At 70.7% G+C, this 56329-nt stretch carries 55 protein-coding genes and 1 pseudogene (2 of these 56 only partly in view); 32 read left to right on the top strand and 24 right to left on the bottom strand.

Annotated features, from left to right (window positions below):
* Positions 1-43, top strand: partial view of a COG4705 family protein gene (locus tag CP970_RS07935; RefSeq protein ID WP_055549169.1) — the final stretch only. 1229 nt of this gene lie to the left of the window's left edge; only the last 43 of its 1272 coding nucleotides appear in the window; its start codon lies off the left edge, out of view; its stop codon occupies positions 41-43.
* Positions 44-89: 46 nt separating this feature from the next.
* Here the strand turns inward: CP970_RS07935 and CP970_RS07930 are convergent, their stop codons facing one another.
* Together CP970_RS07930 and CP970_RS07925 are read right to left on the bottom strand one after the other, a co-directional pair.
* Positions 90-878 carry an ABC transporter permease gene (locus CP970_RS07930; RefSeq protein ID WP_055549167.1) on the bottom strand — a complete coding sequence of 263 codons (789 nt, stop codon included), beginning with the start codon at positions 876-878 and terminating at the stop codon, positions 90-92.
* Positions 878-1606, bottom strand: a complete 729-nt coding sequence (locus CP970_RS07925; RefSeq protein ID WP_055549165.1) for an ABC transporter ATP-binding protein — start codon at positions 1604-1606, stop codon at positions 878-880. The genes CP970_RS07930 and CP970_RS07925 overlap by 1 nt, the downstream gene beginning before the upstream one ends.
* Positions 1607-1756: 150 nt before the next feature.
* On the opposite strand from CP970_RS07925, the gene CP970_RS07920 reads away from it, so the two are divergent.
* Positions 1757-2764: a sensor histidine kinase gene (locus CP970_RS07920; RefSeq protein ID WP_169801240.1), complete on the top strand. Its 1008-nt coding sequence runs from the start codon at positions 1757-1759 to the stop codon at positions 2762-2764.
* The gene (locus CP970_RS07915) at positions 2749-3414 is read left to right on the top strand and encodes a response regulator (protein WP_107098970.1); all 666 of its coding nucleotides are present in this window, start codon (positions 2749-2751) and stop codon (positions 3412-3414) included. Before CP970_RS07920 ends, CP970_RS07915 begins: the two co-directional genes overlap by 16 nt.
* A gap of 263 nt (positions 3415-3677) precedes the next feature.
* On the opposite strand, the gene CP970_RS07910 is transcribed toward CP970_RS07915, so the two are convergent.
* On the bottom strand, positions 3678-4148 hold the full coding sequence (locus tag CP970_RS07910; protein WP_055549159.1) for a hypothetical protein: 471 nt from the start codon (positions 4146-4148) through the stop codon (positions 3678-3680).
* A 76-nt stretch (positions 4149-4224) separates the two neighbouring features.
* Between CP970_RS07910 and CP970_RS07905 the strand changes: the two genes are divergently transcribed.
* The 3 genes from CP970_RS07905 (at position 4225) to CP970_RS07895 (ending at position 7692) form a co-directional block, all read left to right on the top strand.
* Positions 4225-5067 carry a TetR/AcrR family transcriptional regulator gene (locus tag CP970_RS07905; RefSeq protein WP_206188656.1) on the top strand — a complete coding sequence of 281 codons (843 nt, stop codon included), beginning with the start codon at positions 4225-4227 and terminating at the stop codon, positions 5065-5067.
* Positions 5068-5255: 188 nt separating this feature from the next.
* Entirely contained in the window at positions 5256-6179 is a 924-nt protein-coding gene (locus CP970_RS44090) for a hypothetical protein (protein ID WP_191094883.1), read from the top strand.
* A gap of 607 nt (positions 6180-6786) precedes the next feature.
* Positions 6787-7692, top strand: a complete 906-nt coding sequence (locus tag CP970_RS07895) for a HipA family kinase (RefSeq protein WP_055549151.1) — start codon at positions 6787-6789, stop codon at positions 7690-7692.
* Between the two features lie 161 nt (positions 7693-7853).
* Here the strand turns inward: CP970_RS07895 and CP970_RS07890 are convergent, their stop codons facing one another.
* From CP970_RS07890 to CP970_RS07875, 5 genes and pseudogenes are all read right to left on the bottom strand, one after another.
* A complete protein-coding gene (locus CP970_RS07890) occupies positions 7854-8237 on the bottom strand; it encodes a contact-dependent growth inhibition system immunity protein (protein ID WP_224059177.1) in 384 nt (127 codons plus the stop codon).
* A complete protein-coding gene (locus tag CP970_RS44085) occupies positions 8237-8479 on the bottom strand; it encodes an RNase A-like domain-containing protein (RefSeq protein WP_157877727.1) in 243 nt (80 codons plus the stop codon). The genes CP970_RS07890 and CP970_RS44085 overlap by 1 nt, the downstream gene beginning before the upstream one ends.
* Positions 8480-8484: 5 nt before the next feature.
* Positions 8485-10516 (bottom strand): annotated as a pseudogene (locus tag CP970_RS07885) (polymorphic toxin-type HINT domain-containing protein); the annotation flags it as partial.
* Between the two features lie 73 nt (positions 10517-10589).
* Positions 10590-12209, bottom strand: coding sequence for a malate synthase A (gene aceB / locus CP970_RS07880; protein WP_055549145.1), 1620 nt, complete (start codon positions 12207-12209; stop codon positions 10590-10592).
* 228 nt (positions 12210-12437) lie between these two features.
* Entirely contained in the window at positions 12438-13058 is a 621-nt protein-coding gene (locus CP970_RS07875; RefSeq protein ID WP_055549142.1) for a nucleotidyltransferase family protein, read from the bottom strand.
* Between the two features lie 181 nt (positions 13059-13239).
* On the opposite strand from CP970_RS07875, the gene CP970_RS07870 reads away from it, so the two are divergent.
* A complete protein-coding gene (locus CP970_RS07870; RefSeq protein WP_055549140.1) occupies positions 13240-13545 on the top strand; it encodes a DUF5955 family protein in 306 nt (101 codons plus the stop codon).
* Between the two features lie 30 nt (positions 13546-13575).
* Here CP970_RS07870 and yczR read toward each other — a convergent pair whose 3' ends face one another.
* Complete coding sequence (gene yczR / locus CP970_RS07865; protein ID WP_055549138.1) at positions 13576-15048, bottom strand: MocR-like transcription factor YczR; 1473 nt, start codon at positions 15046-15048, stop codon at positions 13576-13578.
* 99 nt (positions 15049-15147) lie between these two features.
* Between yczR and CP970_RS07860 the strand changes: the two genes are divergently transcribed.
* Entirely contained in the window at positions 15148-15687 is a 540-nt protein-coding gene (locus tag CP970_RS07860) for a universal stress protein (protein ID WP_055549136.1), read from the top strand.
* A gap of 14 nt (positions 15688-15701) precedes the next feature.
* Here the strand turns inward: CP970_RS07860 and CP970_RS07855 are convergent, their stop codons facing one another.
* The gene (locus tag CP970_RS07855) at positions 15702-16352 is read right to left on the bottom strand and encodes a response regulator (protein ID WP_055549134.1); all 651 of its coding nucleotides are present in this window, start codon (positions 16350-16352) and stop codon (positions 15702-15704) included.
* On the bottom strand, positions 16349-17608 hold the full coding sequence (locus tag CP970_RS07850; protein ID WP_055549132.1) for a sensor histidine kinase: 1260 nt from the start codon (positions 17606-17608) through the stop codon (positions 16349-16351). Before CP970_RS07850 ends, CP970_RS07855 begins: the two co-directional genes overlap by 4 nt.
* 192 nt (positions 17609-17800) lie before the next feature.
* On the opposite strand from CP970_RS07850, the gene CP970_RS07845 reads away from it, so the two are divergent.
* Positions 17801-18889, top strand: coding sequence for an ABC transporter permease (locus CP970_RS07845; protein WP_055557001.1), 1089 nt, complete (start codon positions 17801-17803; stop codon positions 18887-18889).
* A gap of 8 nt (positions 18890-18897) precedes the next feature.
* A complete protein-coding gene (locus CP970_RS07840) occupies positions 18898-19575 on the top strand; it encodes an ABC transporter ATP-binding protein (protein WP_150493089.1) in 678 nt (225 codons plus the stop codon).
* A gap of 701 nt (positions 19576-20276) precedes the next feature.
* Here CP970_RS07840 and CP970_RS07830 read toward each other — a convergent pair.
* Positions 20277-21092 carry an IclR family transcriptional regulator gene (locus CP970_RS07830; protein WP_055552629.1) on the bottom strand — a complete coding sequence of 272 codons (816 nt, stop codon included), beginning with the start codon at positions 21090-21092 and terminating at the stop codon, positions 20277-20279.
* A gap of 347 nt (positions 21093-21439) precedes the next feature.
* Here CP970_RS07830 and allB point away from each other — a divergent pair, with 347 nt between their 5' ends.
* Together allB and alc are read left to right on the top strand one after the other, a co-directional pair.
* Entirely contained in the window at positions 21440-22789 is a 1350-nt protein-coding gene (gene allB / locus CP970_RS07825; protein WP_224058318.1) for an allantoinase AllB, read from the top strand.
* Between the two features lie 5 nt (positions 22790-22794).
* Entirely contained in the window at positions 22795-23913 is a 1119-nt protein-coding gene (gene alc, locus CP970_RS07820; protein WP_055552627.1) for an allantoicase, read from the top strand.
* A 72-nt stretch (positions 23914-23985) separates the two neighbouring features.
* Here the strand turns inward: alc and CP970_RS07815 are convergent, their stop codons facing one another.
* Positions 23986-24726 (bottom strand): SDR family oxidoreductase, encoded by a 741-nt coding sequence (locus CP970_RS07815; RefSeq protein WP_055552625.1) that lies wholly within the window; start codon positions 24724-24726, stop codon positions 23986-23988.
* 207 nt (positions 24727-24933) lie between these two features.
* Here CP970_RS07815 and CP970_RS07810 point away from each other — a divergent pair, with 207 nt between their 5' ends.
* The 3 genes from CP970_RS07810 (at position 24934) to CP970_RS07800 (ending at position 27144) form a co-directional block, all read left to right on the top strand.
* Positions 24934-25542 carry a dihydrofolate reductase family protein gene (locus CP970_RS07810; RefSeq protein WP_055552635.1) on the top strand — a complete coding sequence of 203 codons (609 nt, stop codon included), beginning with the start codon at positions 24934-24936 and terminating at the stop codon, positions 25540-25542.
* 161 nt (positions 25543-25703) lie between these two features.
* On the top strand, positions 25704-26609 hold the full coding sequence (locus CP970_RS07805) for a DMT family transporter (RefSeq protein WP_055552623.1): 906 nt from the start codon (positions 25704-25706) through the stop codon (positions 26607-26609).
* Positions 26610-26736: 127 nt separating this feature from the next.
* Complete coding sequence (locus CP970_RS07800; protein WP_055552621.1) at positions 26737-27144, top strand: ribonuclease; 408 nt, start codon at positions 26737-26739, stop codon at positions 27142-27144.
* 30 nt (positions 27145-27174) lie between these two features.
* Here the strand turns inward: CP970_RS07800 and CP970_RS07795 are convergent, their stop codons facing one another.
* Positions 27175-27381 carry a hypothetical protein gene (locus CP970_RS07795; protein WP_055552619.1) on the bottom strand — a complete coding sequence of 69 codons (207 nt, stop codon included), beginning with the start codon at positions 27379-27381 and terminating at the stop codon, positions 27175-27177.
* 158 nt (positions 27382-27539) lie between these two features.
* On the opposite strand from CP970_RS07795, the gene CP970_RS07790 reads away from it, so the two are divergent.
* From CP970_RS07790 to CP970_RS07780, 3 genes are all read left to right on the top strand, one after another.
* The gene (locus CP970_RS07790; protein WP_191094882.1) at positions 27540-28784 is read left to right on the top strand and encodes a sensor histidine kinase; all 1245 of its coding nucleotides are present in this window, start codon (positions 27540-27542) and stop codon (positions 28782-28784) included.
* The gene (locus CP970_RS07785; protein WP_055552633.1) at positions 28781-29452 is read left to right on the top strand and encodes a response regulator; all 672 of its coding nucleotides are present in this window, start codon (positions 28781-28783) and stop codon (positions 29450-29452) included. Before CP970_RS07790 ends, CP970_RS07785 begins: the two co-directional genes overlap by 4 nt.
* A 140-nt stretch (positions 29453-29592) precedes the next feature.
* Positions 29593-30006, top strand: a complete 414-nt coding sequence (locus CP970_RS07780; protein WP_055552631.1) for a PaaI family thioesterase — start codon at positions 29593-29595, stop codon at positions 30004-30006.
* 24 nt (positions 30007-30030) lie between these two features.
* On the opposite strand, the gene CP970_RS07775 is transcribed toward CP970_RS07780, so the two are convergent.
* Positions 30031-31035 carry a Gfo/Idh/MocA family protein gene (locus CP970_RS07775; protein WP_055552615.1) on the bottom strand — a complete coding sequence of 335 codons (1005 nt, stop codon included), beginning with the start codon at positions 31033-31035 and terminating at the stop codon, positions 30031-30033.
* A 35-nt stretch (positions 31036-31070) separates the two neighbouring features.
* Between CP970_RS07775 and CP970_RS07770 the strand changes: the two genes are divergently transcribed.
* The 9 genes from CP970_RS07770 (at position 31071) to CP970_RS07730 (ending at position 41190) form a co-directional block, all read left to right on the top strand.
* Positions 31071-31940: a GntR family transcriptional regulator gene (locus CP970_RS07770; RefSeq protein WP_079043825.1), complete on the top strand. Its 870-nt coding sequence runs from the start codon at positions 31071-31073 to the stop codon at positions 31938-31940.
* 135 nt (positions 31941-32075) lie between these two features.
* A complete protein-coding gene (locus CP970_RS07765) occupies positions 32076-33068 on the top strand; it encodes a sugar ABC transporter substrate-binding protein (RefSeq protein WP_055552611.1) in 993 nt (330 codons plus the stop codon).
* 186 nt (positions 33069-33254) lie between these two features.
* The gene (locus CP970_RS07760) at positions 33255-34199 is read left to right on the top strand and encodes a sugar ABC transporter substrate-binding protein (RefSeq protein WP_107099047.1); all 945 of its coding nucleotides are present in this window, start codon (positions 33255-33257) and stop codon (positions 34197-34199) included.
* Positions 34196-35257, top strand: coding sequence for an ABC transporter permease (locus CP970_RS07755; protein ID WP_055552607.1), 1062 nt, complete (start codon positions 34196-34198; stop codon positions 35255-35257). The genes CP970_RS07760 and CP970_RS07755 overlap by 4 nt, the downstream gene beginning before the upstream one ends.
* Positions 35254-36084 carry an ATP-binding cassette domain-containing protein gene (locus CP970_RS07750; RefSeq protein ID WP_055552606.1) on the top strand — a complete coding sequence of 277 codons (831 nt, stop codon included), beginning with the start codon at positions 35254-35256 and terminating at the stop codon, positions 36082-36084. The genes CP970_RS07755 and CP970_RS07750 overlap by 4 nt, the downstream gene beginning before the upstream one ends.
* 227 nt (positions 36085-36311) lie before the next feature.
* The gene (locus CP970_RS07745; protein WP_055556540.1) at positions 36312-37469 is read left to right on the top strand and encodes an ROK family glucokinase; all 1158 of its coding nucleotides are present in this window, start codon (positions 36312-36314) and stop codon (positions 37467-37469) included.
* The gene (locus CP970_RS07740; protein ID WP_055556538.1) at positions 37470-38072 is read left to right on the top strand and encodes a hypothetical protein; all 603 of its coding nucleotides are present in this window, start codon (positions 37470-37472) and stop codon (positions 38070-38072) included.
* 89 nt (positions 38073-38161) lie between these two features.
* Positions 38162-39487, top strand: a complete 1326-nt coding sequence (locus CP970_RS07735) for a sulfite oxidase (protein WP_055556547.1) — start codon at positions 38162-38164, stop codon at positions 39485-39487.
* Between the two features lie 164 nt (positions 39488-39651).
* Positions 39652-41190 (top strand): hypothetical protein, encoded by a 1539-nt coding sequence (locus CP970_RS07730; protein WP_107099141.1) that lies wholly within the window; start codon positions 39652-39654, stop codon positions 41188-41190.
* Positions 41191-41211: 21 nt separating this feature from the next.
* Here CP970_RS07730 and CP970_RS07725 read toward each other — a convergent pair whose 3' ends face one another.
* Both CP970_RS07725 and CP970_RS07720 read right to left on the bottom strand, forming a co-directional pair.
* Positions 41212-42213, bottom strand: a complete 1002-nt coding sequence (locus CP970_RS07725; RefSeq protein ID WP_079044057.1) for an ornithine cyclodeaminase family protein — start codon at positions 42211-42213, stop codon at positions 41212-41214.
* 70 nt (positions 42214-42283) lie between these two features.
* The gene (locus CP970_RS07720) at positions 42284-44254 is read right to left on the bottom strand and encodes a TerD family protein (protein WP_150494751.1); all 1971 of its coding nucleotides are present in this window, start codon (positions 44252-44254) and stop codon (positions 42284-42286) included.
* Positions 44255-44587: 333 nt separating this feature from the next.
* On the opposite strand from CP970_RS07720, the gene CP970_RS07715 reads away from it, so the two are divergent.
* The 3 genes from CP970_RS07715 to CP970_RS07705 all read left to right on the top strand — a co-directional run bounded on the left by CP970_RS07715 (position 44588) and on the right by CP970_RS07705 (position 47838).
* Positions 44588-45511 carry an endo-beta-N-acetylglucosaminidase H gene (locus CP970_RS07715; protein WP_055554872.1) on the top strand — a complete coding sequence of 308 codons (924 nt, stop codon included), beginning with the start codon at positions 44588-44590 and terminating at the stop codon, positions 45509-45511.
* 256 nt (positions 45512-45767) lie between these two features.
* Complete coding sequence (locus tag CP970_RS07710) at positions 45768-46979, top strand: serine hydrolase domain-containing protein (RefSeq protein WP_055554871.1); 1212 nt, start codon at positions 45768-45770, stop codon at positions 46977-46979.
* A 121-nt stretch (positions 46980-47100) separates the two neighbouring features.
* Positions 47101-47838 (top strand): helix-turn-helix transcriptional regulator, encoded by a 738-nt coding sequence (locus CP970_RS07705; protein ID WP_055554869.1) that lies wholly within the window; start codon positions 47101-47103, stop codon positions 47836-47838.
* Between the two features lie 53 nt (positions 47839-47891).
* Here CP970_RS07705 and CP970_RS07700 read toward each other — a convergent pair whose 3' ends face one another.
* The 3 genes from CP970_RS07700 to CP970_RS07690 all read right to left on the bottom strand — a co-directional run bounded on the left by CP970_RS07700 (position 47892) and on the right by CP970_RS07690 (position 50512).
* Positions 47892-48305, bottom strand: coding sequence for an SsgA family sporulation/cell division regulator (locus CP970_RS07700; RefSeq protein WP_055554867.1), 414 nt, complete (start codon positions 48303-48305; stop codon positions 47892-47894).
* Between the two features lie 78 nt (positions 48306-48383).
* A complete protein-coding gene (locus tag CP970_RS07695; protein WP_150493085.1) occupies positions 48384-49250 on the bottom strand; it encodes a hypothetical protein in 867 nt (288 codons plus the stop codon).
* Between the two features lie 155 nt (positions 49251-49405).
* Entirely contained in the window at positions 49406-50512 is a 1107-nt protein-coding gene (locus CP970_RS07690) for a TolB-like translocation protein (RefSeq protein ID WP_055554862.1), read from the bottom strand.
* Positions 50513-50815: 303 nt separating this feature from the next.
* Here CP970_RS07690 and CP970_RS07685 point away from each other — a divergent pair, with 303 nt between their 5' ends.
* Positions 50816-51028: a DUF6243 family protein gene (locus CP970_RS07685; RefSeq protein ID WP_055554860.1), complete on the top strand. Its 213-nt coding sequence runs from the start codon at positions 50816-50818 to the stop codon at positions 51026-51028.
* 72 nt (positions 51029-51100) lie between these two features.
* Here CP970_RS07685 and CP970_RS07680 read toward each other — a convergent pair whose 3' ends face one another.
* The 3 genes from CP970_RS07680 to CP970_RS07670 all read right to left on the bottom strand — a co-directional run bounded on the left by CP970_RS07680 (position 51101) and on the right by CP970_RS07670 (position 54758).
* Positions 51101-52321 (bottom strand): metallophosphoesterase, encoded by a 1221-nt coding sequence (locus CP970_RS07680; protein ID WP_055554858.1) that lies wholly within the window; start codon positions 52319-52321, stop codon positions 51101-51103.
* A 99-nt stretch (positions 52322-52420) separates the two neighbouring features.
* The gene (locus tag CP970_RS07675; protein WP_055554856.1) at positions 52421-53269 is read right to left on the bottom strand and encodes an oxidoreductase; all 849 of its coding nucleotides are present in this window, start codon (positions 53267-53269) and stop codon (positions 52421-52423) included.
* Between the two features lie 85 nt (positions 53270-53354).
* Positions 53355-54758, bottom strand: a complete 1404-nt coding sequence (locus CP970_RS07670; protein ID WP_240507538.1) for an MFS transporter — start codon at positions 54756-54758, stop codon at positions 53355-53357.
* A gap of 183 nt (positions 54759-54941) precedes the next feature.
* Here CP970_RS07670 and CP970_RS07665 point away from each other — a divergent pair, with 183 nt between their 5' ends.
* Positions 54942-55508, top strand: a complete 567-nt coding sequence (locus tag CP970_RS07665) for a TetR/AcrR family transcriptional regulator (RefSeq protein WP_055554854.1) — start codon at positions 54942-54944, stop codon at positions 55506-55508.
* Positions 55509-55604: 96 nt separating this feature from the next.
* Here CP970_RS07665 and CP970_RS07660 read toward each other — a convergent pair whose 3' ends face one another.
* A protein-coding gene (locus CP970_RS07660) for a hypothetical protein (RefSeq protein ID WP_055554852.1) crosses the window boundary here: on the bottom strand, positions 55605-56329 show its 3' portion. It continues 175 nt past the right edge of the window; 725 of the gene's 900 nt are visible here — the last part of the coding sequence; the start codon falls outside the window, past its right edge — the gene reads right to left on this strand; its stop codon occupies positions 55605-55607.

The raw sequence follows: 56329 nt of genomic DNA, 5'->3' as shown, positions 1-56329 counted from the left end.
GCAGGAGACGGAACTGAACGCCCTTCTGACGGACATGGGCTGACGGAGCGCACAGCGCCCGGGAACATCTGCTCGGATCGGTGGGGCATCTAGGAGGCGTCGCGTGTGAAGCGCCAGGCCCCGCAGACGAGCGCGAGGGCGAGGTAGAGGGCGAGGTCGGCGAGGGCGAAGGCCAGAGAGGGGGTCCGTTCCGGATGGAGGGGGTGCGGGTGGAGCTGGCCGAGGGTGTCCGCGGCGTTGCTCAGCACGAGCTTGCTGGGCAGGTAGGTCCAGCCTTCGACGGCCTTGGCCGCGCCGTAGCTGAGGTAGACCAGGGCGAAGAGCGCGGCGATGGCTCCGGCGGTGTGCCGGATGACGGCCCCGAGGCCGTAGCCCACGACGGTGACGACGAACAGGTAGAGCCCGGCGCAGGACACGGCGCGCAGCACACCGGGAGTGCCCAGGCCGACGTCGAGGTGCTGCCTGGCCAGGACGGCTTGGCCGATGAAGTAGCTGGTGAACGCGGTGAGTTCGCCCAGGAGCAGGGCGAATCCGCCGATGATGAGGGTCTTGGCGGTGTAGGCGAGCAGGCGCCGGGGTGTCGCGGTCAGCGTCGAGCGGATCAGCCCGGTGGTGTACTCGCTGCTGACGCCCAGTACGCCGAGGACGCCGAAGGCGAGGACGGCGAAGGAGAAACCGGAGAGCGCGTCACCGACCGGGTCGAACTGGGCCCGCTCGGCTGTTGTCATGCGGGGCCAGGCGTCGGCGGTGTGCGCGACGTCCATGACGCTCAGCGTCAGGCCGAATGCCACGGCGACCAGGGCGGTGATCCAGGTCGAGCGGAGGGAACGCAGCTTGATGACCTCGCCGGCCATGGCACCTGTCAGCGCGGTGGGCATCAGTGGTCCGTCCCTTCGGTCCGGTATTCCACGGCAGATGCGGAGAGGTCGAGGTAGGCGTCTTCCAGTGAGGCGCCGGCGGGAACGAAGTCGGTGATCGGGACGTCGGCGAGCAGACGTCCTCGCCCGATGACGAGAAGGTGGTCGGCCGTGAGGGCCATCTCGCTCATCAGGTGGCTGGAGGCCAGGACGGTGCGTCCTTCGCCGGCCAGTGACCGCATGAGGTCACGGATCCATCTGATGCCCTCCGGGTCCAGGCCGTTGGCGGGTTCGTCGAAGATGAGCACGGGCGGGTCGCCGAGCAGGGCGGCGGCTATGCCCAGGCGCTGCTTCATGCCGAGCGAGTAGGTGCCGATCCTGCGGTGGGCGACGTCGGCGAGGCCGGTGAGGGCGAGCACCTCCTCGATCCGGCCGCGCCGGATGTGGCAGGTGGCGGCGAGCGCGGCCAGATGTGCCCATGCCGTACGGCCCTGGTGGACGGCCCCGGCGTCAAGGAGAGCGCCGACTCGGCGCAGCGGCTGTTCGGTCTGGCGGTAGGGAACGCCGTCCACCAGGGCGCGTCCGGCGTCCGGGGTGTCCAGGCCGAGGACGGCCCGGATCGTGGTCGACTTCCCCGCGCCGTTGGGACCGAGGAAGCCGGTCACGCGGGCGGGCTTGACCTCGAAGCTGAGGTCGTCGACGGCGGCCTTGCGGCCGAAGCGTTTGGTGAGATGTTCGCATCGAATCACGTCCCCGACGATGCCGGGCCGGGCCCGGTGCTTCGTCTGCCCGTGGGCAGGTCCTTGGCGGCCGGGGTCTGCCGTACGGCATAGGGCCCGCGGACGATGTGGGACCGGCGGCAAGACGCATAGGCTCAGGTCGTGGAACGGACGACGCGCGTGTCCCCGGAGCCAGTGCGGCGCTATTGGCCGGAGGCCCTGGTCGTTGTGTCGTTGGCGGTGTGCGGCCTGGCACCGTGGCACCGGCAGGCGCTCTTCTGGGGCGGGCTGCCGCTCGCCTTCGCGCTCTTTTGCGTCACGTCCCTGCGCCCGGCCCGCACGGCGGGAATCGCCCTGGCCGCGGCCCTGGCGACGGCGGTGTCCACCGGCCTGCCCAGGTTCGAACACGCCGGGGCCGTGGTGCCCTTCGCGCTGCTCTTCGCCGTCGCCTGGGCGGTGGGCTTCGCGGTCGGCCAGCGGCGCCGGTATCTGCACGCGCTGCTGCGCCAGGAACGCGACCGCGCCGATCGGGAGGCGGCGGCGGAACGACTGCGGATCGCCCGCGAATTGCACGACGGCATCGCCCACTCGATGAGCGTGATCTCCGTCCAGGCGGGCTTCGGCCGCCTGGTGCTCGACGACCGTCCCCAGGACGCGGGGAGCGCGCTGGAGGCGATCGAGACCACCGGCCGGGAGACCCTCGTCGAACTGCGCCGCATGCTCGGCGTCCTGCACGAGGACCCCCACGACGCCGACGACACGGGCTTGCCCCCCGCCCCCACCCTCGCTGACCTGAACCGGCTCACCGAACAGACCCGGCGCCCCGGCCTGCGGATCGACCTCGACGTCGCGGGGCACGCCAGGCCCCTGCCACCGGGCCTTGAGACAGCTGCCTACCGGATCGTCCAGGAGGCGCTGACCAACGTGGTCAAGCACGCCGACGCGAGCACCGTGAAGGTCACCGTCACCTACGGACCCGGCGAGTTGAGCCTCACGGTGGTCGATGACGGCAGCATCCGACCGGTCCCCGCGCGTGTCGGCCGAGGGCTGACCGGGATGCGTGAGCGCGTCGCCCTCTACGGCGGCACCTTGCAAGCCGGGCCGGCTGCGACCGGCGGCTTCCGGGTACGAGCCGGCATCCCCCTCGACCGGCCACAGGCCACCGTCGACGTATGGGAGCGGTCGTGACCATCCGGGTCCTGGTCGCCGACGACCAGCAGCTGATCCGCGTCGGCCTGGCCGGAATCGTGGACACCGCCACGGACCTCACGTCGATCGGGAGCGTCGCGACGGGCCGGGACGCCGTCGCGGCCGCCGCCGAACACCGGCCCGACGTCGTCCTGATGGACGTACGGATGCCCGAGATGGACGGCATCGAAGCCACCCGACGCATCACCACCGCCGGGCACGCCCGTGTCCTGATGCTCACCACCTTCGACCTCGACGAGTACGTCTTCGGCGCACTGCGCGCCGGGGCCAGCGGCTTCCTCCTCAAGGACGCACCGGCCCTCGACCTGCTGTCCGCCGTCCGCACCGTCGCCCAGGGCGAGGCACTGCTCGCGCCCCGCATCACCAAACGGCTCATTGCGGCATACGTCGACAGGCCCGCACCACGGCACTTCAAGGAACCGCCGCGGCTGCCCGAGGCCGTCACCACGCGTGAACGCGAAGTGCTGCTGCTCGTCGCCGAGGGATTCACCAACGCCGAGATCGCCGAACGGCTGTACATCGGCGCGGGAACGGTGAAGACCCACATCGCCTGGCTGCTGACCAAGCTTGACGCCCGCGACCGCGTCCAACTCGTCATCCACGCCTACCGCAGCGGCCTCACCGGCTGAAGCGGCCGACTTACGTTGCGAGCAGCCCGCGGCCGAACCAGTCCTTTTCGTCGCGTACGCCGGGCAGGGCGAAGTAGTAGCCCCCGCCGGTCGGGGAGATGTAGTCGACGAGGGGGCACCCCACGCTGGGGGGGGACTGTGGCTCACCTTCCGCCGCCGGCAGCGGCCAGTTGGAGTTCCCCGCTGGTGGCCAGTTCGCGGGGAGATAGCTGGCCACCAGTGAGTACTCAGTGTTGATGAAGTTGAGGTGGCCATGTCTGTACTCAGGCGGTCGTCGTCCTGGGGGTGCTTTTGAAGTAGAGCGACGACTCCCGCTTCCACAGCAGCGCAGTGGCCGTCAGTGCGCTCACGCACGGCAGTACGCCGACCGCCGTCATCAGGAGCGGGTGCGGCTGGCTGAAGTTGTAGACAGCCGCAACGCTGCCGAGCGCGACGACGGCAGTACCCGCGCCACGCACCCATCGTCGGCCTCGCCGGCTTGCCCTCGCCATCCACACGAACAGGGCAGCGCCGATCGCTGCGAGCGTGAACAGATAGGTGAGAATGCTCGATTCGGCCATCCCGGTCTCATTGGTGCTGCGCCGCGGGTACGCCTGGTGGAGTTGCTGTGCGAGGTCGTTGCCCGCGGCTTGGTCGATGACGATGACCACCGCAGCGGTCATGGCCAGAACGGCCGCTCCGTACAACGCGGTGGCTGCCTTGCGGACGGACTCGGGCGGGAGCTGTTCAGACATCGGATCCTCCGTGCTGGATGGCATGATGGAACTTGAGATATGATGTCTCAAGTTCCATCGAGACGATAGGGGCAGAATGACGAACGAGCAACCGCCCACAGGATTGGCCCGGCGCCGACGTCGGCTCACCGACGCGGAGACCGGACAGCGCATGCTCGACGCCGCGTTGGCGATGATCGAGCGCACGGGATTGACCGTGAGCCTGGAGCACATCAGCTTCGAGGACGTCATCCGGGACGCGGGGGTCGCTCGCAGTGCCGTCTACCGCCGCTGGCCCTACAAAGACTTGTTCTTCAGCGACCTGCTCATGGAACTCGCCAAGCAGGCACCCGCTTCGGCCGATGCCGACGGTCGGCCGAGCGAGGACGCGGTCATGAGACTGGCCCGCGAACGCATCGATCAGTTCGCCACCGCCCGGGGCCGCCACGACCTCTGCGTCGAACTGCTGCGCCAGGGGGCATTGCGGGACTTCGAGGCGATGTACGCCTCAACGCAGTGGCATACCTACATCGCCCTGCACGCAACGTTCCTCGGCTTGGCCGACGGTACGTTGCGCACCGAGGTCCAGGCCGCACTCGAATCCGCCGAACGCGGACTCAACGACCAGATCGCGCACTCGTACGAACGGCTGACCGCCCTGCTCGGCCTGCGCCTCCGCCCCGACCTCCATACCGACTTCGGGGAGTTGGCCACCTCTCTGAGCGCGACCATGCGCGGCTTCGTACTTACTGCGCTGTCCCGCCCAGACCTTGCCGAGCGCACTGTCAGGCAGGGGGCTTTCGGCGCCACCTACGCGGCCGAATGGTCGCAGCCGGCTCTGGGGATCACCGCCGCCGCCCTGGCGTTCCTCGAACCTGACCCGCAAGTGGAGTGGTCCGAAGGGCGCCTTGCGCAGGTGGCACGGGTGCTGGAGTCCTGACCCCACCGCTCTCCCCGCAGCCAGACAGGTGACCAAGATGAGTCACCCCGTGTGACATTCGCTCTGGCCGTACAAGGGGAATTTCAACGGGCCGCTGACACGCCGCCGCAAATGACATCGGGACACCCCCAGGCTGGTGGGGAGGACGACACAGTCGCCGGCCGGCTCGCCGGTCCCGGCAGATCACCTTGATCTCGGGATGCTCGATCGAGGCAGCAGATCGCTGGCATTTGCTGCGCTCGCTCGCCCGCGCGGTCGAACGCACCGCCCACCAGCACCGCGCCCGCCTGCGAAAAGACGCCGAGACCGGTGATCTGGACGAACCCGCAGAGCCGCCGGATCCCGTGGTCCTGGCAGCCCTGATCGAACCGCCGGAGCCGGCCGACCCACCCGACGGCCAGCTCCTGGCCCGCGTCCGCCAATGGCACACCGACATCCATCAGCTTCGCGAACGCGACTGGACCATCAGCGCGATCGCCCGCCGCCTGGGCCGGGACCGCAAGACAGTGCGCCACTACTTGACCACGGACCTCGACCAGATCCGCGCCTCTGCCCGCGAACGCCGCCCGAATGGCCACATCAACCGCTTCAAGCCCTACCTACAACACCGCTTCCGCAGCGGCGCTACCAACGGTTACCACCGGCATCGCGAGCGGCCAGGTGCCGGGGATGGCTTCAACTGCACGTTGAACATCAGCCGTTGTCCTGCCGGTCACGACCAGATCCATTCCTTCCAAGCCGGGCTCCAGGCAAAGCAGCAGGCCAGAGGAAGAGAACCAGCGAACGGGTTGCCCCATCGGCTCGAACCACGCTGGATACGGCGGCAAGGCAACCGGAGCGAACTGCTCTTCCAGACAGGCAACCACCTCGTGCGTTGCCTGACAGGTGCGGCCCTCGGTCCAATTGGCCATGGCGGCTTCGCTCAGGACGGTTTCCACACAGGCCAGCGACAGGCGGTCGAGGAAGTGGAGTCGGCCGGAACCAGGGAGGCGATCAGCGAACAGGACGACCGGCGGGTCCTCACGGGAAAGGTCAGCCAGGGCCACGCCCCACCCGGCGCAGCCTTGGTTCTCGCTGCGGAATACCAGCAGTTCACCGGAAGGGTCGAGTAGCAGCTCGTCCGGCCCCAGCAACGGATTCTGCTGGGCGACCAGGTCACGCCGTCGACCGAACAACGCATACGCCTCCCTGAGAGCGACTGGGAGGCGTATGCCGAGTCGGTCCTCGGCTCGCTGCACCTCAGCCGATGTGAACCCATCAGCCGGCGACACCGGGGTGGACCAGGCAACAGCGAAGCCTCGGACGAATGCCCATGCATCCGCACGGGCCGGGAATCCACCAGCCAGCGCCTCAGCTACGTCGAACCTGTCAGCCATGCCGCCGACCCTACGCGGTCGCCGCCCCTGTGCAGGACGGCACCGTGATCGTCACGAAGTATCCGTCACAGCCGTTTTCACAGATCCTCATCATCGGTGGGCGGTGGTCCCGAAGGACGGCTTCCATGTGTTGCGGCACACCTGTGCCTCGTTCATGCATGCTGGAGTCCGGAGAGTCCGTCGTGACCTTGGTGCGGCGGGCTGTTCGGGAAGCAGGGAGAACCGCATGCCAGTCGGAACTCCCCAGATTCTCCCCAGGGCCGTTGCCGGGCGATTCCCGCTCTGGCGCCCGGCCGACGGGAGTCGTGGATCGCATGGTTGAAGAGATGGGTGTCCTGGGAAAATGCTGAGAGAGGTCACTGCGACCCGCTACATCGAGCCGTTGCGGGCTGGGGGCTCCGTGCCCGGCGTCGTCGAGGCCGATGACCTGGGCACGTACGTCGTGAAGTTCACCGGGTCCGCGCAGGGCCGCAAGGCGCTGGTCGCCGAGATCATCGTCGGCGAACTCGCACGCCGTCTCGGTCTGCGCTTCCCCGAACTGGTCCTCGTCGACTTCGACCCCGCGGTCGCCGCGGACGAACCCCACCAGGAGGTCCAGGACCTGCTGCGGGCCAGCGCCGGTCTCAACCTGGGCATGGACCTCCTGCCGGGCGCGGCGGACTTCACCCCCGAAGCGCTGGACGTGGACCCGCTGGAGGCGGGCAAGGTGGTGTGGCTCGACGCCCTCACCGCGAACGTCGACCGCACGGTGCACAGTTCGAACCTGATGATCTGGCCCACGTCAGGCCTTCAGCCCCCTCGCCTCTGGCTGATCGACCACGGCGCGGCCCTGGTCTTCCACCACCGCTGGGGAGCGTCGCCGCCCGACAAGGCGTACGACTTCCGCCACCACGCCCTCGGCGGTTACGCCCCCGACACGGCTGCCGCCGACGCGGGGCTGGCCCCGCTCGTCACGGAGGCCGCGCTCCGCGAGATCGTCGGCCTCGTGCCGGAGGCGTGGCTGGCGGATGAGCCGGGTTTCTCGTCCCCGGACGAGGTCCGCGACGCCTACGTCACCCACCTCCTGTCCCGCGCCCGCTCGTCGGCGACGTGGCTGCCGACGGGCTTCCCCAGCAGGGAGGAACTGGCGGCGGCGGACGCGAAGCGTGCGGCGGCGACGGAGGAGGGCCGCCCGGCCTGGCTGAAGCGTGTGCCGGACCTGCACGGCAAGCCGTCAGCGGAGCGGGATTGGTCGGGACACGTCGGATGACTACGAGGCCTCGCCGGCTGCTCTCCCTGGGGCGGCGTCGGGCATGGCGCGGACGCGGCGCCGTAGAGCGTGGGCGCCGCTCCACGCTCGATGAGAGTCCGTCGGTGTAGCCGCCACCCGTGGCTTGCCGGACACGCGGAGATCAGTCCTTCTTTACCCGCTCAAGAACAAGGTCCGCTGACGTTGCCATCAACTGCTGCCGTCAGACAGTCGAGAGGCCCCTCCGGAACCTTCGGAGGGGCCTCTCGCTTTGCCTGTGCTACAGAAAGTGCGTCGATCATCTGACGGAACCAGACGGACATCTGTATCCCGTCTTGGCGCGGGTCATAGCAGGCTCCAGCCGTATCGAGCCAAAGCGCAGCTAGCTCCTCCTCGTGTGCACCCGAACTCAACACGCTTTCCATAGCGTGCCTCAGTTCCTCGACCACCTCGGGGGGTTCACCATCTCGGAACTCCATCAAGATCTGAATGGGCTCCTCTGCCTCCAGATCGTAATCTTGATGGAAATACGCCTGTGCGAGATATTGAAGTCTTTCCATGTCCATCACGGGCTCGGGTAGGAGGTGACGATGTGGTATCCGTTCGGCATCGAAGGATTCCGCTGCAAGACGGTGGTCACCCCCGAAGGTGAGAGGATGCCCTGCGTGGCACGCTCGTACACCCTTCCATCCGCGGCATTCATCGGCCCGTTAATCACCAGACGTCTTCCATTTCCCGAAATCCATTGAGAGATTTGCCCTTGATTGGCGGCAAGGTCTCCACCCGTAGCCCTCTCTGCTCCTGCCAAATCGGGTTGTGAACGAGTACCGGCGTCTCGCCCGCCAGCACATAGTACGTATGCAGACCCTCGACGGTGAGGTTGTACGTGCGCGCGTGATCCCGGTACTGACGAGCCGCCGTCACGGTGACCGTGCGGCCCTCGTCCGTGCGCAGGGTCATGCCCGGCTTGAGGTCTCCGGCCTTGACCCAGTCCTTCTTGTCTACCGACCAGAAGGGGTGCTCGTACGTGGCGGTCAGCTTCTCGCTGCCCTCGGGTGTGGCGATCGTCAGCTCGGTGAACTGCTTGTCGTCGTCGGTGACGATCGTCGCCGTGACTTCGCGTTCGCGGGTTTCACCCGTTTCCGGGTCCGTGGCCAGGACCTTGTCGCCGAGTTCTACGTCCTCGATGTTCTTGGACGATCCGTCGGCCATGAGGACCCCGGTGCCGGCGAGGAAGCACTTGCAGCCTGAAGGGGCGCTCTTCTTCGCCTTTCCTGCTGCTTCCGCTCCCCCTTCCGTCTTCTTGAGGTCCTTGACAATGCCCTTGAACGGCTTGAGCCATTTACCCATGGGCAGGTCCAGCAAGGTGTTCCCGCACGCCACGCTGACACCGGGGTGCTGCCCGCATTCCTCCCACGAGTTGACGTCGGGGAGGACGAATTCCTTCGTTGCCTCGGCTGCGCCACCACTGGAGAAGAAGTCGTTCAACGGTCGGAAGATCCCGTGGTTCAGGACACCGAAACCACCGTCGATCCCGTATGAGGTCCGGGACATGCTCTTGGAGCCGCCCCCGCGGAACACGGCACTACTCGCGTGCCCACCGCCGCTGTACCCGCTACTGCGGTACCCGCCACGACTCGCACCGCCGCTGCCGCGGTAGCCACCCCGGTTCGCCGAGACCGCCTTCTGGAAGGTTTTGATGACCGTCTTGGCGAACTTGGTGATCGCGCACATGAGGCAGCCGAAGAGGCGCCCGGTGGGATCGCTGAAGGTGACGGGGTTGTTGTTGCTGTAGGTGTAGCCGTTGATCTGTTGAGGGTCCGTCAGGTCCATCACCGGGTCGACGGAGAGGAAGCGGCCCGTTGACGGGTCGTACTCTCGGGCGCCGAGGTGGGTCAGGCCCGTGGACTTGGTGTCGTCGGTACCGCCGACGAAACCCTTGGTGCCGGGCCAGGACTTCGGGGTGTCACCGCGTGGCCCGCCGAAGGGGAGCGTGCGGCGCTGGGTCAGCTTCAGGTCGGCCGCGGCGACGGAGAGTTGGCCGGTGCCCTGGTGGTCGGCAGTGGTGAAGGTGATCGTGCCGTCATCCGCCTTGACGGCCTGGTGGCCGTCGCCCAGGGGGGTGTAGACGGTTGCCCTCGGTGTCGTAGACGTACTCGGTGACCTTGTCCTTGCCGTCCTCACCGGGTTCGGTGACCTTGGCGAGGTGGCCTTCGGTGTCCCAGCTCAGGTGCTGGGTGTCACCGTGCAGAGTGCGGGTGTTGGTGTTGCCCGTCTCGTCGTAGCCGTAGGAGTCCTTGGTGGCGGTGCCGCCGGGCTTGTCGGTGGTGACCGAGGTCAGCGTGTGCGGCTGCGGGGCGCCGGGCTTGGGGTGGTCGTAAGTGCGCTTGGTGTCCTTGGTGCTGTCCCCCGCGGTGTCGTGGAGGGTTTCGGTCGTGCGGTTGCCGGCCTTGTCGTAGGTGTAGGAGTGCCAGTACGGGGCCGGGCCGCCCGTCTGTCCCGCCGCCGGAGCCGGTGCACAGGTCTTGACGCCCTGAGTCCACGACTCGGTCATCCGCCGCGGGTGGTCGTAACTGAAGCACTGCGTGTCGGTGCCCGTGCGGGAGGCGTCCGAGACGGACAGGACGTTGCCCGCCTGGTCGTAGCGGTAGGTGTCGTGCTGATCGACACCGGCCTGGTCCTCGCGATCGACGCGGGCGGTGGCCAGGCGTTGGGTGCCCCACTCGTAGGTGTTGGTGGCCCAGACCTTCTTGCCGCCCTTGCCCGCCAGTTGGTACTGGAGCGCCTTGCCCGTCAACGAATAGCTGGTGTCGGCCCCCTTTGGGGCGGAGCCTTCCGGGCGCACCGGCCCCCGAACACGACCGAGCCCCCGGCGCTGTGCGGTGCCGGGGGCTCGGTGTGGAACGGGTTGTGCGAGGTCAGCGCAACTGCTCGTACGCCGGCAGCGTCAGGAAGTCCGCGTAGTCCGCGTCCAGGGAGACCTGGAGGAGGAGGTCGTGGGCCTGCTGCCACTTGCCCGCCGTGAAGGCCTCGTCGCCGATCTCGGTGCGGATCGCGGTGAGTTCCTCGGCGGCGACCTTGCGGGCCAGGTCCGCCGTCGCCGTCTCGCCGTTCTCGAAGACGACGCCCGCGTTGATCCACTGCCAGATCTGCGAGCGGGAGATCTCGGCGGTGGCCGCGTCCTCCATGAGGTTGAAGATGGCGACGGCGCCGAGGCCGCGCAGCCAGGCCTCGATGTAGCGGATGCCGACCTGGACGGCGTTGACCAGGCCGTCGTACGTGGGCTTCGCGTCGAGGGAGTCGATGGCGATCAGGTCGCCCGGGGCGACGCTGACGTCCTCGCGCAGGCGGTCCTTCTGGTTCGGCTTCTCGCCGAGCACCGCGTCGAAGGACTTCATCGCGATCGGGACCAGGTCCGGGTGCGCGACCCAGGAGCCGTCGAAGCCGTCGCCCGCCTCGCGGTCCTTGTCGTTCTTGACCTTCTCGAAGGCGACCTTGTTGACCTCCGCGTCCCTGCGGGACGGGATGAACGCGGCCATGCCGCCGATCGCATGCGCGCCGCGCTTGTGGCAGGTGCGGACGAGGAGTTCGGTGTACGCCCGCATGAACGGGGCGGTCATCGTCACCAGGTTGCGGTCCGGCAGGACGAATTTCGAGCCGCCGTCGCGGAAGTTCTTGACGATGGAGAAGAGGTAGTCCCAGCGGCCCGCGTTCAGGCCGGAGGCGTGGTCGCGCAGCTCGTAGAGGATCTCCTCCATCTCGTACGCGGCCGTGATCGTCTCGATGAGGACCGTGGCGCGGACGGTGCCCTGGGGGACGCCGACGTAGTCCTGCGCGAAGACGAAGATGTCGTTCCAGAGGCGCGCCTCCAGGTACGACTCCGTCTTCGGGAGGTAGAAGTACGGGCCCTTGCCGAGCTCGATGAGGCGCTTGGCGTTGTGGAAGAAGTACAGGCCGAAGTCGACGAGCGCGCCGGGGACGGGCTGCCCTTCGAGCTGCAGGTGGCGCTCGTCCAGGTGCCAGCCGCGCGGGCGCATCACGACGGTGGCGAGCTCGCCCGCGTCCTTCAGGGCGTACGACTTGCCGGTGCGCTCGTCCGCGAAGTCGATGCGGCGCTCGTAGGCGTCGGCGAGGTTGAGCTGACCGAGGACCACGTTCTCCCAGGTGGGCGCGGAGGCGTCCTCGAAGTCGGCGAGCCAGACCTTGGCGCCCGAGTTCAGGGCGTTGATGGTCATCTTGCGGTCGGTCGGGCCCGTGATCTCCACGCGGCGGTCGTTCAGCGCGGCGGGCGCCGGGGCGACTCGCCACGAGTCGTCCGCGCGGATCGCGGCCGTCTCCGGCAGGAAGTCGAGGGTCGAGGTGCGGGCGATCTCCGCACGGCGCTCGGCGCGGCGGGTGAGGAGCTCGTCACGGCGGGGCGTGAACAGCCGGTGCAGCTCGGCCACAAAGGCGAGGGCCGCGTCGGTGAGCACCTCCTCCTGCCGGGGCAGGGGCTCTGCGTCGACGATGGCCAGCGGCGACGGCGCTAGTGCGGACATGAGCTGTCACTTCCTTCAGAGAGCTGCACGGACGGTGGTGCCTGACGAGCCGCCGGGCAGACACGGTGACACTGGGTGCCACCCGAGCCGAGGTACGGCTGTGGGCCCCGTCCGAGGTAACGGGCCTTCTGTTCAGTGGATACTAGTTTCCTCATGGTGGAAGTTCAATGGTTTGTTGACGTCGAGATTCTCTCCGTCGACAGAACATGGCGCTGAGTGCCACCCCGGTCACTCCAAGTGGATCAGGTCCTCGACGGTGTCTATGTCGTGTGCCCGCGCCACGTCCCCGCACTCGACCAGCGTCAGATCGGCCGCGTGCTCCTTCAGGTAGGCGCGCGCTCCCCGGTCGCCCACCGCGCTCGCCGTGATCCCGGCCCAGTGCGCGGAGCCGAACAGGACCGGGTGGCCCCGCACCCCGTCGTACGCCGCCGCCGCGAGCGTCGAGGGCGAGCGGTAGGCGGCGCGCACCCGGGCCGTCGCCGCCGCGCCGATCCCCGGCTGGTCGACCAGCGAGACGAGCGCCGCCGAGCCGCCCGTGCCCCGCAGCGACTCCAGGCCCGCCCGCAGCGAGGACCCCATGCCCTCCTGCCAGTCCGGATTGTCGACAAGGACACACCCGGGCAGCGCGGCCCGCTCGCGTACGGCGTCGGCCGCCGCGCCGAGCACCACGTGCACCCGCGCGCAGCCCGCCTCCCGCAGCACCCCCACCGCGTGCTCCACCAGGGGCCGCCCCCGGTGATCGAGGAGTGCCTTCGGCCGCCCGCCGAGCCTGCGCCCGCCGCCCGCGGCAAGGAGCAGCCCCACGACCTCGCCGGTCGCGGACCCCGGCCCGTTCGTCTCTCGCGTCATGACTCCTGCATACACCGCCCACGCCGCGAAGGCGGCCGGAAAGTGGCGCATCCGCCGCCGTGTGGCGTTTACTGACCCGCGACCCTTCGGCGCCTGACCAGCGCCGGACGGATCGCGGTACGAGATACGAGTGCGGGCATGGGCGTGAGTACGCGCGCGAAGGCGTGCGAGGGGGAGAGCTGTGTTGCGGAGCATGGGGCAGAGACGAGTGACGGACAGCGGCGAGGACCCACGGGCGGCGGAGCTGCATGCCGCCGTGGCCCGGCTGCGCCGCGAACTCGCCGCACACCCCGTCGAGTTCACGGACCGGGGCATCGCCGAGGACGAACTCGCGGCCCTCGCCGAGATGGCCCGCGGCGGCACCCCGGAAGTCCTCAGGATGCGCAGGTCGCTGCTGCTCGTCGCGGGCGCGATCGGCTCGGTCAGCGCACTGGCCGCGGGGCTCGCCGCGGTGCGGGGGGCGGTGGAGATGTTCGGCGACCGGTGACGTGCCGCGGGTGACGTAGGCGGCGCGCTTTCAGGCCACCCAATTGCGGTGCGTGCGCTCCTCGTTGAGCGGGTGTCGCAGATCGCCCGCGAGGGCCGCCGCGAGCCGCCGTACCGCCTGCTCCGACAGCTCGGGCGAGAGCGTGAACGGGACGCGCAGTCGGTGTTCGTGCGTGCCCGGATCCGCGCCGAAGCGCGAGCCGCCCTCGATGCGTACGCCGTGTCCGAGCGCGGCACCGGCGAGCGCGGACGCCACCGGGCGGCCCAGATCCACCCAGAGCGAGAGCCCGCCGGGCGGCAACTTCCAGCGCCACTGGGGCAGATGGCGGGCGAGCGACGCCGTGAGCGCGTCCCGCTGCGCCCGCAGCCTCGGCAGCCGTTCGCGCAGCACGTCGTCCATCCCGCGCAGCAGGTGGAGCGCCACCAGCTGCTCGATGACGGGCGTCGCCATGTCGCTCGGCACCCGCTTCATCGCCAGCTCGGTGATCAGCCGCGACCCCGCCCGCACCCAGCCGATCCGCAGCCCGCCCCAGTGCGTCTTGCTCAACGACCCGACGGTGACGACCTGTTCGGCCGCCCCGTGCGGCGCGAGCGAGGCGAACGGCGCGGGCGGCGGCACGTCGAGCGCGATGTCCGCGATCGTCTCGTCGATCAGCAGCCAGGTGCCCGTGGCGCGGGCCGTCTCCAGGATGCGCACGCGCTGCTCGCGCGGCATCAGACAACCGGTCGGATTCTGGAAGTCCGGTACGAGATAGGCGATGCGGGGCGCCGCCTGCCGCAGCGACGACTCGACGAGACCGCTGTCCCAGCCGTCCTCCGAGACCGGCACGGGCACCGCGCGCAGGCCCGCCCCGCGGATCGCGTCGAGGGCGTTCGGATACGACGGGTTCTCCACCAGGACCCGGTCGCCCTGCCTGCCGAGCAGGGCCAGCGTCAGCGACAGCGCGTGCTGGGCGCCCGTGGTGATCAGGATCTGGTCGGGCAGCGTCGGCAGCCCGCGCCGCGTGAAGCGCTCCGCGACCGCCGCCCTCAACTCCGGTATGCCGTACGGGTGGTAGCCCGGCGTCGGCGCGTGCTCGGCCAGCATCGTGGCCGCCGCGCCGAGCGCCGCGGTGAGCTCGGGCTCCGGGGCGCCGGGCGCGGCCACCGCGAGATCGAGCACGCCGTCACCCGCCGGGAACGCCGCGACACTGGCCGGTCGCTGCCCCTCGGGCAGCTCGGTCCAGGTACCGGCCCCGCGACGGCTGCGTACGTAGCCGCCCTCGCGCAGCACGTCGTACGCCGCCGTGACCGTGGCCCGGCTGACCCCGAGCGCCGTGGCCAGCTCCCGCTCGGCGGGCAGCCGGGTGTGCAGCGGGACACGGCCGTCGAGCAGGAGGGTGCGCACGCCGTGGGCGAGCGCGCGGTAGCCCGGGTGCTCGCCGGACGTGCCGTGCAGCAGCGCGGCGAACTGTCGACTGCCGAGCCGTCTGTCCACGGCGTGGACCGCTGATACCTCTGCCATGCCAACTCCCTCGTATTGGCCCTGCCTGCCAGGCCAATGAGCCTACAGACTTCCTCTCAGGCACCTTGAGTCGGCCTTTTGGCCTGGAAGGGAACGGCAATGGCACGGACGGGGAGTGGAGAAGAACGCCTGGTCGGCGAGGCCGAGGGGTGCGTGATCGTCGGGGTGAGCGGCTCGCTGGCGAGTCTCGCGGCGCTGCGGGCCGGTGCCGAGGAGGCGCGGCGCGGCGGCCGTCGGCTCGTCGCGGTCATCGCCTGGGAGCCGCCGGAGGGCGAGGCGATGTATCTGCGCCACCCCGACCGGGCCTGGGCGCTGCACTGGCAGGGCCAGGCGCGGGCCCGGCTCGACCGTGCCTTCGAGAGCGTCTTCGGCGGCCTGCCGACCGGGATCGGGACGGTGGAGCGCCGGGTCGTCAGGGCCCGTCCTGGCCGGGCCCTGTGCGAGCTCGCGGGGCACCCGGACGACCTCGTCGTCCTCGGCGCGCGCCCCGGCCGCCGCCGCGCGAGCAGGATCCACCGCCACGTCACCGCGCACGCGGGCTGCGCCGTCCTCACGGTGCCCGCACCGGCCGTGCCGAAGGGCCTGCGGAAGGCGCTGCGGCGGGTCACCGCGGACGACTTCGCCCTGGTGGGGCGGTGAACGCGGGGGTCTGGTCAGGCGCCCCGCCTGATCAGGCCGCGTGAGGTCGCCGCCGCGACCGCCGCCGTACGGGAGTCCACGCCGAGCTTCGCGTAGATGTGCACCAGATGGGACTTCACCGTGGCCTGGCTCAGGAACAGCTCCTTGCTGATCCGCTGGTTCGACAGACCGTCCCGCACCAGGCGAAGGACCTCCAGTTCCCGGCGGCTGAGCGCCTCCCCGGGCGCCCGCATCCGGTCCATCAGGCGGTGCGCGATCGCGGGCGCCAGCGCCGAGCGGCCCGACGCGGCGGTGCGGACCGCCGCGGCCAGCTCCTCCGGCGGCGCGTCCTTGAGGAGATAACCGGCCGCCCCCGCCTCGACCGCCGCGAGGATGTCCGCGTCCGTGTCGTACGTCGTGAGCACGAGCACCCGCGGCGCCCCCTCGCGCGCGGTGATCTCGGCCGTCGCCGCCGAGCCGTGCATCCCCGCGCCGAACTGCAGGTCCATCAGGACCACGTCGACGCCGCCGCCCGCGGCCCGCTCCACCGCGGCCTCCGCCGTCGCCGCCTCCGCGACGATCTCGAAGTCCGGCTCGGCGTCGAGCACGGCGCGCAGACCGGCGCGTACGACGGGGTGGTCGTCGGCGAGGAGGAGGCGGACGGTCCGGGCGGTGTTCGGTGTCATGCTGCCGCCCCCTCCCGGGTGAGGGCGGGCAGTGGCAGCGAGATCGCCACCGCCGTGCCCTGGCCCGTGCCGGACTCGACGGTGAACGTGCCGCCCAGCGACTCCGCGCGCGACCGCATCGCGGGAAGCCCGAAGCCACCGTCGCCGCCGTCGCCGCTGTTCCGTGGTGCGTCGGTGTGCGGCTCCGTCACCGGGTCGAAACCGCGGCCGTCGTCCACCACGTCGAGCGTGACGGACGCGTCCATGAACGTCAGCGTGATCTCGGCGCGGTCCGCCGCCGCGTGCCGCACCGTGTTCGCGAGCGCGGACTGTGCGATGCGCAGCAGCGCCACTTCGTACGGCGTGGGGAGCTCGGTCGGCGTGCCGCTCACGGAGAAGCGGACCCGCGGGCCGGGGCTCGACGTGCTCAGCCGCTCCAGCGCCCCGGCCAGCGAACCGTGCTCCAGGTCCGGCGGCGTCAGCGCGCGGACGAAGCGGCGCGCCTCGGCGAGGTTGTCCTGCGCCGCGGCGCGCGCCCGCTCGATGTGCGGGGCGGCGGGCGAGCCCGCGGGAAGTCCGCGCTGCGCCGCCCGCAGCAGGAGCTGGATCGAGGAGAGGCCCTGCGCGAGCGTGTCGTGGATCTCGCGCGCGAGCCGCTCGCGCTCGGCGAGCGTGCCCGCCGTGCGCTCGGCGGCGGCGAGCTCGGCGCGGGTCGCCACCAGCTCGTCGATCAGCTCGCGGCGGTGCTCGCTCTCGCGGTACAGCGCCTGGTACCCGAGCACCGTGACCACGGCCACCGCCGCGCCGAGCAGCGGCCCTATGAAGCTGCCCGGAGTGACCTGCGCGCTGTGCACGAGGAAACTCGCGATCGCCGCGGCGGCCGTGCCGAGCACCGCGGGGAGCGCCCAGCGGAACGGGAGCAGGTGGAGCTGGAGGAAGTAGAGCGGGAACGCCGCCCAGAGCCCGTCGGGGGAGAGCGCGAGCAGCACCAGCCAGCTCGCCCCGAGCGCCACCAGCCAGAGGACCGCTGCGCGGCGTGCGCGGGGGACCCTGGGGTTCAGGGCGCCTGCCGTGTAGACGGCGGCCACGAGGAGCGCGGCCGCGACGATCGCGGCGGGGTTCTCGCCCGTGAGTGCCTTTACCGCGGGCAGGATCAGGAGGCCCGCGAGCAGGGCGTGGAGGCAGAGGCGGAGGGTGAGGGGCACGGGGGTCGGGGGTGCGGTCTCAGTCCCGGTCTCGGTCCCGGTCCCGGTCTGGGTCTCTTGGGGGCGCGGCATGGTTCTTCCAGCGTAGGAGGGGGATCGGGGGCGTTTTGGGGTGGCCTCGCATGGTTGTGCCCCCTTTACCGTACGGGGCGGTTCCCGTCGTGCCGTCAACCGAAAGTTTGAAAGACGGCTCCCTCCTTCGATTCGGGTGAAGCGTGCTGTGGCGCGATGCCCGGAGGGTGGGCGTGGCCGCAGGGTGGGGGCATGTTCGTCGCATGGAGAGACCTGCGGTTCGCCAAGGGGCGGTTCGCCCTCATGGGGGCCGTCGTCGTATTGATCACCCTGCTCGTCGGCCTGCTGTCCGGGCTGACCGCGGGGCTCGCCAAGGAGAACACCTCGGCGATCACCGGGCTGCCCGCCGACCAGCTGGCCTTCGCCGCGCCCCCCGACGGCCAGTCCGTCTCCTTCACCAACTCGCTCGTACCACAGAGCGCCTGGGAGAAGTGGGCCGAGCGCCCCGGGGTGACCTCCGCGCAGCCCATCGGGATCAGCACGCTCAGCGCCACCGCGGGGGAGCGGTCGGGTGCGGTCTCCGCCTTCGGCGTCGAGCCGGACTCGGGGATCGCGCCCGACGGCATCGCGCCGGGCGAGGCGGTGCTCTCCGAGCAGGCCGCCGACGATCTGGGCGTGGGCGTCGGCGACCGGGTCCGCCTGGGCACCGGCGGCCCGCACGAACGCGTCGCGCGGATCGCCTCCGACGCCTCCTACAGCCATACGCCCGTCGTGTGGATCACCCTCGACGACTGGCAGGGGATCGGGCACCGCGGTACGTCCGTCGACGAGCAGGCCACCGTGATCGCGCTGCGGACCGGCGGGAACGGGGTGGACCTCGCCGCGGGTGACAAGGCGGCGGGGACCGAGACCAAGTCTCTGGACGGCGCGTTGAGCGCGATCGGGTCCTACCAGGCCGAGAACGGGTCCCTCCAACTCATGCGGGGGTTCCTGTTCGTCATCTCCGCGCTGGTCATAGGGGCGTTCTTCACGGTGTGGACCATTCAGCGCGCCGGGGACATCGCCGTCCTGAAGGCGCTCGGGGCCTCAACGCCCTATCTGCTGCGGGACGCGCTCGGGCAGGCCGTGGTGATGCTCGTCGCCGGTACGGGGATCGGGACCGCGATCGCCGTGGGGGTGGGGTGGCTCATCGGCGGGGGCGACGTTCCGTTCGTCCTGGAGGCGTCGACCGTGCTGTGGCCCGCCGGGGTGATGGTGGTGCTCGGGGTGCTCGGGGCCGGTCTGTCCGTGCGGCGGATCACCGCCGTGGATCCGTTGGTTGCGTTGGGAAGTGCGAGGTGAGTAGTGCGATGGGTTCGTCTTCGCTGGTCGTCGACGGTGTGACGTTGACCTACCCGGACGGGGGCGGTCGGCTGACCGCGCTGGACGGTGTGGGGCTCGATGTGCCCGCCGGAACCATGACCGCCGTCGTCGGTCCTTCCGGGTCCGGGAAGTCCAGCCTGCTGGCCGTGGCCGCGACGCTGGTCACGCCGGAGCGGGGGCGGGTCGTGGTCGACGGGGTGGAGACGGGGGCGTTGACCCCGTCCGAGAAGGCGGAGCTGCGGCGGACGCGCCTCGGGATCGTCTTCCAGCAGCCGAACCTGCTGGCCTCGTTGACCGCGGTGGAGCAGTTGGAGCTCATGGCGCGGGTGGCGGGGGTGCGGCGGGGGGCGCCGGAGAGGGCGCGGGAGTTGCTGTCGGCGGTCGGGCTCGCGGGGGAGGCGGCTCGGCGACCGCACCAGCTGTCGGGCGGGCAGCGGCAGCGGGTCGGGATCGCGCGGGCGTTGATGAACGAGCCCGCGGTGCTGCTGGTGGATGAGCCGACGAGTGCGTTGGACCATGAGAGGGGGGCTGTGGTGATGGACCTCTTGGCGGAGCTGACGCGGGTGCGGGGGACGGCGACGGTGCTGGTCACGCATGATCGGGCGCGGCTTGGGGTGGCGGATCGGGTGGTGGAGATGGTGGATGGGCGCCTGGCGGGGGCCTGAGCGGGTGGGGTGGGCTGGTGTCGCCTTGGGTTCGTCTTGGGGGCGGGGCCGCGGGGGTATGTGCGTACTCGCCATCCCGGGGCGGGGGCTAGTAGGGCTTGCTTCCTTGCCTCGGTCTGCACTGTGCTCCGTTCGCACATACCCCCACGTCCCCTCGGGAGCGTTCGCGGCTGCGGGCCGGTGGGGGTTCCGTCCCCCCGCCCGCGCCGTGGCTTGTGCCCTCGTTCCCGCTCCTCGGCGACGGGGGCTGTGCCCACCCTTCCCCAAGCTCTCGGCTTCGCTCGAGCAGGGGAGGCCCCACTCGCCCAGCGGCACGATTGCCCACAGCGGGAGCGGCCCTGCCCACCGGGTCCGGCCCATCGGCGCGGTCGCCCGCAGCGGTAGCCCACCGGCGCGCGGTCGCCCACAGCGGGAGGCGGGGGCGGGGGCGGCAGCGGCCCGCAGTCGCCGTCCGGCCTGAGGGGACGTGGCGGTATGTTCGCCCGGAGCACTGGGGGCCTCGTTCCGAGGTGCCCAAGCCGTGGCAATGCTCTGGGACGGCGAGGACGGACATACCGCCGCGGCCCCGCCCCACAGCAGGCGAGGCGGCTCCTACAGGAAGGGCCCGTCGCGGAGATTCGGGTGGGCGGGTGGGGACGTATCCGCCGCGGAGCGGCGGGGTTGGGGTTCCTACAGGGGGAGATCGGCGCCGAGAAGGGGCGCTACGCGGTCGGCGTCGCGCTGGCCAGCGCCGCTGAGAGTTCTACCGCCACCTCTTGCAGGACCGGCACGATCTTGTCCGTGGCGGACTCGGTGACGCGCCCGGCCGGGCCGGAGATCGAGATCGCCGCCGCCGTGGGCGAGTTGGGCACCGGCACCGCCAGGCACCGCACGCCGATCTCCTGTTCGTTGTCGTCGACCGCGTACCCCGTGCGCCGGACCTCCTCGAGCGCGTCGAGGAACCCTTCCGGCGTGGTGATGGTCTTCTCCGTGGCGGCAGGCATCCCCGTGCGGGCGAGGAGCGCCCGGACCTCCTCGGGAGGCGTGTGGGCGAGGAGGGCCTTGCCCACGCCGGTGGAGTGCGGGAGGACCCGCCGACCCACCTCGGTGAACATCCGCATGGAGTGCTTGGACGGCACCTGCGCGACGTACACGATCTCGTCGCCGTCGAGCAGCGCCATGTTCGCCGTCTCGCCGGTCTCCTCGACGAGCCGGGCGAGGTAGGGGCGGGCCCACGTGCCGAGCAGCCGGGACGCCGATTCGCCGAGGCGGATCAGTCGCGGACCCAGCGAGTAGCGGCGGTTGGCCTGCTGACGTACGTAACCGCAGGCGACGAGCGTACGCATGAGGCGGTGGATCGTGGGGAGCGGAAGACCGCTGCTGGCGGAGAGCTCGCTGAGGCCGACCTCGCCCCCGGCGTCCGCCATCCGCTCAAGGAGGTCGAAGGCGCGCTCGAGGGACTGGACCCCACCGCTCGCGGCGGCGGGTTTGGAGGCGGCGACTTCAGCAGATGCGTCGCTGGCGCTGGACGTCGGCACGGCGCGTTCCTTTCGGTGCTGGCGGGCAAGGGAGCAGCCTACCGGGCGGTTCTTCCCAAGGGTTCTTGCGCGTCACGACGTCGCCGCCGGTCAGAGGGGCTCAGGGGGGTCTTTGTCCGCGTCTTCGCTGGGATGTCCCGTGATCCCTCGACGGTCCGGTTGTGGATACCTACGTTCTGGTAAGCGGAATTCTAATTCCACGTTGTGGAAACGTCCAGTGTGCCGGAGCGAGGAAATCGACCCTTGACGTCTCGCGGTCGAGCGTGAAAACTCCTTCAACAGAACGTTGAATTCCGTTAAGCGGAAACACAAGGTCTGTGAAGCGGAACAGAAGAGAGGGGACACGGGTGTCGGAACAGGACGTGGCCGCTGAGCTGGTTCTTCGCTCGACTCGCGTCATCACGCCGGAGGGTACGCGGGCCGCATCGGTCGCCGTCGCCGGCGGGCGGATCGTGGCCGTCGGCGCGTACGACGCCGAGGTGCCGGACGGCGCTCGCCTGGAGGACTTCGGCGACGACGTCCTGCTGCCCGGCCTCGTCGACACGCACGTCCACGTGAACGACCCCGGCCGTACGGAGTGGGAGGGCTTCTGGACCGCCACCCGGGCCGCGGCCGCCGGTGGCATCACGACCCTGGTCGACATGCCGCTCAACTCCCTGCCGCCGACCACGACGGTCGACAACCTGCGGACCAAGCAGGACGTGGCCAGGAGCAAGGCCCATGTCGACGTGGGTTTCTGGGGCGGCGCCCTGCCCGACAACGTGCGGGATCTGAAGCCGCTGCACGACGCGGGTGTATATGGGTTCAAGTGTTTTCTGTCGCCCTCGGGAGTCGATGAGTTCCCCGAGCTGAACCAGGCGCAGCTCACCGCCTCCATGGCCGAGATCACCGGGTTCGGCGGGCTGCTCATCGTGCACGCCGAGGATCCGCACGAGCTGGCCGTGGCGCCCAGCAAGGGCGGCCCCAAGTACGACGACTACCTCCAGACCCGTCCCCGTATCTCCGAGGACACGGCGATCGAGGGCCTCATCGCCGTCGCCAAGCGGCTCGGCGCGCGGGTGCACGTGCTGCACCTGTCGTCCTCCGACGCCCTTCCGCTCATCGCCGCGGCCAAGCGCGAGGGTGTCCGGCTGACCGTCGAGACCTGCCCGCACTACCTGACGCTCACCGCCGAGGAAGTCCCGGACGGGGCCAGCGAGTTCAAGTGCTGCCCGCCCATTCGGGAGGCCGGTAACCAGGACCTGCTGTGGGCCGCGCTCGCCGACGGGACCATCGACTGTGTCGTGACCGACCACTCGCCGTCGACCGCCGAGCTGAAGACCGACGACTTCGCGACCGCCTGGGGCGGCATCTCCGGGCTGCAGCTGAGTCTGCCCGCCGTCTGGACCGAGGCCCGTAAGCGGGGGTACGGGCTTGAGGACGTGGTGCGGTGGATGTCCACCCGTACCGCACAACTGGTCGGACTCGACCAGAAGGGCGCCATCGAAGCCGGCCGCGACGCCGACTTCGCGGTCCTCGCGCCCGACGAGACCTTCACCGTGGATCCCGCGGAGCTGCAGCACCGGAACCGGGTCACGGCGTACGCGGGCAAGACCCTCAGCGGCGTCGTGAAGTCCACCTGGCTGCGCGGCGAACGCATCCTGCACGGCGGCGAGTTCAGCGAACCCGCGGGCCGACTTCTGGAAAGGAACAACTGATCACTGTGACGACGGCGATACCCTCCTACACCGGCGACGCGAGCCCCTACGGCGGCGGCGAGCCCTTCGCCGACTACCGCACGGCCGACTTCCCCTTCACCCAGTACGCCAACCTCGCCGACCGGCAGCTCGGCGCCGGTGTGATCGCCGCCAACGACGAGTTCTTCGCGATGCGCGAGAACCTGCTCCTGCCGCACGACGCCGTCTTCGACCCGGAGCACTTCGGGCACAAGGGCAAGGTCATGGACGGGTGGGAGACCCGCCGTCGGCGCGGTGTGTCCGGTGAGCACCCGTGGCCCACCGCCGACGACCACGACTGGGCGCTCGTCCGCCTCGGCGCGCCGGGTGTCGTGCGCGGCATCGTCATCGACACCGCCCACTTCCGCGGCAACTACCCGCAGGCCGTGTCCGTGGAGGGGACGAGCGTCGAGGGTTCGCCCACTCCCGAGGAACTCCTCGGCGACGACGTGAAGTGGACGACTCTCGTACCGCGTACGGCGGTTGGCGGGCATGCGGCCAACGGTTTCGCCGTGGACGTCGAGCAGCGCTTCACGCACCTGCGCGTCAACCAGCACCCGGACGGCGGCATCGCCCGCCTCCGTGTGTACGGCGAGGTCGCCGCCGACCCCAAGTGGCTCGCCGCGCTCGGCACGTTCGACGTGGTCGCCCTGGAGAACGGCGGCCAGGTCGAGGACGCGTCCGACCGCTTCTACTCCCCGGCCACCAACACCATCCAGCCGGGCCGCTCCCGCAAGATGGACGACGGCTGGGAGACCCGCAGGCGGCGCGACAACGGCAACGACTGGATCCGCTACCAGCTGGTCCAGCAGTCCGAGATCCGCGCCGTCGAGATCGACACCGCGTACCTGAAGGGCAATTCGGCCGGTTGGGCCTCCCTTTCCGTACGCGACGGCGAGAGCGGCGAGTGGGTCGAGGCGCTGCCGCGCACCCGCCTGCAGCCCGACACCAACCACCGCTTCGTCCTCGACGCGCCGGTCGTCGGCACGCACGTCCGCGTCGACATCTTCCCCGACGGCGGCATCTCGCGGCTTCGCCTGTTCGGTTCGCTGACCGAGAGCGGCGCGGCCAAGCTGGCCGCCCGCCACCAGGAGCTGGGCGGCTGATCCGCCCCCACTGAACGTGGGGCGCACCGGGTGGACAGCCCCGGTGCGCCCCGCAACCAGTTCCGCTCGCGGTCAGGCGGCGTGGCCGCCGTCGACCGACAGTTCGGTGCCGGTGACGTACGCGGCGTCCTCCCCGGCGAGATAGCCGACCAGGGACGCCACCTCGTCGGCGGAGCCGAAGCGGCCGAGTGCCGTCATGGCGCTCTGCGCGTCGGCGTAGGGGCCGTCCGCCGGGTTCATGTCGGTGTCGATGGGACCGGGCTGGACCAGGTTCGCCGTGATCCCGCGCCCGCCCAACTCCCGTGCCAGCGCCTTGTTCAGACCGATCAGCGCGGCCTTGCTCGTCGCGTAGAGCGTGCCGCCGGGGCCCGGCACCCGCTGAGCCATGCAGCTGCCGACGGTGATGATCCGGCCGCCGTCCCCGAGCCGCCCGGCCGCCGCCTGCGAGGCCAGGAAGACCCCGCGTACGTTGACGGCGATGACCCGGTCGACATCCGCGAGGGTCAGGTCACCGATCGGGCCGAGGACCCCGATGCCCGCGTTGTTCACCAGGATGTCCAGGCCGCCCAGGTCGTCGGCGGCGCGCTCCACGGCGCCCGCGGCGTCCCCGGCGTCGGCCGCGTCCGCCTTGACGGCGAAGCCGCGCCGCCCCATCGACTCGATCTTCGCGACGACCTCGTGGGCCGCACCCTCGTTCTGTACGTAGGTGATCGCCACGTCCGCGCCCCCCTGTGCCAGGCGCAGCGCGATCGCCGCGCCCATGCCGCGGCTGCCGCCGGTGACCAGGGCCTTCTTGCCGGTGAGAGTAGACATGCTTCTCGTACCTCTTCTGTGTGTCCGTGCTGGTATCCGGCGACTTGCGCCGTAAGTGCTTACGAGTTCAATCAAAGGCGTTCGTACGGGTCCCGGCTGGCGGTAAACGGACGCGGATCTCGGCGGCCCGGCGGCGATGACTTCCGGGGCGCCGACGGGTCTCAGTAGGTGACGGACACGGAACCCATCCGAGAGAAGGCACGCACCATGAAGCTCACCTTCACCCAGTTCCTCACCCTCGACGGCGTCATCCAGGCCCCGGGCGGCCCGGAGGAGGACCGCAGCAGCGGCTTCGAGCACGGCGGCTGGTCGGTGCCCTACGGCGACGACGACTTCGGCGCCTTCGTCACCGAGGTCTTCGACCGGGCCGACGCCTTCCTGCTCGGCAGGGGCACCTACGAGATCTTCGCCGGGTACTGGCCCAAGATGACCGACCCCGCCGACCCGGTGGCCTCGCGCCTCAACTCCCTGCCGAAGTACGTCGCGAGCACCACCCTGACCGCCGCCGACTGGCAGGGCACGCGGATCATCGGCCGCGACGACCTGGTCAAGGACGTCACCGCGCTCAAGGAGCAGCCGGGGCGCGAGCTCCAGATGCACGGCAGCGCGGGCCTCGCGCGCTCCCTCATGGCGCACGACCTGATCGACACCCTGCACCTGCTGACGTTCCCCGTGGCCCTCGGCGCGGGCAAGCGGCTCTTCGCGGAGGGCGGCCTGCCCACCGCGTTCCGGCTCGCCGGGTCGCGTACGACGTCCAAGGGCGTCGTCATCAGCACGTACGAGCGTGCGGGGCGCCCGGAGTACGGCAGTTACTGAGCCGCGCGACCGGCACGTGAGACGCGAGGCGCGAGCCCTTCCCGGCGCGATCTTCGACGGATACGGTGTGCGCTCCGCGTGCGAGCCGCCGAAGTCTCCACACCGCCGCAGCTGTTGCCGCTCCCGTCGGCCGCTGCCGCACCCGTTGGAGACCGCGCCCCGTGTCGACCCTCGCCGCCCCCGCCACGCTTGCCCCGCGCCGCGCCTGGCTGACCGACCTGCCCGTGTTGCTCGTGGCCGTGGTGTGGGGCGCCAGCTACCTCGCCGCCAAGGGCATCACCACGGCGCACACGGTCGTCGCCGTGCTCGTCCTGCGGTTCGCGGTGGTGCTGCCCGCCCTGGTGGCGGTCGGCTGGCGGTCCCTGCGGGGGCTCGGGGCCGCGCAGTGGCGCGGGGCCGGGGTCCTCGGCCTGATCCTCGCCGGGATCTTCCTCCTGGAGACCTACGGCGTCGTGCACACATCGGCGACCAACGCGGGCCTGATCATCAGCCTCACCATGGTCTTCACACCGCTCGCCGAGGCGGCGGCGCGGCGGGCGCGGCCGCCGCGCGCGTTCCTGGCCGCCGCCGGGCTCTCCGTGCTCGGCGTGGTCCTGCTGACCCAGAGCGGCGGCTTCACCAGGCCTTCGCTCGGCGATCTGCTGATCCTGCTCGCCGCCCTCGCCCGCACCGCGCACGTCCTCGCCATGGCGCGCATCAAGGTGGTGCGCGACGCCGACTCGCTCTCCCTCACCACGGTCCAACTGGGCAGCGCGGTCCTGGTGTTCGCGCTGCTCGCGGCCGCGGGTACGGGCGCGACGCCGTGGTCCGTCGCCGCGGGCTTCGGCGCGCGGGAGTGGGCGGGCCTGCTCTTCCTCTCCGTCTTCTGCACCCTCGTCGCCTTCTTCGTACAGATGTGGGCGGTGCGCAGGACCTCGCCGTCGCGGGTGAGCCTGCTGCTCGGCACGGAGCCCCTGTGGGCCGCGGTCGTCGGCATCGTGATCGGCGGCGAACGCCTCGGCGCGCTGGGGCTGTTGGGCGGGGTGCTGGTCCTTGTGGGGACCGGCTTGGGACGCCGGGTGCGGTGATGTCGCCGATGCGTGGGAGAAGTGCGGGCGAAGAGCGGAATGTGCTCGGTTAACAGCCGGTAACTCCCGGAAAATTCCCCGCACTTGACGTTGACACGCCAACCTCTACGCGCGTCACACTGGACCCATGCGAATCCCCCCACGAATCGTCAGCGTCACTGCCCTCGCCGCCGCCCTGCTCATCGGCGGCCCCGTCGCGGCCACCGCGAGCGCGGCGCCCGCAGCCCCCGTCTCGTACTCCGTCACCGCGGTCGGCAAGATCTGCTACTCCGCCCTGCCCTCCCAGGCGCACGACACCCTGGACCTGATCGAGAAGGGCGGCCCCTACCCGTACCCGCAGGACGGCACCGTCTTCCAGAACCGCGAGGGCGAGCTGCCCAAGCAGAGCTCCGGCTACTACCACGAGTACACCGTCATCACGCCCGGCTCGGACAACCGCGGTGCCCGGCGCATCGTGACCGGCGACAAGAGCCAGGAGGACTACTACACCGCCGACCACTACGCGTCCTTCGACCTGGTGGACCGCGGCTGCTGAGGTCCCGGGCCGTACGGCAGGGGCGCCCTGTCAGCGTGACTTGCGGCTCTCCGCCGCGGCGAACAGCGCGACGGCGAGGACGAGCAGGGTGACGCTCGCGTAGATCTCGTATCCGTCGAGGAGACCGAGGCGCTGCACGACGCCCCAGCCGTCCAGGCTGCCGGTGAGCTCATGGATCAGGCCGGCCGCTCCCTGGATCAGCAGCAACACGCCAAGGACCTCAAGTACCTGTCTCATACCGGGATCCTCGCCCCGGCGCTTCCCCACGCACATCCGCCACGGGGCGAGGATTCCCCTCCCGCGCGGGTCCGAAAGTCTCGGACCTGCGCGACTTTCGTAGATGATCACGCGTGCGGGATGCCCGGGGCCGTGGGCAGTGCGTAGATTTGTCGACCATGAGCGGCACCGAGCCCACCCCCCAGCCCCTGGCCAGAAGGCCGTGGGCGCTGCCGTCCGCCGTCGCGAGCGAACTCGACCCCGACCACGCGCGGCGCCGCGGCACCCGGCGGACCGTGCGCGACTGGCTCGTCGACTTCGTCTGCTTCATCGCGGCCGTCCTGATCGGCATGATCGGCGCCGACTCGGTCGGCGACAATCCGCACATCTCCGCGGGCTACGCCGAGCTCGACCAGGTGATCGGCGCGCTCGCCTGCGCCGCGGTCTGGCTGCGCAGGCGCTGGCCGGTGGGTCTCGCCATCGCCATGCTGCCGGTGGCGGTGGCCTCCGACACGGCGGGCGGCGCCGCCGCCCTCACGCTCTTCACCCTCGCGGTGCACCGGCCCTTCCGGTACGTCGCGTGGGTCGGCGGGATCTCGGTCGCGCTGGTGCCCCTCACCTACTGGGTGCGGCCCGACTCGGAGATGCCTTACGGGATCGCCATCGCCTTCGGCGTCGTCCTGACCGCGGCGGTCATCGGCTGGGGCATGTTCGTACGCTCCCGCCGCCAGCTGCTGCTCAGCCTGCGCGACCGCGCCGTGCGCGCCGAGAACGAGGCCGCGCTCCGCGCCGAACAGGCCCAGCGCCTGGCCCGCGAGTCCATCGCCCGCGAGATGCACGACGTCCTCGCGCACCGGCTGACACTGCTCAGCGTGCACGCGGGCGCCCTGGAGTTCCGCCCCGACGCGCCCCGCGCGGAGATCGTCCGCGCCGCGGGCGTCATCCGGGAGAGCTCCCACGAGGCACTGCAGGACCTGCGCCAGGTGATCGGCGTCCTGCGCGGCGGCGACGCGGACGCGTCGGGCCGCCCGCAGCCCACACTCACGGCCCTGGACACCCTGGTCGCCGAGTCCCGCGCGGCGGGCATGAAGGTCGCCCTCGACAACCACGTCGCCGACCCGGCGGCCATGCCCGCGGCCATCGGCCGCACCGCGTACCGCATCGCGCAGGAGGCGTTGACCAACGCCCGCAAGCACGCCCCGGGAACGGAGGTGACCGTCGTCGTGTCGGGCGCGCCCGGCGAGGGCCTGACGCTCTCCGTGCGCAACCCCGCACCGGTCGGCGACGTACCGAAGGTGCCGGGCTCGGGGCAGGGGCTGATCGGCCTCGCCGAGCGCGCCTCGCTCGCGGGCGGCAGGCTCGGGCACGGCGTGCCGCCCGAGGGCGGCTTCCACTTGGAGGCGTGGCTACCGTGGGCCCCATGAACACCATCAGGCTGCTCCTCGTCGACGACGACCCCCTGGTCCGCGCCGGACTCTCCTTCATGCTCGGCGGCGCGGACGACATCGAGATCGTGGGCCAGGCGGGCGACGGCAGTGAGGTCGCCCCGCTGGTCGGTGAACTCCGCCCCGACGTCGTCCTGATGGACATCCGCATGCCCACCATGGACGGCCTCGCCGCCACGGAGGCGCTGCGCAAACGGCCCGACGCCCCCGAAGTCATCGTCCTCACCACCTTCCACGCCGACGAACAGGTCCTCCGGGCGCTGCGGGCGGGCGCCGCGGGCTTCGTCCTGAAGGACACGGCACCCGCCGAGATCGTCGCCGCGGTACGCGCGGTGGCCGCGGGCGAACCGGTGCTCTCGCCCACCGTGACCCAGCAGTTGATCACTCAGGTCACCGGCGTGGACCCGCAGACGGACCGCAGGCGGCGCGCGGTGGAGCGGCTCGGCTCGCTGGCCGAGCGCGAGAGGGAGGTCGCCGTCGCGGTCGGCAGGGGCGGCTCCAACGCGGACATCGCGGCGGAACTGTTCCTGAGCGTGGCCACCGTCAAGGCGCACGTCTCCCGCATCCTGACCAAGCTCGACCTCAACAACCGGGTGCAGATCGCGCTGCTCGCGCATGACGCGGGGCTGCTCGACGAGCCGCGCTGAAGGGGTGCGGGGGCTTCCCGTCCGGTGATAGAAGTCCCCTCATGACTGAGCCGCCCCTGCCGGAGTCCGCGCCACAGCCCGCGTCGCCCGATACCCAGCCCGTCGAACCGGTCGAGCCGGTCGAGCCGATCGATTTCGAGATGGCACAAAAGGTCCTGGACGCCCAGCCGTTCAGCCGTCTCGTCCGCACGCGCATCACGCGGTTCGGCGACGGCGCGGCCACGCTGGAGATCGACATCCGCGAGGAACTCCACCAGCAGAACGGCTTCTTGCACGGCGGCGTCCTCGCGTACGCGGCGGACAACAGCATCACCTTCGCCGCGGGCACGACGCTCGGACCCGCCGTGCTGACCTCCGGATTCTCCATCCAGTACGTACGCCCGGCGACCGGCGCCAAGCTGATCGCCCGCGCCACCGTCGCGCACTCGGGACGGCGACAGGCGGTGGTGCGCTGCGAGTTGCTCACCGTGAGCGGCGTGGCCTCGGGGGGAAGCGCCGTGGACGCCGAGGTCCTGTGCGCGATCGCCCAGGGGACCGTGCTCTCCACGGCGTGAGCGGTGTGAACAGCGCGGCGCGTGTCAGCCGCCGGGAATCTCCGCCATCCGCACCGGCCTGCGCTCGCGCCGCGACTGCTCGCACGCCTCCGCGATCCGCAGCGCGTGCAGCGCCTCGCGCCCGTCGCAGGGGTTCGCCCGCCCTCCTCGTACGACCTCGACGAAGGCGGCGAGCTCCGCCTCGTAGGCGGGTGCGAACCGCTCGATGAAGCCCGGCCAGGGCTTGTCCGGTGCGGCGGGGCCCGCGAGTTCCGCCGAGGTCAGCGGCGTGCGGTCGTCCAGGCCGACCGCCAACTGGTCGAGCTCGCCGGCCAGTTCCATGCGGACGTCGTAGCCCGCTCCGTTGCACCGGGTCGCCGTCGCCGTGCAGAGCGTGCCGTCGTCCAGGGTGAGCAGGACCGCCGCCGTGTCGACGTCGCCCGCCTCGCGGAACATCGCGGGGCCCGCGTCCGAACCGGTCGCGTACACCTCGGTGACCTCGCGCCCCGTCACCCAGCGCAGGACGTCGAAGTCGTGCACCAGGCAGTCGCGGTACAGGCCGCCGGAGAGCGGCAGATACGCGGCGGGAGGCGGGGCCGGATCCGAGGTGATCGCCCGCACCGTGTGCAGTCGGCCGAGGGCGCCCGCGCGGACCGCGTCGCGCGCCGCCGCGTACCCCGCGTCGAAGCGGCGCTGGAAGCCGAGCTGCAGCACCGTGCCCGCGGCATCGACCTCGGCGAGGGCGGCCAGCGTGCCCGGCAGGTCGAGCGCGATCGGCTTCTCGCAGAACACCGGGAGCCCGGCGCGGGCCGCCCTGCCGATCAGTTCGGCGTGTGCCGAGGTGGCCGCGGTGATCACCACGGCGTCCACCCCGAGGGCGAACACCTGCTCGACGGAGGGAGCCGCCTCCGCCCCGATCCGTTCCGCGAGGTCGGCCGCCCTCGTGCCGTCCGCGTCGGCGACGACCAGGGACGTCACCTCGGGATGACGGCCGAGGGTCACCGAGTGAAATGTGCCGATACGGCCCGTTCCGATGAGTCCGATGCGCATGGACCCACACTCGCCACGCCCCGCCGCTCCTGTCAATGCTTTGTCCTGACAACAGAACTGTCCTGACAACAGAACTTCCCGTCAACATCTCCCGGGGCTACGCTCGCCCCGTGTCCAAACCAGTCGCCAAAGCAGCCCAGGACAAGCCGGCCAAGGACCCCACCGTCGCGCTGCGCCTCGGCGTGGACCGCAGCAGCCCGGTCCCGCTCTACTTCCAGCTGGCCCAGCAGCTGGAAGCGGCGATCGAACGCGGTGCCCTGACCCCCGGCAGCCTCCTCGGCAACGAGATCGAGCTCGCGGGGCGGCTCGGCCTGTCCCGGCCCACCGTCCGCCAGGCCATCCAGTCCCTCGTCGACAAGGGCCTGCTGGTGCGGCGCAGAGGCGTCGGCACCCAGGTCGTCCACAGTCAGGTCAAACGCCCCCTGGAGCTGAGCAGCCTCTTCGACGACCTGGAGGCGGCGGGCCAGCGACCCGAGACCCGCGTCCTGCGCAACACCGTCGAGGCCGCGTCCGCCGAGGTCGCGGCGGCACTCGGGGTCGGCGAGGGGGACGAGGTGCAGCTCATCGAGCGGCTGCGCCTTGCCCACGGCGAGCCCATGGCGTACCTGACCAACCACATCCCCGGCGGGCTCCTCGACCTCGACACCGAGCGTCTGGAGGCCACCGGGCTCTACCGCCTGATGCGCGCGGCGGGCCTCACCCTGCACAGCGCGCGCCAGTCGGTGGGAGCCCGCGCCGCGACCGCCGACGAGGCGGAGCGGCTCGCCGAGCCGGGCGCGGGTGCCCCGCTGCTCACCATGCGCCGCACGACCTTCGACGACACGGGCCGGGCGGTCGAGTTCGGCTCGCACGTGTACCGGGCCTCGCGCTACTCCTTCGAGTTCCAGCTCCTCGTACGGCCGTAGGCGTCAAGGTGCGGCCGTAGGCGTCAAGCTGCTCACGGTCGTCAGAATGTTCTGACAAATTCATTGACGCTGCCGTGGGACCGCCGCTAGAACTCCTCCAGCCGCAATCGGGCGGCCGGGAGAAGAGGTGGTCCCATGCGTACAGCCCGCACGGCCGCAGCCCTCATCGCGGTGCTCTCGCTCGCGGTCGGCTGCAGCAGTTCCGGCGGCAAGGACGACGAGGACACGTCGGGGGACGGTGGCGGGGGTGGGAAGGGTGTGAACACGCCCCGCCTCAAGATCGCGATGGTCACCCACTCCGGTGAGGGCGACACCTTCTGGGACATCGTCCAGAGCGGCGCCAAGCAGGCCGCCCGCAAGGACAACGTCGAGTTCCTCTACGCCAACGACAAGGAGGCCAAGGGGCAGGCCGAGCTCGTCCAGTCGTTCGTCGACAAGAAGGTCGACGGGATCGTCGTGACCCTGGCCAAGCCCGAGGCGATGAAGGCCGTCCTGGCCGAGGCGGAGGCCGCGGGGATCCCGGTCGTCACGATCAACTCGGGCGGCGAGTTCTCGGCGAAGTTCGGGGCGCTCGGTCACATCGGCCAGGACGAGTCGGTGGCGGGCGAGGCGGTCGGCGAGGAGCTCAACAAGCGCGGCAGGAAGAAGGCCCTCTGCGTCATCCACGAACAGGGCAACGTCTCCCTCGAACAGCGCTGCGCGGGCGTGAAGAAGACCTTCGACGGATCGGTGGAGAACCTGAACGTCCAGGGCACCGACGCGCCGGGCTCCCAGTCCTCCATCAGCGCGAAGCTCCAGGCCACCAAGGACATCGACGCCGTCGTCGCGCTCGGCGCGCCGATCGCCGCGTACTCGGTGAAGGCCAAGGAGGACGCGGGCAGCAAGGCGGAGGTCGACACGTTCGACCTGAACGCCGAGGTCGTCAAGCGCCTCAAGGCCAAGGAGGTCGGCTTCGCCGTCGACCAGCAGCCCTACCTCCAGGGCTATCTCTCCATCGACGAACTGTGGCTCTACAAGACCAACGCGAACGTCCTGGGAGGCGGCAAGCCCGTCCTCACCGGACCCGCGATCGTCACCGGGAAGGACGTACCGAAGCTGGAGAAGTACACGGCCAGGGGAACGCGGTGACCACACGCCGCGGTACCCGATGAACACATGCGTGATCCGCGTGGTCGATACTTGGGCGGCCGGGCCTGGGATCAGGACCGGCCGCACCGAGGAGCAGAACAAGAAGGGCACGGCGTCGTGGCAAGGGTGAAGACAGGGGTACGCGCCGTGGGCGCCGTGCTGGTGGCGGTGCTCGGAGCCTCCCTGATGGGATGCAGCAGCACCGGGGGCAAGCGTGCCGAGGACGCCCGCAAGGCGGCGGCCGCCGGCGGGAGGGCCGCGGTGGACACGCCGCGCTGGACCTTCGGCATGGTCACGCACTCCGGCGACGGCGACACCTTCTGGGACATCGTCCAGAACGGCGCCAAGCAGGCAGCGGTCAAGGACAACATCAAGTTCCTGTACGCCCATGACGACGAGGCCCAGCAGCAGGCCCAGCTCGTGGACTCCTACATCGACAAGAAGGTCGACGGGATCATCGTCACGCTGGCCAAGCCGGACGCGATGAAGGGCGCCCTGGCCCGCGCGGAGAAGGCCGGTATCCCGGTGATCACCGTGAACTCCGGCTCCGCGGAGTCCAAGGAGTTCGGCGCGCTGACCCACATCGGCCAGGACGAGACGATCGCGGGCGAGGCCGTCGGCGATGAGCTCAACAAGCGCGGCAAGAAGAAGGCGCTCTGCATCCTGCACGAGCAGGGCAACGTCGGCCACGAGCAGCGCTGCGAGGGTGCCAAGAAGACCTTCGAGGGCAAGATGGAGAACCTGTACGTGACGGGCACCAACATGCCCGACGTGCAGTCCTCCATCGAGGCCAGGCTGCAGACCGACAAGTCGGTCGACGCGGTCGTCACGCTCGGCGCGCCCTTCGCGGACGCCGCGGTGAAGGCCAAGGAGGGCGCGGGCAGCAAGGCGGAGATCGACACGTTCGATCTCAACGAGAAGGTCGCCGCGGGCCTGAAGTCCGGCTCGCTCGGCTTCGCCGTCGACCAGCAGCCCTACCTCCAGGGGTACGAGGCCGTGGACCTGCTGTGGCTGTACAAGTACAACGCCGACGTACTCGGCGGCGGCAAGCCCGTCCTCACAGGGCCCCAGATCATCACCAAGGACCAGGCCGCCGAGCTGGAGGAATACGCGAAGCGAGGGACGCGATGACAGCGACCGCACCCGCCCCGGCGCCGTCGCCGGGCACCAAGAGCGACGAGCGTCTGCTGAAGACGTCGCCGCTGAAGAAGCTCCTCGGCAGGCCCGAGCTCGGCTCGGTGGTCGGCGCCGTCGCCGTGTTCGTCTTCTTCGCGATCGTCGCGGACAGCTTCGTGCAGGCCACCAGCCTGGCCACGGTCCTCTACGCGGCGTCGACGATCGGCATCATGGCGGTGCCGGTGGCGCTGCTGATGATCGGCGGCGAGTTCGACCTGTCGGCGGGCGTCATGGTGACGACGTCCGCGCTGGTCTCGTCGATGTTCAGCTACCAGATGACCGCGAACGTCTGGGTCGGCGTCCTGGTCTCGCTGCTCGTGACCCTCGCGGTCGGCGTGTTCAACGGCGTGATGCTGACCCGCACGGACCCGCCGAGCTTCATCATCACGCTCGGCACGTTCCTGATGCTGACCGGCATGAACCTCGGCTTCACCAAGCTGATCAGCGGCACCGTCTCCACCAAGTCGATCGCCGACATGGAGGGCTTCTCCTCCGCCAAGTCCGTCTTCGCCTCGACGATCACCGTCGGCGGCGTCGACTTCAAGATCACCATCGTGTGGTGGCTGGCCCTGATCGCCGTCGCCACCTGGATCCTCCTCCGCACCCGCGTCGGCAACTGGATCTTCGCCGTCGGCGGCGGCGAGGACGCGGCCCGCGCGGTCGGCGTCCCGGTCGCCGCGACCAAGATCGGCCTCTACATGGGCGTCGCCTTCGGCGCCTGGGTCTCCGGCCAGCACCTGCTCTTCTCGTACGACGTCGTGCAGTCCGGCGAGGGCGTCGGCAACGAGCTGATCTACATCATCGCGGCCGTCATCGGCGGCTGCCTGATCACGGGCGGCTACGGCTCGGCGGTCGGCGCGGCCGTCGGCGCGCTGATCTTCGGCATGGTCAGCAAGGGCATCGTGTTCGCCGAGTGGAACCCGGACTGGTTCAAGTTCTTCCTCGGAGTGATGCTGCTCCTGGCGACCCTGCTCAACCACTGGGTCCGCAAGCGCGCGGAGGCGACGAAGTGACCGACAAGACCGACGTCAGCGACGCCGTACCGCCGCAGGCGGGGGAGCGCACCCCGCTCGTCGAGCTCGACGACGTCAGTAAGTACTACGGCAACATCCGCGCCCTCGAAGGCGTCTCCCTCGAAGTGCACGCGGGGGAGATCTCCTGCGTGCTCGGCGACAACGGCGCGGGCAAGTCCACCCTCATCAAGATCATCGCGGGGCTGCACCAGCACGACGCGGGCGCCTTCCGCATCGAGGGCGACGACACCCGGCTCGGCTCCCCGCGCGAAGCCCTCGACCTGGGCATCGCCACGGTCTACCAGGACCTCGCCGTCGTCCCCCTGATGCCGGTCTGGCGCAACTTCTTCCTCGGCTCCGAGCCGACGAAGGGCGTCGGCCCCTTCCGCCGCATGGACGTCGACCTCATGCGCGAGACGACCCGTGCGGAGCTGCTCCGCATGGGCATCGACCTGCGCGACGTGGACCAGCCCATCGGCACGCTCTCGGGCGGTGAGCGCCAGTGCGTGGCGATCGCCCGCGCCGTCCACTTCGGCGCGAAGGTGCTCGTCCTCGACGAGCCGACCGCCGCGCTCGGCGTCAAGCAGTCCGGCGTCGTCCTCAAGTACGTCGCCGCGGCCCGCGACGCGGGCCTCGGCGTGGTCTTGATCACGCACAACCCCCACCACGCGTACCTGGTCGGCAACCGCTTCGTCCTCCTCAAGCGCGGCGCGATGTCCGGCAGCTACGCCCGCGACGAGATCACCCTCGACGAACTGACCCGCCAAATGGCGGGCGGCTCCGAACTGGACGACTTGCGTCACGAACTGGAGAACCGCGCCTCTTAGCCGGGGCGCCCCGTCAGGGGCGAGCCCCGTAAGGGGCGCGGGGAACTGCGCGCTCAGCCCAGGAAAAGCCGCGGTCGCGTCTGCCGGGCCACCGAGCAGACGCGACCGCGGCTTCTTCTTTGGTTGCTCGCGCAGTTCCCCGCGCCCCTACGGGGCGCGCCCCTGACGGGGCTCACGCCCCGTGCCCGTTGTGCGCGCCCCCGCGAGCGTGAGGCAGAATCGCCGCAATGAGCACCTACCGCGACCTCGCGCACCGCGGCTCCGCACGAGCCACCGTCCTGCGGACCGTGGGCACGCGCGAACGCCGATCCCATCTGACGGCGCCCCGCGTCCCCACCGTCGGCATCGACATCGGCGGCACGAAGGTGATGGCGGGTGTCGTCGACGCCGACGGCAACATCCTGGAGACCCTCCGTACGGAGACCCCGGACAAGTCCAAGAGCCCGCGCGTCGTCGAGGACACCATCGTCGAACTGGTCCTCGACCTCTCCGACCGGCACGACGTGCACGCGGTGGGCATCGGCGCGGCGGGCTGGGTGGACGCGGACCGCAACCGCGTCCTGTTCGCCCCGCACCTGTCCTGGCGCAACGAACCCCTGCGCGACCGCATCTCAGGACGCCTCGCGGTCCCCGTGCTCGTCGACAACGACGCGAACACGGCGGCGTGGGCGGAGTGGCGCTTCGGCGCCGCCCGCGGCGAGGACCACCTGGTCATGATCACGCTCGGCACCGGCATCGGCGGCGCGATCCTGGAGGACGGCCAGGTCAAGCGCGGCAAGTTCGGGGTGGCGGGCGAGTTCGGCCACATGCAGGTCGTCCCCGGCGGGCACCGGTGCCCCTGCGGCAACCGCGGCTGCTGGGAGCAGTACAGCTCCGGCAACGCGCTGGTCCGCGAGGCCCGCGAGCTGGCCGCCGCCGACTCCCCGGTGGCGTACGGCATCATCGAGCGCGTCAAGGGCAACGTCCCCGACATCACGGGACCGCTCATCACCGAGCTGGCCCGCGAGGGCGACGCCATGTGCGTCGAGCTGCTCCAGGACATCGGCCAGTGGCTCGGCGTGGGCATCGCGAACCTCGCCGCCGCCCTCGACCCGTCCTGCTTCGTGATCGGCGGCGGCGTCTCGGCCGCCGACGACCTCCTGATCGGCCCCGCCCGCGACGCCTTCCGCCGCCACCTCACCGGCCGCGGCTACCGCCCCGAGGCCCGCATCGCCCGCGCCCAGCTCGGCCCCGAGGCGGGCATGGTGGGCGCCGCCGACCTGGCCCGCCTGGTCGCCCGCCGCTTCCGCCGCGCCAACCGGCGCCGCGTGGAGCGCTACGAACGCTATGAGCGGTACGCCGAGGCCCGCCGCTCCAACGACCGCACCTCCCAGGGAACCGCGTAGATGACCGTGCCCCGCCAGCCCTCGTCCCCGGAGCGTCCCGGCGCGGCCGGAAAACCGGACCGCGAGGGAGGCAAGACCGAGGACCGCCGCCACATGATCCGCCGCCGCTGGCTGACGGCGACGATCATCGTGCTCCTGATCGGGATCCCCGCCGGATACCTGGCGATCTCCGCGAGCCAGAGCCGCAACAGCGGCCGCGACAAGGAGGACAAGTACTCCGCGACCGGCCTCAGCGAGGGCTGGCCCTCCCGGGTCCAGCGCCGTCTGTACGACGTGCCGATCCCGCCGTACTCCAAGGAAGTCGCCTACTACGAGACGAACAACTGGCGCACGAGCCGTCTGTACGTCCAGTTCCTGACCAGCAACGAGGGCCTGGACAAGTTCCTCAAGCGGATCGGCACGTCCACGGGCAAGCTCGAACCCAAGGACATCACGATCAGCAAGCGCGACCAGAAGGTCGTCGGCTGGGAGTTCACCGGGCCAGGACCGTGGTCGGGCCTCACCCACTACGAGAAGAACCCGGCCCCGACGCAGGACGTCGTCGTGGACCGCTCCAACGCCAAACACCCCATGGTGTACGTGGTGTCGTCGACGACACCCTGACGGTGCCGCCGCGCCGGGCATTGTTGCCGGTGCGTGAAGCGGTGCCGGATCACTGGGCGGCGGGCGCCACGGCCTCTAGCGTGGCGCCCATGCATCCCTCGCGCCGCAAGGCGACCCCCGTCATGGGCAGCGCCCCGTCCGAAGCGTCGTACGACCGCGGCAGACTCCGTCAGTGGCTGGCGGGGGAGGCGCGCGCCGACGGCGTCGCGCGCCGGGACGTCCTCAGGCTCGTCGCCGCGGCGGGCCTCGCGTCGGCGGTGCCGGTGGGTCTCGCGGCGCCGAGGGCAGCCGCGGCAACCGCGGCCCCGGGCATCGTCAAGGACCTCCCCGCCGACCGCTTCACGATCCGCGGCACGAACGCAGAGACGCGCTTCGAGTCCCTCGCGGGCACCGGCCACACCACTCCCGTCTCCCACTTCTTCGTACGCAACCACACGGCGACGCCGCGGATCGACGCGGACACCTGGACCCTGCGGGTCTGGGGCGACGGACTGACGGGCGACGGACTGACGGGCGACGGACTGACGGGCGGCGCGCGGGAGTTCACGCTCGCCGACCTCAAGCGGCTGCCCGCCGTGTCCCGCACGGCGTTCGTCGAGTGCGCGGGCAACGGCAGGAGCCTGTTCGCCACGCAGCAGGGCCAAGAGGTCTCCGGCACCGCCTGGACGCTGGGCGCGGTCGGCGTGGCCCGCTGGCGCGGCGCACGCCTCTCCGACGTCCTGCGCCTCGCGGGCCTCTCGCACCGCGCGGTGGACGTGCTGCCGCGCGGCCTCGACGACGACTACGTGACGGCGGACGGCACGAACCTTGGCCGGGTCCGCCGCCCCCTGCCGCTCGCCAAGGCCCTGGACGACGTGATCCTCGCGTACGAGATGAACGGCGCGCCCCTGCCCCCGGACCACGGCCACCCGGTCCGCCTGCTCGCCCCCTCCTGGGTCGGCATCGCCTCGATCAAGTGGCTGGGCGACATCGAGGTCTCCTCAACACCCCTCTACTCGCCCTGGAACACGGACTTCTACCGCCTGTACGGCGACGGGTACCCGCCACAGGGCAGCGCCCCGCTCACCCGCCAGACCCTCAAGTCGGCGTTCGAACTCCCGTGGAACGCACGGCTTTCCACCGGCACCCGACACCGCCTCACCGGCCGCGCCTGGTCGGGCGCGGGCGCGATCGCCCGGGTCGACGTCAGCACGGACGCGGGCACGACCTGGCACCGCGCCCACCTCCACGACACCCCCCACCGCGCCACCTGGACCCGCTGGTCCCTGCCGTGGCGCCCGACGAGCCCCGGCCCCACGACGCTCCTGTCCCGCGCCACGGACACGACGGGCCGCGTCCAGCCGCGCACGACGAGGCACAACACGCAGGGGTACCTGTTCGACGCGGTGGTGCGGCACGAGGTGACGGTCGTCTGAGCGGCCCGATGTCAGTGGTCCTTGCGATGATCGAGGCGTTCAGCGTTCAGCGTTGGGTGTTGAGTGATTGACGTTCGCGTCACCGCAGAGACCGAGAGGACCGCAGCGCCATCGAAACCATCGGGGTCACCGACTTCAACCGTCGGGTCCGCCTGCTCGTCGAAGTGACCGACCATCCCGACGAGTTGGCGCTCGCCGAGGAGCTGCTCGTGGCCGAGGGCTGCGTGGTCAGGGCGGCAACCGCCCCCGAGGCCGCGCGCGTCGGGCCCCGCCGCGCGGGTCTCGTCGTCGAGGTACGGCTGCGGGGCGCACGGCGCGGTGCGCGCAAGGCAGCGGTGCACCGGGTGGAGCGCCTGGCCGCGCGGCGCTCACTCGCGCTGTGGGTACGGGAGTCGACGCTGTGCACCCCGCCCCGCGAGCGCCGCACGCCCTACCACGTCCGGCTCGCCCCGCCCACGCAGGGCAGCGCGGCCGCCCGACGCGTGCTGCGCCTCGCCCGGCACCTGACGGGCGCGCACGACCAGCGGGCGGTCTCCCTGCCGGGCCCGCCGGACCGCGCGGCGGCCGTCGCCGAGCTGACCGCGAGCCGCTTCGGCGACCGCCTCTTCGACGCCTCGTCCGAGGAGGTGCACGGACCACCGGACCCGCCGACACAACCCGGCGACGCACCACGGATCCTCGATCCCACGACGGCGAGCGGCCTTCTCTCGCTCTGCCTCAGCGTGGCCGCGCTCTGCGCGGGGGCCCTGGTCTGCCTGACCCTCGGCGGCGCGCTGCAACGCCTCGACACCCCCTGGCGGTGGACGGCGCTGCTCCCCGGGCTCGCGCTCGGCGACGCGCTCGGCTGGTTCCTCGCGGAGCGCCATCTCTCCCGCCCCCGGCGGTTCGCCCTGGGTACGGCGATGGCGGCGATGTTCCTCTTCCTCGGCTACCAACTGATGCTCGCGCTGCCCGTCGCGGGCGGTGACGTGCTGTGGGCGACGTCGCTGACGGTGCTGGGCGTCGCGGGTGCGGCCCTGGCGGGGGCGGGGGTCTGGTGGGCTCTCGTCCCCTCCTGGCTGAGCAGGAACGCGCACTGGTTCGTGCCCGTGGTCGCCGCGCCGCTCTTCTTCGTCGTGCCGTGGTTCGGACGGCTCCTGTACACCCTCTACTTGACGGTGGGTTTCGGCGTGCCCGTCGAGGCGGTGCCGGTCACGACGTACTCGATGACGTACGCGGCCCTGAAGCCGATCGGTCTCGCCGCGGGCTTCGCGCTCGTCTTCGTGGCCGCCGCGGGGTGGGCGCGGCACACCTACTGGGGACGTGTTCCTGGCGACGGCATACCCGGTTTCGTCCTGCCCGTCGTCGCGGCGCTGTACATCGTGACGACGCTGCTCGTCGGCCTGATCACGGCCGCTGCCGCCACGGACGACGCGGCGGCCGCCGTCAAGGAGGGCCGCAATCCGCCGGGTTACTACGGCCTGCACGGAACGCTCATGTGCGCGAAGCCGCTGAGCAAGGACATCGCGGTCTACAACGGCCCGCTGGTCACGGACCGCCCGGTCCTCACGTTCGGCAGCACGGGCGAACGGATCTGGCTCTGGGGCTTCCAGAAGGCCAAGGGAGGCAAGAGTGAGAAGGGTGACTGGGCGGCGATGAGCGTCAGACTCGAGGACGTCGTGCTCACCGCACCACCGAAGAGCGACGAGACACGCTGCGCCTGACGCCCACCGCACGCCCACACCTCAGCCGAGCGCGTCCCGCGCCTCGTACGCGGCCGCCGCGACCGCCAGGTCCTCCCAGGCCATCCCGGCCGACTTGAACAGCCGGGGCCGCCCCTCCTCGCCCTTCACCTCACCCCGCACGAGGGCGTCCAACGTGTGCAACCGCGCCATGTCGAAGGCCCCTTCACCGACCGCGAGCACCAGGTCGCCGCACTCGCGCCCGGCCACTTCGCGGGACTCCGCGACCACCGTGGCGCGGCCCACGAGAGCGGCGTCGACCTCGCGGGCGTCCGGTTCGTGGGAGCCGACGGCGGCGACCGTCGCGTGGTCGGGCAGCAGGGAGCTGTCGAAGAGGGGCTCGCGTGCGGTGGTGCAGCAGCAGACGATGTCCGCGTGGGCGACGTCCTGCGGCACGGCGGCGGCGGCGCCGAGACCATCGGCGCGGCAGCGGTCGACGAAGGCGGCGACCCGCCCGGCGTCGCGCGCGACCACGTCGACGTGGCGCAGCCCCGGACGCACCGCCCGCACCGCCTCGACATGCCCCCACGCCTGCGGCCCCGTCCCGAACACCAGCAGCCGCTCGGCCCCCGGCACCGCGAGCTGCCTGATGGCCACGCCGGACACGGCGGGCGTACGCAGCGACGTCAGCGCGATGCCGTCGAGCAGGGCGAGCGGAGTGTGCGTCACCCCGTCGAGGAGGAGGTAGAGCCCCTGGATGCGGGGCAGCCCGCGATCCGCGTTGGCAGGCGTGACGGTGGCGATCTTCACACCGGCGTACGATGCCGTGGCCGACGGCATCAGAAGCAGCTGCCCGCCGGGCACCTCCACGACCCCGCGCGGCGGTTCAGCTTCCGGATCGAATCCGGAGGCGAGCACGGTCTCCAGAGCGTCGACCGCGGCGGACATGGGAACGAGACGGGCCAACGTCCCGGCGTCGATCTGAACTGCCGTACCGGGGCGCGAGCCGCCCTCGTCGTGCGAGTGGTGTGAGTGGTGCGAGTGGTGCGAGGAGTGGGCCTTCATGGGGGTTCTTCCGTCCTCTCGTCCGCGTACATGAGCCCACGCTGTCCGCCCGTCCTTCCGGCCCGGCGCGTCAGCTCACGCTGGTGATCACCCCTCTATGGAACACGTCGATCGCCGAGTCGACGCTCCGAATGAACCCGGACGCCGCGTTTCCGCGCGTACTGCCGAGCGTCCGGGAGAGCGAGAGCCGGAAGCCGGTGATCTCCCCGGCCGCGCCCCTGCCGGGGGCCGGAAGGAGATCCGCGGGCTCCGGGCGGAGCCGGTCCAACGTGCCGCGCGGGCCCGGCACTTCGCCCCGCATCAGCGTCTCGACGTGCAGATCGGCCGGGGCCGCGGCCAGCTGCTTCATGAGGCGCTTCACCCAGGTCAGCGGATACCCCTGGTCGGCCGCCCGCACCTCGATCGACGTGCGCAGTCGGCTCAGTCGCAGATCGGCGGTGAGGTGCAGCGGTCCGGGCGCGCCGTCGATCCTGATCTCGGCGTGCAGCCGGCCGTCCTCGCACAGCGACTTGGCGAGCGCCGCGCGGCGCGACTGCGGATCCGTGCCGCGCCTGGCGCGCTGGACAGGGACGACCTTCTCGCCGAGTTCGCCCCCGAGACGCAGACAGACCTGACGGATGAGCCGCTCCCAGCTCTCCACCACCCGCACCGCACGGGGATCACCCGGTACGAGGGTCTCGTCGTCGATGCCGTTGCGGACCGAGACCCAGTCGGGGCCCATGTTCTGGAAGCCGTGGCAGCCCGAGTTCTCGTGCTGGAGATAGTGGAGGAGTTCCTGGAGCAGCCAGGCGTGCGGCCCCTGGCGGACTCCTTCGTGGTGGATCAGCATCTGCGCCTGGTGCGTCACATCGGCCCAGGAGAGATGCCACAGCGCGACCTTGTTCCTGCGCCGGGCATCGGTCCTGGCCTCCACGAGCGGGCTGCCGTCGAGTGCCACGTCGTTGGAGAGGGTGATGACGGCTTCGTAGCCGCGGCGCGCGGCGATGTCGAGGTAGTCCCGCACCTGTTCGGCCCGGAGCGGATTGCCGTTGGTCTTCGTCTCCACGAGGGCGGTCCACAGCCTGCCCGCGCGTTCGACGCGGATGACGCCGTCCGGGCGCCGGGGGTGGTCCTGGTTCGGCAGGACGACCTCGGTGAACGTCTCCATGCGGCCCGCGGGCGCACCGAAGGCGGCCGTCAGCCCCCGGCCGAACTCCGGCACTTGTGCCATCACCGACAGCAGGATGGAGGTCGCCCGCACCTCACGGTCCTTGTCGCTCTTGAGCGAGGAGAGCGGGAAGAGCCGCGCGGGCCGCCACTCGTCGTTCTCCGCCAGGGACGGCTTGGCGGGCGCCCTCGGCAGCGTGGCCTTCTTCTTCGCCGTACGCAGTCGACGGGGCTGCGGGGCAGGCGGTGGGGGCGAGACGGCGGCGGGCGCGAGGACCGGTTCGGCGGGGGCCGGGCGGTCCGGGGGAGCGGCCGCCGGATCGGTCGTCGCGGGCTGCGGCGGTACGTCCTGGTCGTCGTCCTCGTCGATCTCGATGCCGTAGTCCGTGGCGAGGCCCGCGAGGCCCGTCTCGTACCCCTGTCCGATCGCGCGGAACTTCCACTCGCCCGCGCGGCGGTAGATCTCGGCGAAGACGAAGGCGCTCTCGACGGTCGCCCCCACGATGGCGAAGCCGATGAGGTCCTCGCCGGACCCGCCGGTGAGGGTGAGCCGGAGGTCCTGCAACTCGCCGAAGCCCGCGCGCCGGTACCGGCTGGCCGCGACGACCACGCACTCCACGGTGGCGGGCAGTGCCGACAGGTCGAGCCGGATTCTGTCCTCGCTGCCGTTGTCGGTCGGTGTCTGGCCGAGGAGTTGGACGGAGCCGTCCGCCGCGACCGGATGGTTGTAGAAGTAGAAGTCGTCGTTTCCGCCGACCTTCCCGTGCTCGCGGAGCAGCAGGACCGACACGTCGCAGTCGCCCTCACCAGTGGCGCTGCTCCAACCGAGCCGCACCATGAAGGAACCGCCCCCGTCGGCGAGTGCCGGAAGAGCCGTGTTGGCACCTTTGGTCAGTTCACGCACGCGAGCCCCCCGAGGTAGGGAAGGGCGGCACGGTCGAAGGCCGAACGGCCCTCCTGACGATGGAAGTTGATTGTTCCTCTGTCATAGGAGCTTGCGGCGCGCCCTGTCACCCTGACAAGGCTTCGGCCCGGCAAGCCGGATACCGCAGGGGTCCCTCAACTCGCCGCCCGGCGGCTCGGGTTGTGACACGTGATGCGTGGGAATCGTGAAGATCTCGTGTGTGATTCTTGGGGATCGGTCACGGGAGCGGAAAACTCAGAGGGCTCACTCGGCGCTTTCGAAACAGGTCGGGCGCCGACCCATGCGATGGGAGACCGATCAACGATGTTCACTCTGGTACGGAGCAGAGCGCGGAAGACGGCGCTCGCGCTCTCGGCCGTCGCGGCCCTCGCCCTCGGCACGACCGCCACGGCCGGCGCGGCAGCGGCCCCCGCTCCCGCTCCCAAGAAACAGGGACCGACCTCGGTGGCGTACGTCGAGGTGAACAACAACAGCATGCTGAACGTCGGCAAGTACACCCTCGCCAACGGCGGCGAGAACGTCTTCGACGTCGCGGTGATCTTCGCCGCGAACATCAACTACGACACGAACAAGAAGGCGGCGTACCTGCACTTCAACGAGAACGTGCAGCGCGTCCTCGACAACGCCGACACGCAGATACGGCCGTTGCAGCAGAAGGGGATCAAGGTCGTCCTCTCGGTGCTCGGCAACCACCAGGGCGCCGGATTCGCCAACTTCCCGTCCCAGCAGGCGGCTTCGACGTTCGCGAAGCAGATGTCGGACACCGTCACCAAGTACGGCCTCGACGGCATCGACTTCGACGACGAGTACGCCGAGTACGGCAACAACGGCACGGGTCAGCCCAACGCCAGCTCGTTCGTGCACCTGGTGACGGCGCTGCGCGCGAACATGCCGAACAAGATCATCAGCCTCTACAACATCGGCCCGGCCGCGTCGCGCCTCTCCTACGGCGGCGTCGACGTCTCCTCCAAGTTCGACTACGCGTGGAACCCGTACTACGGCAGCTGGCAGGTCCCCGGCATCGCCCTGCCCAAGTCGAAGCTGTCGCCCGCCGCCGTCGAGATCGGCGGGACCTCGCAGAGCACGTCCGCCAGTCTCGCCCGACGCACCGTCAGCGAGGGCTACGGCGTCTATCTGACGTACAACCTCGACGGCACCGATCGCAGCGCCGACGTCTCCGCGTTCACCAAGGAGCTGTACGGCAGTGGCGCCGTCTACAAGCCGTAAGGCCATCCCGTAGCGCCCGCGAAACCGTACGAGCCGCGCCTTCGACAACGATGTCGGAGGCGCGGTCGCATGTCGTGCCCCGGTACGACCCGGTGGAATTCGGTGGGCCCGTGGTCCCGTTCGCGTGCCGTCGCGTAGTACCGCGGTGCCGTCATCGCGCTCGCCGTCAACCGCGTGGCCCGAGGTCGACGTCACACGCAGCACAGGGGGCACATCCGGCCCCTCGGAGACGATGAATGACCTGGAGGCAACACCCATGAAGCGGTGGGCTGCACATACGACGTCGCTCGCGATGGTGACGTCCGCACTGCTGGGAGCGGTCGCCGTCGCTCCCTCGTCGCACGCGGCGGAGCGGGCGGACCGGTCGCAGCGGGCGGAGGGGTTGGAGCGGTCGGAGCGAGGGCACGAAGCGACCCGGGCCGCGCTGCGCGCGTTGGTCGAGAAGGGGAAGCTGCCCGGTGTCGCCGCCAAGGTCCGGGACGGCAAGGGCAGTTGGTTCGGTGCGGCCGGGTACGCCGACACCGACATACGGCGCAAGCGGTCGGCCGCCGATCACTTCCGCGGGGCCAGCATCACCAAGACCTTCGTCGCGACCGTCCTGCTCCAGCTGGAGGCGGAGGGGAAGCTGAGCCTGGACGACACCGTCGAGACGTGGCTGCCCGGCCTGATCCAGGGCAATGGTTACGACGGCGGGAAGATCACACTGCGCCAGCTGCTCAACCACACCAGCGGCATCGCCAATTACACCGACGACCCCACCATCGCCCACAACTCCGCGGGGCCCGGCTTCCTGGAGCACCGCTACGACACCTACGCGCCCGAGGAGCTCGTGGCGGCCGGGCTGAAGCAGCCGCCGCACCCCGACCCCGAGAAGTCGCCGCAATATTCGAACACCAACTTCGTGATCGCCGGGATGGTCATCGAGAAGGCGACGGGCCGCGGGTACGCGCAGGAGGCCACCCGGCGGATCATCAACCCGCTGAAGCTGCGCGGGACGTCGTTCCCGGGCGCGGCGCCCGAGCTGCCGAACCCGCACCCCGTCGCGTACTCCCGGCTCCACCAGAAGGCCCCCGACGCCGACATCGTCGACGCCACCGAGCAGAACATGACGTGGCTCGGCGCGGCGGGCGACGTCATCTCCACGGCCGACGACCTCAACCGTTTCCAACGCTCCCTGATGCGAGGTGAGTTGCTGCCGCGAGCGCAGCTGAAGGAAATGCTCGAAGAAGTGCCGGACGGAAAGGCCAACGGGTTCGGACTCGGCGTCGAGTTCGCCGAACTGTCCTGCGGAGTGAAGGTGGTGGGCAAGAGCGGCCGTGCCAACGGTTCGGTGTCGGCCATGGTCGGCACGGCCGACGGCAAGCATCAGCTGACGTTCAACATCAACGGCGACTGGCTGGGGGACGGCTCGATCTACACCGACGTGGTCGAGGCCGAGTTCTGCGGCAAGGTCCCGAATCCGGAATGACAGAACTGACCCGTTTGTTCGAGCGTCCATAACAGGAGGGGGCTTTCCGGGCGAGACGGTACGAGTACGCCCGGAAAGCCCCCGCCCGGCAAGGAGTTGGAGCAGGAGGAGGCAGCACAGCGTGGAGCACGGTCTTGACGTCGTCGTGAGCAGCGCGGACGTCTTCGTGGCGCACGGGCTGCGCTGGACGGTCGAACATCGGATGCGGGGCGACTTCTCCGAAGTCAGCGTCACCGAGGCCGCCACGCTCGGCGAGGCGGTCACCGCGACGACGACGTTACGTCCCAAGGTCATCGTGCTGGACATGGGCCGGACCCCGGCGCAGTACTTCGCGTATCTGCCGGTCCTGACCGAACACAGCGGGGTCGTACTGATCTCCCGGCGCCACGACGCCAACTTCGCGCAGCTCGCGCGGCGTCGGGGAGTCGCGGAGGTCCTCGTGTACGACGAGTCGGCGGATCTGCACGTGGTGCGCGCCGTGCGCAGTGCCGTGGTGAGCGCGCCCGCGGCGGGTGGCTCGCCTCGCTCGGCCGCTGCCTGGAACGCCCTCGGGGCGCTGCCCGCGCTGCCCGCATTACCCGCGCTGCCGAAGCGCGCAGCCGGGCCGCACCCTCCCTTACTGCGTCTGGTGGGCGAGACGCCCGGCGGGGACGCCGCGGTGCGTCCGGATCTGTCACGGCGGGAGAACGACGTGATGAGCCTGGTGGCCGACGGGCGGACCAACGGCGAAGTGGCCGTCGCCCTCGGGCTGACCGAGAAGACGGTCAAGAACCACATCAACCGCATCTTCGCGAAGCTCAACGTGCGGACGCGCGTCCAGGCCGTCCTGGCGTGGCAGCCGGTGCGCGACGACAACTGAACGAACGAATGAATGAATGAATTAACGAACGACTGAACGACCGAGCCGGGCGCTCAGGCCGCCCTCAGGATCTGCTCCACCGTGACGTCGACCTCCCACCACTGGTCCTCTTCGCCCATCGGCACCGCGTCGTAGGTGCTCTCCAGGAATTCCTCGATCTCCGGCAGAGACATCCACAGGGACGCCTGCTCGTCCTCCGCGCCGAGGCGCAGCAGGACGAACTCCGGTGTGGCAGGCGTGATCTGTACGTTCCCCAGCCCCGTCGGCACGAGCAGCCCCTCCGCCAGCATGCTGCGGCTCACGACCCACACCGACGGCTGCCGGCTCGCGCGGATCTCCAGTTTCATGGCGATCGAGTGGGGGTCCCTGGTGTCGTACGTCAACTCCACGTCCACCGGGGCCGTGCCGTCCGGCTCGACGAGTTCGAAGACCGTCTCGGCCGATACGCGTGTGTGACGTGTTCCCATGGCTGTGACTCCGTTCCTCCGGCGTTGGCCGGTTCGAGTGTCTCTTGTGTTGTTTCCTGGTGTTTCCCTGGCTTGCCCTCACACCCGCTCCGCGGCGGCGGAGGAGGAAGCAGTGGCCTGGGTCGGCAGGGTGCGGCGGGCCGTGGTGATGATCGCGGGGCGCTCCGCCTCGTCCGTACGGCGCACGATCCTGCTGAGGAAGAGCCCGAGGACCGCGCCGTAGATGAGGTGGCCGAGGAGGCTGAGCACGATGATCTCGATGGTCGGGACGAACAGGAACTCCGTGCCGCGGGGCAGCAGGACGACGGTGGCGAGGAGTCCGAGCCAGATGAACACGCCGTAGCCGAGGGCCAGGAGGACCGGGTGGCGGCGGACCAGGGCGGGGCGGAAGTTCATCAGTACGCCGCAGAAGACGAAGAAGGCCACCGCGATGCCACCGCCGTCACCTATGTAGCGCCACAGGTAGCCGACCGGCACGTTCCCGGAGTCGGATTCCGTGATCCAGCCGCCGAGCCGCGGGATGAAGTCGGGCCAGGCGTTGGTGAGATAGGCCATCGGGATCCGCAGCCCGTCGTAGGCGGTCACCGCGACGAGCCCGGCGAACATTCCGTGCCCGGCCCAACGGCCCTCTGTGGAACCTCGCTTGATCAGTACGGTCTTCGCGGCCATCAGCGGTATCACCAGGAGGGCGGCCCAACTCATCGGCAGCGCACCGAGTATGTAGAGCGGGATGGCGGCCACCGGCAGGGCCCCCGCGGCCATGAGCACGCCGACCCGCGTCCAGTTGGTCGCCTGTCGCCGCTGTCGCAGGTGCCTCCGCTGTCGCAGGCTCCGCTGGGAGAGGTGGCAAGGGAGAGGAACCGGCTGCCTGGTTCCGGGCCGGACCACAAGGGGCTGCACGGGTGCGGACGTTTCGGTCTGCTCGACGAATTCCGTGACTGCCACCGGAAGAACCCCTTGTGATCCGGCCTGCTACGGCGTGTGCCGCTCCCAGGCGCTTGCGTTCCGCCGAGCCGAACTGCCGCTCGTCGCGGGCGATGTAGAGGAGGTTCTCCGAAACGCCGACAGCGGAACAGGGCCCACGGGCCCAAGGGGGGCGATCAGTAGAGGTGGCGGGCGAAAACGTCCGACTTGCCGTTGGTGTCGCCGGGCACGATGTTGTCGGCCGCGGACTGGAAGACCACGTCGCGCCCGCCCGTGCTGACCGCGTCGGTCCCGGCCGACGCGGGCTGGTCGGAGATGATCTCGTCGGTGCCCGTGCGCAGGTCGCGCAGCGTGAGCGCCGGTCCGCTCGTGTCGCGCGGGGCGTACAGCAGATAGCGGCCGGTGGGATCGATGGCGACGCCCTTGGCGTTGGGGAGTAGTTGGGCGGTGCCCGTGCGCACGTCGTGGACGTAGGTGTCGGAGCCCGAGAGGTAGACGACCTTGCCGCCGTCGTCGCTGAGCTGGACGAGGGCCGCCGCCTTGTCCGGGCCCTCGATCGGTCCCGAGGTGGTGGCGCCGGTCCTGTCCCACAGGAAGACGTCTTCCGTCTGGCCGTCCTGGTAGGCGACGTAGCGTCCGTCGCCGCTGATGGACGGCTTGGACGGCTTCGAGTGGGTGAGGACGGCGACATTCTGGTTGGCGCCGCCGTTGTTCCAGTCCTGCACCTCGATGCGCTGGCCGAACGTCGGTTGCCTGGGGTAGCGGACGACGTGGGCGGTGTAGCGGCCGTCCGTGTTCAGGGACGCCTGGTCACAGGTGTAGGCCGAGCAGTTGAGAGAAGCCGTACGTCCCGTGCTCATCTGGTACTGGCGAATGCGCACGTTGGTGATCCACTGGTGCGCATAGCCGATGTACTCCCCGTCACCGCTGATCACCGGGGGTCCGATGGGGGAGAGGTCACCCATCCGCTGGTTCTGTCCCGTCCGCTGGTCCCGGACGTACACACTGGCGCCCGCCGACGCGGCATCGGCGGTGAGGTTCGTCGCGGACGACGAGAAGATGACGCGGCGCCCGTCGTGCGTGATCGACGCGTCGGCGGAGTCGCCGTCGGCCTGGGTGCCGTCGGCCGCGACGCTGATCCGCTCGACACCGGCGCCACGGGCGCCCGCGGGCTCGGCCGACGCGACTCCGGGCAGCGCCACCGTGACCGCGCAGACCGCGACCGCCGCGCCCAGGGCGGCCCGCGCGCGTCTGGTGGTGCTCCGGGTTACTTCTGCACTCATGTTCCCCCCACATAGGACATGGCCTCTCCTCCAGTCCCCACTGGAGGGCCATCAGCATGCAACCGTGATCGCACTGTGGGGTCAATGCGTCACATGACGTATAAAGATGCGCAGTTCCGGTCATGTGCGTAGACGGAAACGTGGTGTGCGGGGGCGACGGAACCGGGTACCGTCTTGTTCATGTTCTTCCAGACGCCGATTTACGAGTGAGCGTGACGGGCCTCCGCTGATGTCCTCGGACGTCGCCGCGCCCGTCCCCACCGATGAATCCGTAGATCACTTCACACCAATCCGGGAGAACCCGTGAGCAAGAACATCAACAACCCTGTCGGTATGGGCGGCGGCCAGCGCAAGAAGCAGTCCCGCGCCGAGCGCCAGAACAACGGCCCGCACCGCAACCTCGACCGCCAGGGCGCCGCCGACCAGAAGGCGGAGCTGGTGCGCAAGATGCGCGAGAAGGTGGGCGGCACCGAAGGCGCCACGCAGTCGGGCGACGACGACACCGCACAGAGCTGACACACGTACGACAGCAGGGCCCGGACCGCGACGCGCGGTCCGGGCCCTGCTGTCGTACCGGCCCGCCCGCCGCTACGCCGATGCGGCCCCTTGCGGGGAGCGCAGGACGAGCAGGGTGATCTCGCTGGGGGCGAAGATGCGGAACGGCGGGCCCCAGAAGCCGGTGCCGCGGCTGGTGTAGAGCAGGGTGCGGGCGCCGTGGCGGCTGAGGCCCGCGAGCGCGGGCTGGTCGATGCGGACCAGGTGGTGGAAGGGCCAGATCTGGCCGCCGTGGGTGTGCCCGGAGAGCTGGAGGTCGACGCCGGCCGCTGCCGCCCGGTCGACGAACTTGGGCTGGTGGGCCAGGAGCAGGACGGGGTGGTCGGGGTCGGCGCCGTCCAGGGCTCCGGCGAGGTGGGCGCGGTGGCCGGACAGGCCTGAGGACTCGGCGGTGACGTCGTCCACCCCGGCGACCACGAGGGTGTCGCCGTCGCGTTCGAGCAGCAGATGGCGGTTGCGCAGCGGCTCCCAGCCAAGATCGTCCATCAGGTCGACCCAGCCCTGGGCCTCGCTGTAGTACTCGTGGTTGCCGGTGACGTAGACCCGGGCCCGGGTGGCCCGCACGGTGCCGAGCGGGGCGGCCTGGGCCCGGCGGCGTTCGGCCGTGCCGTCCGCGATGTCCCCGGTGTGGCAGACCAGGTCGGCCTCCAGGGTGTTGACCGTCTCGCAGACCCGCGCCGACCACCGGGCGCGGTCGAGCGGGCCGTAGTGGGTGTCGGTGATGAGGGCGACGCGCGTGCCGTCCAACCCGGCTCCCAGGCGCGGAAGCGGCACGTCGATGCGGCGCACCCGGGGGACCCGGCGCGCCTCGGCGTACCCCCAGGCGAGCAGCACGGCGGCCGTGCCGAGGGTCGCCCAGGTGACGATCCTGGCCCGGTCCTGGCCGTCGCCGACACCGGCCACGACCAGGGCGAGCCGCAGCAGGACGCCGAGCACGACGGACCAGGTGAACAGGGTCCAGCTGGCGCCGAGCAGGGTGTCCCCGATGATCGCCGCCCGGTCCTGCTGGCGTCGGCCGTGGCCGCGCGTCATCGCGAGCGGCATGCCGACGAGGCCGAGGACGAACAGGCCGGTGCCGGTCAGCGTGACGGGGAGCGGCCAGTGCTGACCGGCGTACAGCAGCAGCCAGCAGGGCACGGTCCACAGCAGGACGGGGGCGATCAGGGGGAGGTAGCGCATCAGGCGGTGCAGCGGACTCTTCCGCGTCTCGTGCGCTTCACTGTCGGCGGATCGGGTTTCGCTGGTGTCGGTCACGCTTCCCCTTCTCAAAGCAACCGGGCTGCCGTCGCGCGCACTGTATCCGGCCGCCGTCGAGCCGCTCGGAGGGAGTCGTCCCCCGGCTCCCGGTGGCTCTCACCCGAGCTGTTCCCCGTCGGGGTGGTCGGTGGACTTCGACAGCTCGTTCCAGGCGGCTGTCTCCGCGTCGAAGGCGGAGCGGGCGTCGGCGACGAGGCGGAGGGCGTCGCTGCCGAGGATGAGGTGGGTCGGCGGCTTCTCGGCCGCCACGACGGCGAGCAGGGCGCGGCCCGCTCGGGCGGGATCGCCGAGCTGCCGGCCGCTCATGTCGAGGCGGCGTTCGCGGATCGGGGCGAAGAGCGCGTCGTAGTCGGCGATGGTGCTTTCCACGCGGTGCATGGAGCGTCCGGCCCAGTCGGTGCGGAAGGAGCCCGGCTCGATCGCCGTGACGTGAATGCCGAACGGCGCGACCTCCGGTGCGAGCGTGGCCGCGATGCCTTCGACGGCGTACTTGGAGCCGTGATAGGCGGCCAGACCGGGGAACGCGCGCAGCCCGCCCATGGAGGTCACGAACAGGATGTGACCGGCACGACGCTCGCGCATGCGGGGCAGCACGGCCTGGGTGACCGCGACGGCGCCGAAGACGTTGACGTCGAACTGGTGGCGGAAGGCGGCGGGCGGGGTCTCCTCGAAGGTGCCCTCGACGCCGTACCCGGCGTTGTTGACGAGTACGTCGATGGGCCCCACCTCGCCCTCGACCGCCGCGACGGTCGGCTCGATGGCATCGGTGTCGGTGACGTCCAGTACGCGCGCGTGGGCGCGGCCCGGCGCGAGCTGCTCGAAGGCGGCGATCTGGTCCGGGTTCCGAACGGTGCCGATGACGGTGTGGCCGTCCTCGAGGGCGGCGGTGGCGAAGGCGTGGCCGAGGCCTGTGCTCACGCCGGTGATGAGGAACGTGCGGGACATGTGTCTTTCCTGTCTCTCCGTGGGCATCGGAATGGTCGGAGCGGGCGAGTACCCGCGGCGCCGACGACGGTCATCGGTGGCGCCGTCAACGGCTGTTCGCGGAGGCCCCGTTCGCGGCGGTGGCCGTGACCGCGCCTGGACCGGTGGAGCCTCGCGGCGGCGCGGACGCGGAGTCCGTCGCGGGCTTGGACCTCGCAAGCCACAGGCCGGTGAACACGGCGGTGGCCAGCGTGACGGCGCCCGCGGCGAGGAAGGCGCTGTTGAGGCCGGTCTCGAAGGAGGCGCCGCCGGATTGCCTGGCGCGGACGACGGCTCCGAGCACCGCCACGCCGAGCACCGCGCCGATCTGCCGGGTGGTGCTGATGATGCCCGACGCGAGACCGCCTTCCTGCGCGCTGACCGCCTGGATGGCGGCTCCCGTCAGCGGGGACAGGGTCAGGGCGAAGCCGACGCCCATGACCGCAAGGCGCCACCACACGTTCCCGTAGGCCGTGTCGGCGTGCACCGTGCCGAGCGCGAGGAGTCCCAGACCGGCCAGGGCCAGGCCCGTGGTCACCACGATGCGGAAGCCGTGCCGGGCGGCGAGACGGCCCGCGTACGGGCTGACGATCACCATGGCGAGGGACATCGGCAGGGTCTGCAGACCGGCGCGGAGGATCGAGCTGCCCTGGACGTACACGAAGAACTGGGAGAAGAAGAACGACGAGCCCATGAGCGCGAACCCCACCACGACCATGGCGGTGTTGGACACGGTGAACAGCCGCTGCCGGAACAGGCGGAGCGGCAGCATCGGGGCGGAACGGCGCGCTTCGACGGCGGCGAAGGCGGCGAGGAGGACAGCCGCGGCGGCGAAGCCGCCCAGGATCACCGGCGACGTCCAGCCGCGGGCACCACCCTCGATCAGCCCGTACGTCAGCGTCCCCACTCCCAGCACGGACAGCACCGTCCCCGGGACGTCGATCGCGGGCGCGTTCGGATTGCGGGTCTCCTCAAGGCTGCGCAGACCGACCACCAGCAGGACCGCGCCGATGGGCAGGTTGACCAGGAAGATGGCGGGCCAGCCGAAGGCGTCCGTAAGGACGCCCCCGGCCACGGGGCCCGCGGCCAGACCGATGCCGCTGAGTCCGGCCCACAGCCCGATCGCCTTGACCCGTTCCTGCGGCACGGGATAGGCGGCGGCGAGCAGAGCCAGCGAGGCGGGGCTCAGCGCCGCGGCCCCGATGCCCTGCAGCGCCCGGCCCGCGACCAGCCAGCCGACCGAGGGCGCGAGGCTGCACAGCACCGACGCCGCGGTGAACACCGCCACGCCGGTCAGGTACACCCGCTTGCGGCCGAACCGGTCGGCGAAGACGCCGCCGGACAGCAGCAGCATGGCGACCAGGAGTACGTACGCGTCGACGATCCACTGCAGACCGGTCAGCTCGGTGTGCAGCCGGTGCTGCATGTCGGGCAGCGCCGCTCCGACGATCGTGTTGTCGAGCAGGACCATGAACTGGCCCAGGCAGGTCACCGTGAGCAGCACGGCCCGGTTCGGTCGTCCGCCTGCGGCCGAAGGCGATACAGCCAAGGGGGTTCCTCTCCAACGTCGCTTTAAAGCAGCCTGCGGCTGCGTTAGGAGACTGTAGGGAGGTTGCCTGGTAAACGCAAGTGGCTCCTGCGTTAAGGTGGGGGAATGAACGAGCGACAGCGAGCCCGGCGGCCCGGCGGGCGCAGCGCCCGGGTCGGCGCGGAGGTGCACCAGGCCGTCACCGACCTGATCGGCGAGCGTGGCTACGGCCACTTCACCATCGGCGAGGTCGCGGCCCGCGCGGGTGTGGCCGACAGCAGCATCTACCGCCGGTGGGGCAACCTGGAGACCCTGCTCGCCGACGTGATGCTCACCCGGCTCAACGCGCAGTCACCGATGCCCGACACCGGGAGCCTGGCGGGCGACCTGCGCACGTACGCGGCCGCCGTGGCCCGCGAGATCACCGGTCCCGACGGCCTGGCACTGCTGCGCCTGGCCGTCGCCCTGTCGAACGACAGTCAGCACGCCGTGCGGGCGCGGGACGACCTCCGCGACGAACGTACCCGGCAACTGCAGTCCATGCTCGACCGCGCCCGCGAACGCGGCGAACCCGCCCCCGACGCGCTCGAGGTGCTGGACCACGTCCTGGCCCCGATGTACATCCGCGTCCTGTTCGATGCCGGTGAACTCACCCCGGAGTACGTCGACGGGCTGGTCGACCGGCTGCTGTGACCTCGGCCCGGTCACTGGCGAGGGGCCCGGACCTGCCATCGGTCCGGACCCCTCGCTGTGCGCTACTCCTCGCTAGGCCACTGGGCCGCTAAGCCACTAGGTCGCCCGGCCCGGCACGTGGAAGTTGATGCGTTCCCTGACCACAGGGAAGCGGGCCTTGGTGAAGTTCGCGGCCATGGGGAAGTTGCCCTGGTCCGTCGCCCCGGTGACGAACTCCGCGCCCTGCTCGACGAGGAAGCGGGTGCACTCCGTGAGGAGGTCGTAGGAGTAGGCGTGACCGCGCTGTTCCGGGACGACTCCGATGAAGCCGACGGTCGGTCCCGAGGGGTTGTGGGCCGGGATGTGGATACCGGCCAGGTCGCCCTCCGGCGTGTGCGCGACCTGCCACCACTCCCGGGGCGAGGGGCACCAGTGGAAGAAGTCGATCTCCTGCTGGGCGGCCTGGTCGAGGCCGCCCTCCTCGATGGCCTTGAGCGCGTGGGCGTCCAAGGTGACGGAGTGGATGCGGCGCAACGCGTCGAAGAACACGGCGTCGTCCGGTTCGGCGCTGAAGCGCAGCCGTCCGGGCCGCTCGGGCAGACCGCGCTCCGGGGTCCAGCGGTACAGGAAGCGTTCCACCATGAGTTCGTACCCGGCCGCTCGTGCGGCGGCGAAGCGCGCCTCCGCGGCGGCGCGCAGGTCGGGCTCGTCCCGCCAGCCGCCGGGCAGGTTGATCTCGAGTTCGACCTGCCAGGGCGCGGAGCGCAGGAGTTCGGCGCCCGCGGCCTCCTCGCCCTCGGCCACGTCGAACCAGTTGATGTTGACGGGCTCCGCGTCGTCGG

This window comes from Streptomyces kanamyceticus, from assembly GCF_008704495.1.
Taxonomy (GTDB): Bacteria; Actinomycetota; Actinomycetes; order Streptomycetales; family Streptomycetaceae; genus Streptomyces; species Streptomyces kanamyceticus.
Note: the sequence above shows the minus strand (reverse complement) of the source record. Positions and strands in the feature narration are given on the sequence as shown.

Bases quoted from the DNA above. Each gene is read 5' to 3' on its own strand.
- CP970_RS07930 (WP_055549167.1), bottom strand. From the start codon at position 878: ATGCCCACCGCGCTGACAGGTGCCATGGCCGGCGAGGTCATCAAGCTG.
- CP970_RS07915 (WP_107098970.1), top strand. From the start codon at position 2,749: ATGGGAGCGGTCGTGACCATCCGGGTCCTGGTCGCCGACGACCAGCAG.
- CP970_RS07910 (WP_055549159.1), bottom strand. From the start codon at position 4,148: ATGTCTGAACAGCTCCCGCCCGAGTCCGTCCGCAAGGCAGCCACCGCG.
- CP970_RS07905 (WP_206188656.1), top strand. From the start codon at position 4,225: ATGACGAACGAGCAACCGCCCACAGGATTGGCCCGGCGCCGACGTCGG.
- CP970_RS07895 (WP_055549151.1), top strand. From the start codon at position 6,787: ATGCTGAGAGAGGTCACTGCGACCCGCTACATCGAGCCGTTGCGGGCT.
- CP970_RS07890 (WP_224059177.1), bottom strand. From the start codon at position 8,237: ATGGACATGGAAAGACTTCAATATCTCGCACAGGCGTATTTCCATCAA.
- aceB (WP_055549145.1), bottom strand. From the start codon at position 12,209: ATGTCCGCACTAGCGCCGTCGCCGCTGGCCATCGTCGACGCAGAGCCC.
- CP970_RS07875 (WP_055549142.1), bottom strand. From the start codon at position 13,058: ATGACGCGAGAGACGAACGGGCCGGGGTCCGCGACCGGCGAGGTCGTG.
- yczR (WP_055549138.1), bottom strand. From the start codon at position 15,048: ATGGCAGAGGTATCAGCGGTCCACGCCGTGGACAGACGGCTCGGCAGT.
- CP970_RS07860 (WP_055549136.1), top strand. From the start codon at position 15,148: ATGGCACGGACGGGGAGTGGAGAAGAACGCCTGGTCGGCGAGGCCGAG.
- CP970_RS07855 (WP_055549134.1), bottom strand. From the start codon at position 16,352: ATGACACCGAACACCGCCCGGACCGTCCGCCTCCTCCTCGCCGACGAC.
- CP970_RS07850 (WP_055549132.1), bottom strand. From the start codon at position 17,608: ATGCCGCGCCCCCAAGAGACCCAGACCGGGACCGGGACCGAGACCGGG.
- CP970_RS07845 (WP_055557001.1), top strand. From the start codon at position 17,801: ATGTTCGTCGCATGGAGAGACCTGCGGTTCGCCAAGGGGCGGTTCGCC.
- CP970_RS07840 (WP_150493089.1), top strand. From the start codon at position 18,898: ATGGGTTCGTCTTCGCTGGTCGTCGACGGTGTGACGTTGACCTACCCG.
- CP970_RS07815 (WP_055552625.1), bottom strand. From the start codon at position 24,726: ATGTCTACTCTCACCGGCAAGAAGGCCCTGGTCACCGGCGGCAGCCGC.
- CP970_RS07810 (WP_055552635.1), top strand. From the start codon at position 24,934: ATGAAGCTCACCTTCACCCAGTTCCTCACCCTCGACGGCGTCATCCAG.
- CP970_RS07800 (WP_055552621.1), top strand. From the start codon at position 26,737: ATGCGAATCCCCCCACGAATCGTCAGCGTCACTGCCCTCGCCGCCGCC.
- CP970_RS07795 (WP_055552619.1), bottom strand. From the start codon at position 27,381: ATGAGACAGGTACTTGAGGTCCTTGGCGTGTTGCTGCTGATCCAGGGA.
- CP970_RS07790 (WP_191094882.1), top strand. From the start codon at position 27,540: ATGAGCGGCACCGAGCCCACCCCCCAGCCCCTGGCCAGAAGGCCGTGG.
- CP970_RS07785 (WP_055552633.1), top strand. From the start codon at position 28,781: ATGAACACCATCAGGCTGCTCCTCGTCGACGACGACCCCCTGGTCCGC.
- CP970_RS07780 (WP_055552631.1), top strand. From the start codon at position 29,593: ATGGCACAAAAGGTCCTGGACGCCCAGCCGTTCAGCCGTCTCGTCCGC.
- CP970_RS07775 (WP_055552615.1), bottom strand. From the start codon at position 31,035: ATGCGCATCGGACTCATCGGAACGGGCCGTATCGGCACATTTCACTCG.
- CP970_RS07770 (WP_079043825.1), top strand. From the start codon at position 31,071: ATGCTTTGTCCTGACAACAGAACTGTCCTGACAACAGAACTTCCCGTC.
- CP970_RS07765 (WP_055552611.1), top strand. From the start codon at position 32,076: ATGCGTACAGCCCGCACGGCCGCAGCCCTCATCGCGGTGCTCTCGCTC.
- CP970_RS07760 (WP_107099047.1), top strand. From the start codon at position 33,255: ATGGGATGCAGCAGCACCGGGGGCAAGCGTGCCGAGGACGCCCGCAAG.
- CP970_RS07755 (WP_055552607.1), top strand. From the start codon at position 34,196: ATGACAGCGACCGCACCCGCCCCGGCGCCGTCGCCGGGCACCAAGAGC.
- CP970_RS07745 (WP_055556540.1), top strand. From the start codon at position 36,312: ATGAGCACCTACCGCGACCTCGCGCACCGCGGCTCCGCACGAGCCACC.
- CP970_RS07740 (WP_055556538.1), top strand. From the start codon at position 37,470: ATGACCGTGCCCCGCCAGCCCTCGTCCCCGGAGCGTCCCGGCGCGGCC.
- CP970_RS07735 (WP_055556547.1), top strand. From the start codon at position 38,162: ATGCATCCCTCGCGCCGCAAGGCGACCCCCGTCATGGGCAGCGCCCCG.
- CP970_RS07725 (WP_079044057.1), bottom strand. From the start codon at position 42,213: ATGAAGGCCCACTCCTCGCACCACTCGCACCACTCACACCACTCGCAC.
- CP970_RS07715 (WP_055554872.1), top strand. From the start codon at position 44,588: ATGTTCACTCTGGTACGGAGCAGAGCGCGGAAGACGGCGCTCGCGCTC.
- CP970_RS07710 (WP_055554871.1), top strand. From the start codon at position 45,768: ATGAAGCGGTGGGCTGCACATACGACGTCGCTCGCGATGGTGACGTCC.
- CP970_RS07700 (WP_055554867.1), bottom strand. From the start codon at position 48,305: ATGGGAACACGTCACACACGCGTATCGGCCGAGACGGTCTTCGAACTC.
- CP970_RS07690 (WP_055554862.1), bottom strand. From the start codon at position 50,512: ATGAGTGCAGAAGTAACCCGGAGCACCACCAGACGCGCGCGGGCCGCC.
- CP970_RS07675 (WP_055554856.1), bottom strand. From the start codon at position 53,269: ATGTCCCGCACGTTCCTCATCACCGGCGTGAGCACAGGCCTCGGCCAC.
- CP970_RS07670 (WP_240507538.1), bottom strand. From the start codon at position 54,758: ATGGTCCTGCTCGACAACACGATCGTCGGAGCGGCGCTGCCCGACATG.
- CP970_RS07665 (WP_055554854.1), top strand. From the start codon at position 54,942: ATGAACGAGCGACAGCGAGCCCGGCGGCCCGGCGGGCGCAGCGCCCGG.